The organism is Agrobacterium tumefaciens, assembly GCF_013337285.1.
Lineage (GTDB): Bacteria > Pseudomonadota > Alphaproteobacteria > Rhizobiales > Rhizobiaceae > Agrobacterium > Agrobacterium burrii.
Map to the genome: position 1 here is coordinate 401,126 of NZ_SUPW01000003.1, position 57,671 is coordinate 458,796.

54 protein-coding genes and 1 tRNA gene (2 of these 55 running past the window's edge) are annotated in these 57,671 nt (G+C 58.0%); 16 read left to right on the plus strand and 39 right to left on the minus strand.

Annotated features, from left to right (window positions below; all coding sequences use genetic code 11):
* Window positions 1-588 carry the start of an amino acid permease gene (locus FCH38_RS11980; protein WP_153514387.1) on the minus strand. Its footprint begins 873 nt before the window's first position, so only the first 588 of its 1,461 coding nucleotides appear in the window; the start codon lies at window positions 586-588; its stop codon lies off the left edge, out of view.
* A 271-nt stretch (window positions 589-859) separates the two neighbouring features.
* Here FCH38_RS11980 and FCH38_RS11985 point away from each other — a divergent pair, with 271 nt between their 5' ends.
* Window positions 860-2,287, plus strand: a complete 1,428-nt coding sequence (locus FCH38_RS11985) for an aspartate ammonia-lyase (protein WP_336510795.1) — start codon at window positions 860-862, stop codon at window positions 2,285-2,287.
* Here FCH38_RS11985 and FCH38_RS11990 read toward each other — a convergent pair.
* The 4 genes from FCH38_RS11990 to FCH38_RS12005 form a co-directional block, all read right to left on the minus strand.
* On the minus strand, window positions 2,256-2,972 hold the full coding sequence (locus FCH38_RS11990; protein WP_174373895.1) for a FadR/GntR family transcriptional regulator: 717 nt from the start codon (window positions 2,970-2,972) through the stop codon (window positions 2,256-2,258). The genes FCH38_RS11985 and FCH38_RS11990 overlap by 32 nt on opposite strands.
* A 163-nt stretch (window positions 2,973-3,135) precedes the next feature.
* Entirely contained in the window at window positions 3,136-6,207 is a 3,072-nt protein-coding gene (locus FCH38_RS11995; RefSeq protein WP_174373896.1) for an efflux RND transporter permease subunit, read from the minus strand.
* The gene (locus FCH38_RS12000) at window positions 6,204-7,289 is read right to left on the minus strand and encodes an efflux RND transporter periplasmic adaptor subunit (protein WP_174373897.1); all 1,086 of its coding nucleotides are present in this window, start codon (window positions 7,287-7,289) and stop codon (window positions 6,204-6,206) included. The genes FCH38_RS11995 and FCH38_RS12000 overlap by 4 nt, the downstream gene beginning before the upstream one ends.
* Window positions 7,289-8,365 (minus strand): efflux RND transporter periplasmic adaptor subunit, encoded by a 1,077-nt coding sequence (locus FCH38_RS12005; protein ID WP_174373898.1) that lies wholly within the window; start codon window positions 8,363-8,365, stop codon window positions 7,289-7,291. The genes FCH38_RS12000 and FCH38_RS12005 overlap by 1 nt, the downstream gene beginning before the upstream one ends.
* A gap of 298 nt (window positions 8,366-8,663) precedes the next feature.
* Here FCH38_RS12005 and FCH38_RS12010 point away from each other — a divergent pair, with 298 nt between their 5' ends.
* On the plus strand, window positions 8,664-9,281 hold the full coding sequence (locus FCH38_RS12010) for a TetR/AcrR family transcriptional regulator (protein ID WP_174373899.1): 618 nt from the start codon (window positions 8,664-8,666) through the stop codon (window positions 9,279-9,281).
* A 20-nt stretch (window positions 9,282-9,301) separates the two neighbouring features.
* Here FCH38_RS12010 and FCH38_RS12015 read toward each other — a convergent pair whose 3' ends face one another.
* The 23 genes from FCH38_RS12015 to FCH38_RS12125 form a co-directional block, all read right to left on the minus strand.
* Window positions 9,302-10,756, minus strand: a complete 1,455-nt coding sequence (locus FCH38_RS12015) for an NAD-dependent succinate-semialdehyde dehydrogenase (RefSeq protein ID WP_174373900.1) — start codon at window positions 10,754-10,756, stop codon at window positions 9,302-9,304.
* A 10-nt stretch (window positions 10,757-10,766) separates the two neighbouring features.
* On the minus strand, window positions 10,767-11,849 hold the full coding sequence (locus FCH38_RS12020; RefSeq protein WP_174373901.1) for an ABC transporter ATP-binding protein: 1,083 nt from the start codon (window positions 11,847-11,849) through the stop codon (window positions 10,767-10,769).
* The gene (locus FCH38_RS12025) at window positions 11,846-12,646 is read right to left on the minus strand and encodes an ABC transporter permease (RefSeq protein WP_174373902.1); all 801 of its coding nucleotides are present in this window, start codon (window positions 12,644-12,646) and stop codon (window positions 11,846-11,848) included. The genes FCH38_RS12020 and FCH38_RS12025 overlap by 4 nt, the downstream gene beginning before the upstream one ends.
* 1 nt (window position 12,647) lies before the next feature.
* On the minus strand, window positions 12,648-13,523 hold the full coding sequence (locus FCH38_RS12030; RefSeq protein WP_174373903.1) for an ABC transporter permease: 876 nt from the start codon (window positions 13,521-13,523) through the stop codon (window positions 12,648-12,650).
* 59 nt (window positions 13,524-13,582) lie between these two features.
* The gene (locus tag FCH38_RS12035; protein ID WP_153514378.1) at window positions 13,583-14,593 is read right to left on the minus strand and encodes a polyamine ABC transporter substrate-binding protein; all 1,011 of its coding nucleotides are present in this window, start codon (window positions 14,591-14,593) and stop codon (window positions 13,583-13,585) included.
* Window positions 14,594-14,650: 57 nt separating this feature from the next.
* Window positions 14,651-14,965 carry an NIPSNAP family protein gene (locus tag FCH38_RS12040; RefSeq protein ID WP_149899570.1) on the minus strand — a complete coding sequence of 105 codons (315 nt, stop codon included), beginning with the start codon at window positions 14,963-14,965 and terminating at the stop codon, window positions 14,651-14,653.
* Between the two features lie 4 nt (window positions 14,966-14,969).
* Window positions 14,970-16,436 carry an aldehyde dehydrogenase gene (locus FCH38_RS12045; RefSeq protein WP_174373904.1) on the minus strand — a complete coding sequence of 489 codons (1,467 nt, stop codon included), beginning with the start codon at window positions 16,434-16,436 and terminating at the stop codon, window positions 14,970-14,972.
* A 3-nt stretch (window positions 16,437-16,439) separates the two neighbouring features.
* On the minus strand, window positions 16,440-17,480 hold the full coding sequence (locus tag FCH38_RS12050) for an LLM class flavin-dependent oxidoreductase (protein WP_174373905.1): 1,041 nt from the start codon (window positions 17,478-17,480) through the stop codon (window positions 16,440-16,442).
* Window positions 17,477-18,415: a flavin reductase gene (locus FCH38_RS12055; RefSeq protein WP_174373906.1), complete on the minus strand. Its 939-nt coding sequence runs from the start codon at window positions 18,413-18,415 to the stop codon at window positions 17,477-17,479. The genes FCH38_RS12050 and FCH38_RS12055 overlap by 4 nt, the downstream gene beginning before the upstream one ends.
* A complete protein-coding gene (locus tag FCH38_RS12060) occupies window positions 18,412-19,257 on the minus strand; it encodes an alpha/beta fold hydrolase (RefSeq protein ID WP_174373907.1) in 846 nt (281 codons plus the stop codon). Before FCH38_RS12060 ends, FCH38_RS12055 begins: the two co-directional genes overlap by 4 nt.
* A gap of 11 nt (window positions 19,258-19,268) precedes the next feature.
* Window positions 19,269-19,871 (minus strand): amino acid synthesis family protein, encoded by a 603-nt coding sequence (locus FCH38_RS12065; protein WP_153514373.1) that lies wholly within the window; start codon window positions 19,869-19,871, stop codon window positions 19,269-19,271.
* Window positions 19,872-19,988: 117 nt separating this feature from the next.
* Entirely contained in the window at window positions 19,989-21,167 is a 1,179-nt protein-coding gene (locus tag FCH38_RS12070; RefSeq protein ID WP_174373908.1) for an iron-containing alcohol dehydrogenase, read from the minus strand.
* 98 nt (window positions 21,168-21,265) lie between these two features.
* Window positions 21,266-21,997: an amino acid ABC transporter ATP-binding protein gene (locus tag FCH38_RS12075; RefSeq protein WP_153514800.1), complete on the minus strand. Its 732-nt coding sequence runs from the start codon at window positions 21,995-21,997 to the stop codon at window positions 21,266-21,268.
* Between the two features lie 29 nt (window positions 21,998-22,026).
* Window positions 22,027-22,716, minus strand: coding sequence for an amino acid ABC transporter permease (locus tag FCH38_RS12080; RefSeq protein ID WP_006316017.1), 690 nt, complete (start codon window positions 22,714-22,716; stop codon window positions 22,027-22,029).
* A 91-nt stretch (window positions 22,717-22,807) separates the two neighbouring features.
* Window positions 22,808-23,668 (minus strand): transporter substrate-binding domain-containing protein, encoded by an 861-nt coding sequence (locus FCH38_RS12085; protein ID WP_149899578.1) that lies wholly within the window; start codon window positions 23,666-23,668, stop codon window positions 22,808-22,810.
* Window positions 23,669-23,852: 184 nt separating this feature from the next.
* Window positions 23,853-24,548, minus strand: coding sequence for a GntR family transcriptional regulator (locus FCH38_RS12090; protein ID WP_174373909.1), 696 nt, complete (start codon window positions 24,546-24,548; stop codon window positions 23,853-23,855).
* A 156-nt stretch (window positions 24,549-24,704) separates the two neighbouring features.
* Window positions 24,705-25,589 carry a formyltetrahydrofolate deformylase gene (purU, locus tag FCH38_RS12095; RefSeq protein ID WP_174373910.1) on the minus strand — a complete coding sequence of 295 codons (885 nt, stop codon included), beginning with the start codon at window positions 25,587-25,589 and terminating at the stop codon, window positions 24,705-24,707.
* Between the two features lie 89 nt (window positions 25,590-25,678).
* Complete coding sequence (gene glnT / locus FCH38_RS12100) at window positions 25,679-26,986, minus strand: type III glutamate--ammonia ligase (RefSeq protein ID WP_174373911.1); 1,308 nt, start codon at window positions 26,984-26,986, stop codon at window positions 25,679-25,681.
* A gap of 83 nt (window positions 26,987-27,069) precedes the next feature.
* Window positions 27,070-28,398 (minus strand): FMN-binding glutamate synthase family protein, encoded by a 1,329-nt coding sequence (locus tag FCH38_RS12105; RefSeq protein ID WP_149899582.1) that lies wholly within the window; start codon window positions 28,396-28,398, stop codon window positions 27,070-27,072.
* 16 nt (window positions 28,399-28,414) lie between these two features.
* On the minus strand, window positions 28,415-29,101 hold the full coding sequence (locus tag FCH38_RS12110; RefSeq protein WP_174373912.1) for a GXGXG domain-containing protein: 687 nt from the start codon (window positions 29,099-29,101) through the stop codon (window positions 28,415-28,417).
* Window positions 29,102-29,139: 38 nt separating this feature from the next.
* Window positions 29,140-30,045: a class II glutamine amidotransferase gene (locus tag FCH38_RS12115; protein WP_153514366.1), complete on the minus strand. Its 906-nt coding sequence runs from the start codon at window positions 30,043-30,045 to the stop codon at window positions 29,140-29,142.
* A 96-nt stretch (window positions 30,046-30,141) separates the two neighbouring features.
* Window positions 30,142-30,807, minus strand: a complete 666-nt coding sequence (locus tag FCH38_RS12120) for a helix-turn-helix domain-containing protein (RefSeq protein WP_371418818.1) — start codon at window positions 30,805-30,807, stop codon at window positions 30,142-30,144.
* Window positions 30,808-30,851: 44 nt separating this feature from the next.
* On the minus strand, window positions 30,852-31,832 hold the full coding sequence (locus tag FCH38_RS12125) for a GlxA family transcriptional regulator (protein WP_153514365.1): 981 nt from the start codon (window positions 31,830-31,832) through the stop codon (window positions 30,852-30,854).
* Between the two features lie 90 nt (window positions 31,833-31,922).
* On the opposite strand from FCH38_RS12125, the gene FCH38_RS12130 reads away from it, so the two are divergent.
* Genes FCH38_RS12130 through soxG form a run of 4 tightly spaced genes read left to right on the plus strand, consistent with a single transcriptional unit; the run spans window position 31,923 to window position 36,973 of the window.
* A complete protein-coding gene (locus FCH38_RS12130; protein WP_153514364.1) occupies window positions 31,923-33,173 on the plus strand; it encodes a sarcosine oxidase subunit beta family protein in 1,251 nt (416 codons plus the stop codon).
* A 23-nt stretch (window positions 33,174-33,196) separates the two neighbouring features.
* Complete coding sequence (locus FCH38_RS12135) at window positions 33,197-33,472, plus strand: sarcosine oxidase subunit delta family protein (protein ID WP_174373914.1); 276 nt, start codon at window positions 33,197-33,199, stop codon at window positions 33,470-33,472.
* The gene (locus FCH38_RS12140) at window positions 33,469-36,432 is read left to right on the plus strand and encodes a sarcosine oxidase subunit alpha (protein ID WP_174373915.1); all 2,964 of its coding nucleotides are present in this window, start codon (window positions 33,469-33,471) and stop codon (window positions 36,430-36,432) included. The genes FCH38_RS12135 and FCH38_RS12140 overlap by 4 nt, the downstream gene beginning before the upstream one ends.
* Window positions 36,425-36,973, plus strand: coding sequence for a sarcosine oxidase subunit gamma family protein (soxG, locus tag FCH38_RS12145; protein ID WP_174373916.1), 549 nt, complete (start codon window positions 36,425-36,427; stop codon window positions 36,971-36,973). Before FCH38_RS12140 ends, soxG begins: the two co-directional genes overlap by 8 nt.
* A gap of 10 nt (window positions 36,974-36,983) precedes the next feature.
* On the opposite strand, the gene FCH38_RS12150 is transcribed toward soxG, so the two are convergent.
* Entirely contained in the window at window positions 36,984-38,024 is a 1,041-nt protein-coding gene (locus FCH38_RS12150; protein WP_153514360.1) for a LacI family DNA-binding transcriptional regulator, read from the minus strand.
* Between the two features lie 148 nt (window positions 38,025-38,172).
* On the opposite strand from FCH38_RS12150, the gene FCH38_RS12155 reads away from it, so the two are divergent.
* The 9 genes from FCH38_RS12155 to FCH38_RS12195 all read left to right on the plus strand — a co-directional run bounded on the left by FCH38_RS12155 (window position 38,173) and on the right by FCH38_RS12195 (window position 46,656).
* The gene (locus tag FCH38_RS12155; protein ID WP_153514359.1) at window positions 38,173-39,138 is read left to right on the plus strand and encodes a substrate-binding domain-containing protein; all 966 of its coding nucleotides are present in this window, start codon (window positions 38,173-38,175) and stop codon (window positions 39,136-39,138) included.
* Between the two features lie 103 nt (window positions 39,139-39,241).
* The gene (locus FCH38_RS12160; protein ID WP_336510797.1) at window positions 39,242-40,246 is read left to right on the plus strand and encodes an ABC transporter permease; all 1,005 of its coding nucleotides are present in this window, start codon (window positions 39,242-39,244) and stop codon (window positions 40,244-40,246) included.
* A gap of 9 nt (window positions 40,247-40,255) precedes the next feature.
* The gene (locus tag FCH38_RS12165; protein WP_174373917.1) at window positions 40,256-41,077 is read left to right on the plus strand and encodes an ATP-binding cassette domain-containing protein; all 822 of its coding nucleotides are present in this window, start codon (window positions 40,256-40,258) and stop codon (window positions 41,075-41,077) included.
* 23 nt (window positions 41,078-41,100) lie between these two features.
* Window positions 41,101-42,003 carry a sugar phosphate isomerase/epimerase family protein gene (locus FCH38_RS12170; RefSeq protein WP_174373918.1) on the plus strand — a complete coding sequence of 301 codons (903 nt, stop codon included), beginning with the start codon at window positions 41,101-41,103 and terminating at the stop codon, window positions 42,001-42,003.
* Between the two features lie 80 nt (window positions 42,004-42,083).
* Window positions 42,084-43,256, plus strand: a complete 1,173-nt coding sequence (locus FCH38_RS12175) for a Gfo/Idh/MocA family protein (RefSeq protein WP_174373919.1) — start codon at window positions 42,084-42,086, stop codon at window positions 43,254-43,256.
* A 79-nt stretch (window positions 43,257-43,335) separates the two neighbouring features.
* Window positions 43,336-44,277 (plus strand): sugar phosphate isomerase/epimerase family protein, encoded by a 942-nt coding sequence (locus FCH38_RS12180; RefSeq protein ID WP_174373920.1) that lies wholly within the window; start codon window positions 43,336-43,338, stop codon window positions 44,275-44,277.
* A 55-nt stretch (window positions 44,278-44,332) separates the two neighbouring features.
* A complete protein-coding gene (locus tag FCH38_RS12185; protein WP_174373921.1) occupies window positions 44,333-45,262 on the plus strand; it encodes a sugar phosphate isomerase/epimerase family protein in 930 nt (309 codons plus the stop codon).
* A gap of 49 nt (window positions 45,263-45,311) precedes the next feature.
* Entirely contained in the window at window positions 45,312-45,509 is a 198-nt protein-coding gene (locus FCH38_RS12190; RefSeq protein WP_174373922.1) for a hypothetical protein, read from the plus strand.
* A gap of 40 nt (window positions 45,510-45,549) precedes the next feature.
* Window positions 45,550-46,656, plus strand: a complete 1,107-nt coding sequence (locus FCH38_RS12195) for an agmatine deiminase family protein (RefSeq protein WP_153514354.1) — start codon at window positions 45,550-45,552, stop codon at window positions 46,654-46,656.
* 123 nt (window positions 46,657-46,779) lie between these two features.
* Here the strand turns inward: FCH38_RS12195 and FCH38_RS12200 are convergent, their stop codons facing one another.
* The 5 genes from FCH38_RS12200 to FCH38_RS12220 all read right to left on the minus strand — a co-directional run bounded on the left by FCH38_RS12200 (window position 46,780) and on the right by FCH38_RS12220 (window position 50,128).
* Window positions 46,780-47,142 (minus strand): hypothetical protein, encoded by a 363-nt coding sequence (locus FCH38_RS12200; RefSeq protein ID WP_149899743.1) that lies wholly within the window; start codon window positions 47,140-47,142, stop codon window positions 46,780-46,782.
* Window positions 47,143-47,490: 348 nt separating this feature from the next.
* Window positions 47,491-47,580: transfer RNA gene (locus tag FCH38_RS12205), tRNA-Ser, on the minus strand.
* Window positions 47,581-47,673: 93 nt separating this feature from the next.
* Window positions 47,674-48,414, minus strand: coding sequence for a DUF4145 domain-containing protein (locus FCH38_RS12210; protein WP_174373923.1), 741 nt, complete (start codon window positions 48,412-48,414; stop codon window positions 47,674-47,676).
* A gap of 85 nt (window positions 48,415-48,499) precedes the next feature.
* Complete coding sequence (locus tag FCH38_RS12215; RefSeq protein WP_174373924.1) at window positions 48,500-49,264, minus strand: hypothetical protein; 765 nt, start codon at window positions 49,262-49,264, stop codon at window positions 48,500-48,502.
* Window positions 49,265-49,330: 66 nt separating this feature from the next.
* Window positions 49,331-50,128 (minus strand): BglII/BstYI family type II restriction endonuclease, encoded by a 798-nt coding sequence (locus FCH38_RS12220; RefSeq protein WP_174373925.1) that lies wholly within the window; start codon window positions 50,126-50,128, stop codon window positions 49,331-49,333.
* 124 nt (window positions 50,129-50,252) lie between these two features.
* Here FCH38_RS12220 and FCH38_RS12225 point away from each other — a divergent pair, with 124 nt between their 5' ends.
* Entirely contained in the window at window positions 50,253-50,867 is a 615-nt protein-coding gene (locus tag FCH38_RS12225) for a BglII/BstYI family type II restriction endonuclease (RefSeq protein ID WP_174373926.1), read from the plus strand.
* Here the strand turns inward: FCH38_RS12225 and FCH38_RS12230 are convergent.
* The 5 genes from FCH38_RS12230 to FCH38_RS12250 all read right to left on the minus strand — a co-directional run.
* Window positions 50,864-52,501, minus strand: coding sequence for a DNA cytosine methyltransferase (locus tag FCH38_RS12230; RefSeq protein ID WP_174373927.1), 1,638 nt, complete (start codon window positions 52,499-52,501; stop codon window positions 50,864-50,866). The two genes, FCH38_RS12225 and FCH38_RS12230, sit on opposite strands and share 4 nt — an antisense overlap.
* 356 nt (window positions 52,502-52,857) lie before the next feature.
* Window positions 52,858-53,799, minus strand: a complete 942-nt coding sequence (locus tag FCH38_RS12235; protein WP_174373928.1) for a hypothetical protein — start codon at window positions 53,797-53,799, stop codon at window positions 52,858-52,860.
* Window positions 53,800-53,834: 35 nt separating this feature from the next.
* Window positions 53,835-54,305, minus strand: coding sequence for a hypothetical protein (locus FCH38_RS12240; protein WP_174373929.1), 471 nt, complete (start codon window positions 54,303-54,305; stop codon window positions 53,835-53,837).
* Between the two features lie 133 nt (window positions 54,306-54,438).
* Window positions 54,439-55,005, minus strand: coding sequence for a recombinase family protein (locus tag FCH38_RS12245; RefSeq protein WP_174373930.1), 567 nt, complete (start codon window positions 55,003-55,005; stop codon window positions 54,439-54,441).
* Window positions 55,006-56,825: 1,820 nt separating this feature from the next.
* Window positions 56,826-57,671, minus strand: partial view of a tyrosine-type recombinase/integrase gene (locus FCH38_RS12250; RefSeq protein WP_174373931.1) — the 3' portion only. 147 nt of this gene lie beyond the right edge of the window; the window shows 846 of its 993 coding nt (coding positions 148-993); its start codon lies off the right edge, out of view; it ends in the stop codon at window positions 56,826-56,828.

Consider the following 57,671-nt stretch of genomic DNA (forward strand, 5'->3'; position numbering starts at 1 on the left):
GGGCGTGCCGAAGATGACGAAATAAACGCCGACGACGAGGAAAATGGCGAGTGCCACCACCTTGATCAGGCTGAACCAGAATTCCAGTTCGCCAAAGACCTTCACCGACAGCATGTTCATCGCCAGCACGACCAGAAGCGCCGTCATCGCGAAGACCCACTGGTCGATGCCCGCGAGCCACGGAACATATTGCTTGAAGAAATTCATGTAGAGGGCAACGGCGGTCACATCCGCCACCGAAGTCATCGCCCAGTTCAGCCAATACATCCAGCCGGCGGCAAAGGCCATTTTCTCGCCGTAGAACTCACGGGCATAGGAGACGAAGGAGCCGGAGCTTGGGCGGTGCATGATCAGCTCGCCAAGCGCGCGCAGCACCAGAAACGCGAAGAAGCCGCAAAGCGCGTACACAAACACCAGTGCCGGACCCGCCTGCGCCAGCCGGCCGCCAGCGCCGAGAAACAAGCCCGTGCCGATCGCGCCGCCGATGGCGATCATCTGGATCTGCCGCGGCTTCAGGGCCTTGTGGTAACCGAGTTCTTCTTCGACGAAGACCTCACGCTCGGCAGATGCCGTTTTCCCAGAATGCATGGATTTATCCTCCCGATAAAACGCTTTTAATCGGCAATAAGCCGGAAATCAAAGTGGAACTGGCGCAGTCCCCAAGGCTGGAAATATGGCCAGCATGCACAGGTGTGCTGTAAAGCTGCATGACAGATTTTCGCCCCTCATAATGGCAGATAATGCCGTTCGTCAAGGGTATTCGACATGATTGACCTTCTCCTCAGCCCAGATTAAGGTCGAAAAATCTGTAAGACAGCTTTACAGATATAGCAACACTTAAAAGCCAGTGGAGGAAAAAGTGAGTGTGACGCGCAGGGAGCATGATTTGCTCGGAACGAAGGAAATTCCGGCGGATGTCTATTGGGGTGTGCACACCGCACGCGCGGTAGAAAACTTTCAGATCACCGGGGTGACCATCGGCCACAACCCTTATCTCGTCCGGGGATTAGCCTATGTGAAGGAGGCGGCCGCACGCGCAAATCACGAACTCGGCCTGCTCGACACGGAACGAATGGAAGCGATCGCTGCGGCCTGCCGCGAAATTCGCGCAGGCGCGCTGCATGAGCAATTCGTGGTGGATGAAATCCAGGGCGGAGCCGGCACCTCCACCAACATGAATGCCAATGAGGTCATCGCCAACCGTGCGCTTGAACTGCTTGGCCACGAAAAAGGCGACTATGCCCGCCTTCACCCCAACGACCATGTCAATCTCAGCCAGTCGACCAATGACGCCTATCCGACGGCGGTCAATGTCGGCCTGATCGAATCAATCGACGATCTGGCGGCCTCCATGGGCGTGCTGAAAGATGCTTTCGACCGCAAGGCACAGGAATTTGCCGGCTTCATCAAGATCGGGCGCACGCAATTGCAGGACGCCGTGCCGATGACGCTCGGCCAGGAATTCCGCACGTTTGTGGTGATGCTGGGTGAAGATCAGGCCCGCCTGATCGAATCCGCCGCCCTGCTGCACGAGATCAATCTTGGCGCCACCGCCATCGGTACCGGCCTTAATGCGCCGCGCGGTTATGCGGCGCTTGCCTGCCAGCATCTGGCAGCGCTAACCGGCCGACCGCTGGTAACGGCAGTAGACCTCATTGAAGCGACGCAGGATCCCGGCGCATTCGTGCATCTGTCCGGCGTGCTGAAGCGGGTGGCCGTCAAGCTGTCGAAAACCTGCAACGATCTTCGCCTGCTCTCCTCCGGCCCGCGCGCCGGCATCGGTGAAATCACCCTGCCGTCGGTTCAGGCGGGTTCCAGCATCATGCCCGGCAAGATCAATCCCGTCATTCCCGAAGTCGTCAATCAGGTCGCCTATGCCGTCATCGGCAACGATATCACCATCACCATGGCCGCCGAAGCCGGGCAGCTGCAGCTGAACGCCTTCGAGCCGATCATGGTGCGCGCGCTGTCCCAGAGCATCAGCCAGCTCAGTGCCGCCTGCCGGACACTGGCGGAACGCTGCGTTGACGGCATCGTCGCCAACCCCACCATCATGGCGCAACGTGTGGAGGAATCGATCGGTCTTGCCACCGCGCTCAATCCGCTGATCGGTTATTATGCGGCAACGGAGGTCGCGAAAGAGGCGCTGGCCAGCGGCCGCACCGTGCCGCAGGTGGTTCTGGAACGTGGATATCTGACGGAAGCGCAATTGCAGCAGGCGCTGAGCCCGCGGCACCTTGCCAACCTGCCGGCACTTACGGTTGACGAGCCCGATCTTCTCCAATGATCGTCGTCACCACCTGCTTCACCTGCCCAAGGTGAAGCTCCATCGCTTCGCGCGCCTCGGGTGCTGAACCCCGCCGGATCGCTTCGACGATCCGGCGGTGCTCGTAATTCGACGCAACGCGACGACCCGCCATCAGATTGACCATCTCGGATTGCTGAGACACAGCCTCGCGGGCATCAGCGACCACCTTGGCGAAGAGAGCATTGGCGGAAGCCTCCGCGATGGCGCAGTGGAATTGCCCATCCAGCAGCACCCAGGGGTGCGGCCTCTCTTCGACTTCCATCCTGTCGCAGAGGTGCAGCAATATCTCCAACTGGGCATCGGTGCGCCGGAGCGCCGCCCATCCGGCCGCCGGCACCTCGATGAAGGGACGCGCCTCGATCAGATCGCGGGCGGAATAAGCGCCGTAATTCAACTCGGAAGGCGGCGTCGGCGTCATCACATAGGTGCCGCTTCCGGTGCGGGTCTGCGTCAGCCCTAAAGTCTGGAGAGATCGCAAAGCCTCGCGAATGATCGGTCGGCTGACGCCATATCTTTGCGCCAGATGCGCCTCGGAAGGCAGCCGTGTACCGACCGCAATCTGCCCCGAGGTAATCGCTGAGCGGATATCTTCAAACACCGCTTCCGCGGCGTTCTTGCGATTGATCGGCTGTGCATCCGCAAGCCAATCCGACAACCCGCCCATCTTTAAACCCTCCGCACCCTCAATGTGCCTGCCATCCAGCAATGAAGGGATGGCCGCCGCTCACGCGGCTAAGCCGACCTTCCTAACACTATCCGGCCAGATGGAACAACGACGGCGGATATTTTTATCGGAGGAAGGAGGCGGCGACCGCTTCCTTCCAATATCATGCCTTCACTTCCTGTGCCTCCGGCTCGTCATCCTCACGCGGAATGCGGAACCACGCGACATAAAGCGCCGGCAGGAAAAGCAGCGTCAGTGCCGTGCCGACCACGATACCGCCCATCATCGCATAGGCCATCGGCCCCCAGAAAATCTCCCGCGAAATGGGGATGAGGGCAAGTGTGGCCGCCGCCGCCGTCAGCATGATCGGCCGCATGCGGTGCTCTGTCGCCTCGACCACCGCGCGCCAAGCCGAGACGCCCTCGCTTCTCAGATGCTCGATCTGCACGACGAGGATGACCGAGTTGCGGATCAGGATGCCGATCAGGGCCAGCACGCCGAGAATGGCGACGAAGCCCATCGGCGCATTGGAGAGAAGCAGCGCCACCACCACGCCGATCAATGCGGTCGGCGCCACGGCGAAGACCAGGAACAGCCTGCTGAAGCTTTGCAGCTGCAGCATCAGGATGGTCGCCATCGCAAACAGCATCAGCGGCACCACGGCAACGATCGGCGCTTGCGAATCCGCGCTGGATTCCACCGAACCACCCGTTTCCAGCTTGTAGCCGACGGGAAGCGTTTTCTGGAACGCCTCGATCTTCGGCTTCAGCTGCTCCACGATCGTTGCGGGCTGCGTCGGACCGATAATGGCGGCCTTGACCGTGATCGTCGGGATCCTGTCACGACGCCAGATGGTCGGCTGTTCCAGTTCGTAGCGGAAGTTGGCGATAGCCGACAGCGGCACGGCCTTGCCGTTGGTCGCCGGCAATTGCAGGTTCTGCAATGTTTCGATGGAGCCGCGCTCCGACATCTGCGCCCGCGCTACCACATTGACGAGATAGATGTCGTCCCTGACCTGCGTGACCGTAGACCCTTCGACAATGCTGTTCATGGCATTGGCAATGTCTTCGGACGAAACACCAAGCTGGCGGGCCTTGTCCTGCAGAACGTCGACCTTGACCACACGGGTCGGCTCGTTCCAGTCCATGACCATGTTGGACAGCAGCTGGTGTTCGCCGACGATGCCCGACAATTGTTGTCCAAGCTCACGAACCTTCTGGATATCAGGACCGCTCAGGCGATATTGCACTGGTTTCCCGACCGGCGGGCCAATATCGAGCAACTTCACGAAGGCGTCGGTGCCGGTGAAGGTCCGGTTCAGGTAATCCTGCAACTCGGCGCGCACCTTGTCGCGCACATCCAGCCCCTTGGTAACGATAACCGTCTGGCCGAAGGTGACATCAGGCGTCTGCACGTCGAAGGAGAGGATGAAACGCGGTGCGCCTTCACCGACATAGGTTGTCCAGTGGTCGATGTCCGGGTTCTTCGCCAGCGCCTCCTGCTCGAACTGCGCCATCTGCCGGTTGGTTTCGGCAATCGAGCTGTTCTGCGGCAGGTTCCAGTCAACGATAAGCTCCACGCGGTCGGATGACGGGAAGAACTGCTGCTGCACGAGGCTCATGCCGCCAACGGAAAGACCGAACAGCGCGATGGTGAGGATGATCGTGACCCAGCGCCAGCGCAAAGCCCGGCCGAGAAGCCACGAGAAGGCGGACGCAAAACGCCCCTTCTTCTCGTGATGCGATTTCATCGTCTTCGGCAATATCGTCACGCCGAGCAGCGGCGTGAACAGGACCGCGACGATCCACGACACCACCAATGAGACGGCGATCACCACGAAGAGGGTAAATGTGAATTCACCCGCCGCGCTGTTGTTGAGGCCGACGGGAATGAAGCCGGCGACGGTGACCAGCGTGCCCGTCAGCATCGGGAAGGCGGTCGAGGTATAAACATAAGTCGCCGCCTTTCTGAGATCGTCTCCGAGTTCAAGACGCGCGACCATCATCTCGACGGCAATCATCGCATCATCGACGAGAAGCCCGAGCGCAATGATGAGGGCTCCGAGAGAGATGCGCTGCAGCGAAATGCCGGTATATTCCATATAAACAAAGGTGATTGCCAGCACGAGCGGGATGGAAACCGCAACCACCATGCCGGCCCTGAGGCCAAGGCTGATGAAGCTGATGACGAGAACGATGGCGATCGCTTCGAAGAGCGCCGAAGTAAAGCCCGATACCGCCTCATCAACCACGGCGGGCTGATCGGATACCCGATGCAGATCGACGCCAACAGGCAAATCCGCGACGATGCGCTTCATCTGCGCATCCAGCGCCTCGCCGAAATGCACGAGGTTCGCACCGGTTTTCATGCCTATGGCAAGACCGATGGCCGGTTGGCCGTTAAAGCGGAACAGCGAGGATGGCGGATCGACATAACCGCGCCGGATCGTCGCCACTTCCGTCAGCGGAAAGAACCGGTTGTTGACGCGCAGGTTGATGGACCGCAGGCTGTCTTCCGAGGTGAACTGACCGCTGACGCGCAGCGCCACACGCTCAGGGCCGGCATTGACGAAACCGGACTGGGTAACGGCGTTCTGGGATTGCAGCGTCTTGATGATCGACTGCTGATCGATGCCGAGCGCCGCGATCTGCCGTGTGGAAAATTCCAGATAGATCGCCTCGTCCTGCGCGCCGATAACATCCACCTTGCCGATATTGTCGACGGTCAGAACTTTTGCGCGGGCATCCTCCACCAGATCGCGTAATTGCCGCTGGCTGAGGCCATCGCTGGTGAAGGCGTAGATATTGCCATAGACATCGCCGAAGCGGTCGTTGAAGAACGGACCGACGACGCCCGAGGGGAACTCGCCCTTGATATCACCGATCATGTTGCGCACCCGCACCCATGTCGGTTCAACGTTCCTGGCCTTGGTTTCCGGCACCAGCTCCACGAAGATCGTCGTGCGGCCGGCCACCGTCTGGCTGCGCAGATGGTCGAGATTGTCGAGTTCCTCGAGTTTCTTCTCGATCCTGTCGGTCACCTGCCGGGCCACGTCCTCGGCCGAAGCGCCGGGCCATTGCGCACTGATTACCATCGTCTTGATGGTGAAGTTCGGATCTTCCTCACGGCCGAGGTTGAGATAGGAGAAAACGCCGGCAAGAACGAACACCAGCATGAAGTACCAGACGAGCGAACGGTGTTCGAGCGCCCAGTCGGAAAGATTGAATTTCTTCACTGACGGACCTCCTGATCGATCCTGATGGCTTGCCCATCCTTAAGCTTGTGAACGCCGGCACTGGCAACTCGCTCGCCGGGTTTGACGCCGCCGGTAATGCGCACGCTGCCGCCGTCAACCGGCTCGCCCGCTATCGTAACCAGACGCAGCGTCACCGTTGCCGTATCGGCGTTGACGATCCAGACGCCCCATCCATTATCGGTTTTCAGCAAGGCTGATGCGGGAAGCGCAATCTGCGGTTCGGATGCGGCAAGCACCGAGGCCGTGACGACGGAGCCCAGCCGGAAGGCCGCGGGCGCATCCTGCAGGCTGATCTTCGTGCGACGCGTGCGCGTCGCTGTTTCGGCCTCAGGAGCGATTTCGCGCACCACGCCGGTGGTGTGTATTTTCGGATCGAGCTGCAGGGCGATCTCGAAGGTCGAGCCGATTTCCAGCCGCTGCGCCGCAAATTGCGGAACATCCACCACCACATCGCGCACTTCCGGGCGGGCGATGGTCACGACCGTCTGACCGGCCGAAACGACCTGGCCGATTTCGCCCGATGTGGCGGTTACCACGCCGTCAAATTCTGCACGCAATTGCGCATAGCCAAGCTGCTCTTCGGCCTTGTCCAGATTTGCCCGCGCCTTGGCAACGGCGGCATTGGCGGTGCGCGTGGCCTGTTCGGCCTCTTCCAGCGCGGCTTCAGTACCGCTGCGGGCCTCGGCCAGCACGCGCTGGCGTTGTTCGGTCGTCACCGCATTGGCGAGTTGCGCTTCCGCATTGGAAAGATCGGACTGCGCGCTCTTCACCGACAGTTCGAGTGCCAGCGGATCGATCGAAGCAACCACATCACCTTTCTTGACCAGATCGGCCACATCGACATTGCGGGCGATGATCCGGCCGAGAACGCGAAAACCGAGATCGGTCTGGATGCGCGATTCCACCGTGCCGGTGAGCCGCAGCGCATCGGGCGACTTCTCTTCCACCACAACGGAGAGTACCGTACGCGGTGCCTCCGCGGCGGCTTCCTGCTTTTCCTGGCAGGACGAGACCGCGATTGCCGCAATGAGCAAAACCAAGCTTCTGTTTATCCTGAACATTATTGTGCCTGTCCCTTTTCATAGGCGACCTTTTCACCGGCCCGCAGAAATTTTGTCCCGACCGTGACGACGATATCGCCGGGGTTGAGCCCGTCCGCGACGACAAATTGGCCGGTCTCGTAGTCGGCGACCTCGATCTGGCGCATGGCGATTTCCGAAGATTGCGGATCGACAATCCAGACGGCAGGAAGACCGTTCTGCGATGTCATCGCCGACCATGGAAGCTCGATGGCATCGACCTGTTTGAAGCGGAAATGGCCGGATACGGGTGCACCGAGCGGCATGGTCAAATCGCCGTTGAGGCCAACCTTGACCCTGATCGTCCCATTGTCCGGATCGATCGTCGGGGAAATCTCCCGCACCGGCGCCGCAACCGTACGGGACGGATCCGACAGGAGGCTGACATTGACGAGATTGTCGATATCACGCTCGAGGAACAGCGATTCGTAGACATCGAAAACCGCATCGCGCGGCCCGTCATGCGCCAGCGTGAAAACAAGCTGCGCAGCCTGCGCCACCTGGCCGACCTCGACATTACGCGCCGTGATCACACCATCCGCATCGGCCCTGAGTTCGGTATAGGAAAGCGCATCGCGGGCCGTATCGAGCTGCGCCTGCGCCGATCTCACCGCGCCCTGCGTGGTGAGCAGGGTTTCCTGGGCCTTGTCGACCGCCGAGCGCGAGGTCACCTGTGTCTTGAACAGGCTCTGCTGGCGGTCGAACGTCAGTTGCGCCTGCGTTTGCTGCGCTTCGGCCGATTGCAGGTTGGCGAGCGCGACATCGATGTCGGCCTTCTGCTCTTCGGGATCGATGCGGGCGAGCAATTGCCCCTTCGTCACCCGCGCACCCACATCCACCAGCCGCTCGGTGATCTTGCCACTGACCCGGAAGGACAGGTCCGTCTGAACCCTTGCCCTCACTTCGCCGGTGATGACGCTGCCACGCTCTACCGGCTTTTTCACCGCCGTGACCACATCGACGTTCCGCAGCGGCTTTTCGGCCGGCGGCTCTTCATTGCTGCAGGACGACAGGGCAAAAACACCGCCGACCGCCAGCGCGATAAGAATGGTTTTCATGGTGACCTCTTGATCTTCGCCCCATCCTATAATATTTGACTGACTGAATAGTCAATGAAATTCTTATGCCGCCGATCCGGAACCGTTCGGGCTTAACGCCGAGCTCCCGGAGGATTATCGAAGATGTGCCCGGGGCGTTCTTGGGAGACACCGGGAATAGGCTGAAGAATGAACCACGCACCACCTGCAAAAATCGATTCCGGTTTTTGTGCCGGTGCGATAGGCAGGCCATCAATGACGTCCGCCGCTCACGACGGATAGAAGGGCACGCGCCGAAAATACCTGAGGAGCCGGGGTCATGACGAAAACAAAACTGACACGTGCAGAACAGAAGATACAACGTCCGTTGCAAATTCTCGATGCCGCATTTGAGGAATTCACCAAAAGGGGATTTACGGCAACGCGGGTAGAAGACATTGCCGACCGGGTGGGGGTGACGAAAGGGACGGTCTATGTCTATTTCGAAACCAAGGAGGCCCTTTTCGAGGCTATGGTGAAGCACGCCTCCACGCCGTTCCGGGAGGTGTTCCGGGCCTATGCGCATAAGTCAGACGATCCCGTCGAGGAGCTTCGCCTGCTGCTCGAATTCCTGTTCGACGCACTCGTCGACAACCGAAAAATGCGGGAACTCTTTCGTCTGATCGTCGCCGAAGGCGCAAAATTCCCCGAACTCATCGACCAGCACCATGACACGATGATGGTCCCGGTCTTTGCACGCATCGATGCGATCCTCGAAGAGGGCGTGGCGAAAAAAAGGTTCAGGGCCAATCCTCCCGAACTTGCCAAGGTGGTGATGTCACCCATGGTCGGGACATTGGTTTTCCGGCTGATTTTCGACGACCGACGCATCCTGGACAAGCAGGCCGTGCTGAAGGTCCATCTCGACCTGATCATGCGCGGATTGCTGACTCCATGAGCATTTTCAAAACCCCTCTCTCAACCGACGCCGCCAATGCAGACATATTTGAGTTCAGTATATTCCTCGATCCCATGGCGTGACCCCTCCCGCCCGAGGCCCGACATCTTGACGCCGCCGAACGGCGCTTCAGCAGTGGAAATCGCCCCCGTATTGACGCCGACCATGCCATATTCAAGCGCCTCGGCAACCCGGAACACGCGGGAAAGATCACGGGCATAAAAATAGGATGCAAGGCCGAAATCGGTATTGTTGGCCTGCGCGATCACATCCGCTTCATCCTCGAAACGGAAAAGCGGGGCGAGCGGCCCGAAGGTTTCCTCACGCGCCACCTGCATACCGGCATCGACATTGCGCAGGATCGTCGGCTCGAAAAAATTGCCGCCCAGCGCGTGTCTTTTGCCGCCCGCTGCAATGTCGGCGCCTTTCGAAAGCGCATCGGTAATATGGGCTTCCACCTTGGCAACGGCGTTGCCATCGATGAGAGGACCGAGAATGCTTCCCTCCTCCAGCCCGTTGCCGACCTTCAACTGTGAGACGGCGCGTGCGAATTTTTCAGCGAAGGAGTCATACACGCCACGTTGTACATAAAGACGGTTGGCGCAGACGCAGGTCTGGCCATTATTGCGGAATTTGGCGAGGAGCGCGCCTTCCACGGCGGCATCGAGATCGGCATCGTCGAAAACGATGAAGGGAGCATTGCCGCCAAGCTCCAGCCCCAGTTTCTTGATGGTCGGCGCGCATTGCCGATAGAGATGTTCACCCGTGCGGGTCGAGCCGGTGAAGGTCAGAAGACGGATATCGGGGCTCGCCGTCAGCACCCCGCCTATTTCAGCAGCGGGACCGGTCACGATGCTGAAAAGTTCGAGCGGCAGGCCTGCGCGCTCGGCGAGAATGGCAAGTGCTATGGCCGAAAACGGCGTCTGCGGCGCAGGTTTCAACACCACCGCGCAGCCGGCGGCCAGCGCCGGGCCGACTTTACGGGTAATCATGGCATTGGGAAAATTCCACGGCGTGATGGCCGCAACCACGCCGACCGGCTGGCGCAGAACCAGAATGCGCTTGTCCGGCTGATGGCCGGGCACCGTCTCGCCATTGATGCGGCGTGCCTCTTCGGCGAACCATTCGATGAAACTTGCGCCGTAGGCAATTTCACCTTTGGCCTCAGTAAGCGGCTTTCCCTGTTCCAGCGTCAGGATCATACCGAGATCGTCGCGGTTTTCCATGACGAGCCGGTGCCACGCCTTCAGGATAGCCGCACGCTCACCGGCGGTGCGGCGCGCCCATGCCTTCTGGGCAATCACGGCGGCAGCGATTGCGTCCTGCGTTTCCGCTGCGCCGAGTTCGGGAACCTGTCCGACGATCTCCCCTGTTGCGGGGTTGCGGATCCTCGCCGTTTCACGACCATCGCAGCCGATCCATCGGCCTGCCACGGGCACTTTTTCATTGAGGAGTGTTGGATCACTCAGATGCATGGCCAATCCCTCAACAGAAAACCTGCGCCGACGCCGGGTCGAAGGCAAGATGCACGAGATCGCCACGGCTCAGTCCGGAAATCGCGTCGTGGCCGAAGGGCAGCCGCACGGCAAGCGGTTCACCTGAACCGGTATAGGCAACAACATGGACGTTGTTGCCAAGGAAGGTGATGTCGCTGACCGTGGCCTGAAAACCGGCGGCGGAAGCCAGCTTGCTCCGGCTGAGCTGCAGACGTTCCGGACGCAGCATCAGCGCCGCCTTCGTTCCGGGCGCGGCTTCGCCATGCACCGGAATATGATCGAAGACGATATCCCGGCCGAGCGAAACCGTCGCCTTTCCACCCGATGACGAGAGCAGATCGCAGGCGATAAAATCGCTGTCGCCGATGAATTCGGCCACGAAACGGGTGGTGGGGTGAGCATAAAGCTCCGGCCCCGTGCCGATCTGGTCGATCACCCCTTTCGAGAACACGGCGATCCGGTCGGAAAGGCGCAACGCCTCTTCCTGATCGTGGGTGACGTAGAGGATCGTCACTTCCGTCTGCTGGTGAATACGGCGGATTTCGAACTGGATTTCCTCGCGCAGCTTCTTGTCGAGCGCCGAGAGCGGCTCATCCATCAGAAGAACCGGCGGATCATAGGCAAGGGCGCGCGCCAGCGCCACGCGCTGCTGCTGACCGCCGGACATCTGCGCGGGCTTCCGGTCCTCGAAACCTTCGAGACGAACGAGCCGCAGCATCTCCTTCACCTTGGCATCGATCTCCGCCTTGCTCTTGCGGCGGACCTTCAGCGGAAAGGCGATGTTCTCACCGACCGACAGATGCGGAAACAGGGTATAACGCTGGAAGACCATGCCGATATTGCGTTTGTGCGACGGCGTCGACAGCAGGCTTTCACCATTCAGCAGGATGTCGCCCGCCGTCGGCTGCTCGAAGCCGGCGAGAATATAAAGCGTTGTGCTCTTGCCCGAACCGGACGGTCCGAGAAACGTCATGAACTCGCCCGGCTGCACCTCGAGATTGACGTCCTGAACGGCGACGACCGGCCCGTATTGCTTAGCGATACCGCGAATTTGCAGGAGCGGTTTGGTCATGTTTTCAGTCCTTTTCGCACAGCCGCGACAAGCAGCATGAGAATGATGGTCACCGCGATGAGAAGCGTTGAGGCGGCAGCGATGACAGGCGTCAGATCCTGACGCAGCGTCGCCCAGATTTTCACCGGCAGCGTCTGCAATGTGGGGCTTGCCATGAAGATCGCCAGCACCACCTCATCCCAGGAGGTGAGGAAGGAGAAGATCGCCGCCGAAAACAGGCCGTGGCTGATGGCGGGCAACGTGATGCGGATTTTCGCCTGTAACGGGCTTGCGCCGCACAGCACTGCCGCATCCTCTATCGACTTGTCGAAACCTTCGAGCGCACCGGTCAGCGCCAGAATGGAAAAGGGCAGCGCCACGACGAGATGGGCGATGACGAAGCCGGTGGTGGTGCCCGCAAGGCCGAGTTTCAGGAAAAAGGCGTAGAGCGCCACGGCAAGCACGACGACCGGCAGGATCATCGGTGTCATGAACAGCGCCCGCAGCGTGCTGCGCCCGATGAAACGGCCGCGCACCAGCCCGAAGGAGGCGACAAGACCGATGAGCACGGAAAGCACCGTGACCATGAGAGCGATGCGCAGGCTCGTCCAGGCGGCATCCAGCCAGCGTGGATCGGCAAAGAAATCCGCGTACCATTTCAGTGTCCAGCCGGGCGGCGGAAAAATCAGCCATTGCGACGAGTCGAAGGACAGCGCGGCGATGAAGACGATCGGGAGGATCAGAAATGCCGAGGTCAGCACGGTGATGAGAAGCAGCAGCCATTTCCAGAGGCCGAGGCTGTTATAATTCAAGAGCATGTCAGCGCCCCCCTGCCCCGGCCGCGCCGAAGAATTTCAGCTGCACGGCGTAAAAAGTGAGTGTCACCACCAGCAGCACCAGTGCGGCGGCCCCGCCCATGCCCCAGTTGACGAGCGACTGCACGAATTGCGCGATGAGTTCGGCCAGCATCATGTTCGCCGTGCCGCCGAGCAGCGCCGGGGTGACGAAATAACCGAGCGACATGACGAAGACCATCAGCGCGCCGGAGATCATGCCGGGTGCGGCGAGTGGAATGAGCACACGGGTCAGCGCCTGCCAGCTGGTTGCGCCGCACAGCGACGCCGCCTGGAGAATGGCGGGATCGATCTTGCGGATGACGCCATAGAGCGGGATGATGATGAAAGGCAGCATGATATAGGTCATGCCGATCGTCACGCCGGTAAGATTGTTGACCAGCGCCAGCGGCTGATCGATGATACCCAAACCCATCAGCGTCTTGTTGACGACGCCCGTGCGCTGCAACAGCACCATCCATGCATAGGTGCGCGCCAGAAGGTTGGTCCACATCGACAGAAGCAATATCGCGAAAACGATGGAGGCAAGCCGCGTCGGCATGATGGCAAGCGCCCAGGCAACCGGAAAACCGATCACCAGTGACACAAGCGTGACCAGTGCTGACACCGCGAAGGTGTTGAAGAAAATCTTCAGATAGGTGGAGCTGCCCAGCAGTGCCGCATAGTTGCCAAAGCCGAAGACGGGTTCGGTGACGCTGCGCGACAGCAGGATCAGAACCGGAACGACAAAGAACAGGACAAGCAGAACCAGCGCCGGCAGGGTGGCGGCAAAATTGCCGGGCCGGACGGGCATTCGCGCCGTCGCCTTCGTGCTGACTGTTTCATCGGTTAGCGAGACCATGTCCAAACCTCCCCGGACGTGGAAAATCGCGCGGGCGTTTCGCTGCCCGCGCCGTTATCTTATTTCGCCTGCCAGGCGTACCAACGCTCGCCGATTTCATCGCGGTGCTGCGCCCAGTAGCCCATATCGGCATCGACCTGGCTTGCGGTCTGCTGGTCCGGCAGGGTTTTCGCCGTTTCCGGATCCATCAGCTTGGCGGATTCGATGTTAACAGGAGCGTAGCCCGTCGCGGTCGCCATATCCGCCTGCGCCTGCGCGGAGGTGGCGAGTGCGATGAACTTCATCGCCGCATCCTTGTTCTTCGTTCCCTTGGGCACGACGAGGGAATCCGCTGCGGTGATGTTCTGTTCCCAGGAGGTCTCCACCTTCACGCCGCTCTTCTCGAGCGCCGTCATGCGGCCGTTCCAGACGCTGCCGAAGGGCGCTTCCGCCGATGCGATCAGCTGCTGCGACTGCGCCCCACCAGACCACCAGATGATATCGAATTTGATGGTATCCAGCTTCTTGAAAGCGCGGTCGAGATCAAGCGGATAAAGCTTTTCGGCGGCCACACCGTCGGCCAGAAGCGCAGCTTCTATCACGCCCGGTGCGGACCACTTGTAGAAGGTGCGCTTGCCGGGAAATTTAGCCGTATCGAACAGATCAGCCCAGCTTTTCGGGCAGGCGGCCACGGCGTCGACATTGCAGCCGATGACGAAGGAATAATAGAAGCTGCCGACGGAATAATCCGTCACGAAACGCGGATCGAGCTTCGTCTTGTCGATGACGGCGAAATCGAGCTTCTCCAGCAGGCCCGTCGGCCCGGCCTGCGCGGCATAGTCGCCTTCGACATCGACCACATCCCATGTCACGCCGTTTGCCTCGACCATGGCCTTCAGCTTGCCATAGTCGGTCGGGCCGTCCTGAAGCACGTTGATGCCGCTCGACACCATGAATTTTTCGGCCCAGGCCGCCTTCTGGGCGTCCTGCGTGGTTCCTCCCCAGCTGGAAAAAACCAGATCATTCGCCTGTGCAGCTGCACCGAGGGCGAAAAGTGCTGCGCATGTCGTCAATACCAGTTTCGATCTCATGTTCCCTTACTCCGTTTTAGAGCTTGTCGTTGGCATGCACGTCGCGACCGGCGGCTTTCAGTTGAGCGGTGAAAAACGCGCCGGCTTCATGATCTTGTTTTCGGCGACTTCGATGAGGTCGCGGATTTTCGGCAGAAACGACAACCAGCGCGGATCAGCCATCAGCTTCGCGCGTCGCTCCTCGCGGTCATCAAGGCTCGCAAAAGCCCAGATATGAACAATTTCGTTGATCGGGCCGATCTCGGAAAAGAAGTAACCCACCAATTCGCCGAGATGGCTTTTCTGGATTTCGATACCCTCTTCTTCCACGACCTTGAGATAGGCCGGGATGGCGCCGTTCTTCAGCCTGTAGGTGCGTATCTCGTAAAACATCGGCTCACCGCATCACGAAAGGATCGGGGATCGGGTCGTCGGAGGTGCGCAGCCATATGGTCTTGGTACGCGTATAATCGAGCGCCGCCGCAATCCCGCCTTCGCGTCCATCACCTGAGAGGCCAAAGCCGCCGAAAGGCGCGATCGGCGAGACGGCGCGATAGGTGTTTACCCAGACGATGCCGGCGCGGATCGCCTTCATCAGCCGGTGGGCACGCGTCAGGTTCTGCGTGAAGACGCCGGAGGCGAGGCCATAAACCGTGTCATTGGCGAGCGCGATGGCTTCCGCCTCGGTTTCAAACGAAACAACCGAAAGAACGGGACCGAAAAATTCCTTTTCCATGGAGGGTGAACGGATGCCGTCGCAATCGAGAATGGTCGGCCGATAGAAATAGCCGTCGCCATCGACAGACGCGCCGCCCGTCATCACTTTCGCACCGGCATCCACGGAGGCGGAAACCAGCGAGACGATGTGCTGGCGCTGGCGCTCCGTCGCCAACGGCCCCACTTCCGTCGCCATATCCAGCGGCGAGCCAATGCGGATTGCCTCAGCCTTCGCCGCCAAAATCTCGAGGAAACGGTCCTTGACGCTTTTTTCGATAATCAGGCGCGATCCGGCAACGCAGCTCTGGCCGGTCGCGGCAAAAATGCCCGCCACCTGCGCATTGGCGGCGCTTTCGAGATCAGCATCGGCGAAAACGAGGATCGGCGACTTGCCGCCGAGTTCCAGCGAGGTGGAGGCAAGGTTTTCAGCCGAATTGCGAACGATGTGACGCGCCGTTTCCGGGCCGCCGGTAAAGGCGATATGGGCCACCTTCGGATGGGTGGTGAGCGCATTACCGCAGGACGCGCCAAAACCGGTGACGATATTGACGACGCCGGCGGGAAAACCGGCCTCGTGCACAAGACGCGCAAATTCCAGCAGCGGTGCCGGTCCGTCTTCCGACGCCTTGACGACGAGGGTGCAGCCGGCGGCCAGCGCCGGGCCGATCTTGACGGCGGCGAGAAACAGCTGACTGTTCCACGGCACGATGGCCGCCACCACGCCAACGGGTTCACGCCGCAGCCAGACATCCATATCCGGCTTGTCGATGGGCAGATAGGCGCCCTCGATCTTGTCAGCAAGCCCGGCATAATAACGGTAGTAGTCCGCGACATAGGCGATCTGTGCCGACGTCTCGCGAATGATCTTGCCGGTATCGCGGGTTTCAAGTTCGGCAAGCGTCTTGGCATTTTCGGCAACCAGATCAGCCAGCCGGTAAAGCAGCTTGCCGCGCTGGGTCGCCGTCAGTTTCGACCAGGCGGCATCCTCGTAAAGCGCCCGATGCGCGGCCTCGACCGCGCAGCTGACATCCGCCTCGCGGCTTTCAGGCATGTCCGCCCAGGGCGCGCCGGTTGCCGGGTCGAGGCTGGAAAAGCTCGCCTCACCATTCTCGAAACGTCCGTCGATATAGCATTGAAAACGGCGCATCGTTTACTCCTTGAAAGCCGGCATGACATCGGAAAGAAAGCGCTCCAGCGAGGCCTTCTTCCGCTCGAAGCTCATGCCGGTATCGATCCAGAAAGAATATTCGTCATAACCCATGGCCTCATAGGCTTTGAGCCGGGTAATGACCTCATCGGCACCACCGACGACATTGTTCTTGCGCATGACATTACCGGACAGCATGGCGTTCCCGGCAATATCCTCCGGTGCAATGCGCTCGATCAGACCCTGATGAACCGGCTTTTCGTTTTTGAACCACGCGAAGAAATAATTGTAATAGACGCTCATCTCATGGGCCGCCTGCGCGATATCGGCTTCATCGGAACCGACATAGGTGTGGCGCAGCAGCATGATTTTCGGCCGCTGTTTTTCCGGGTTTTTGGCGCAGGCGTCGTTGAAGCGGCCCATCAGGGTTTCCACCTCGTCGTCGCCCTGCCAGAGCGGCGTCACCTGCACATTGCAATCGTTGGCAACGGCAAATTCATGCGAATTCGGATCGCGCGCCGCCACCCAGATTGGCGGGAACGGCTGCTGTAGCGGTTTGGGGGCAGAGGTTGTGGCCGGAAATTTGAAGAACTCGCCGTCATGGGCATAGTCGCCCGCCCACACACCTTTGATGGCAGGGATCAATTCACGCATCCGCTGGCCCGCACCCCAGGCATCGAGGCCGGGAAGCAGCCGCTCGTACTCGAACGAATAGGCGCCGCGTGCGATGCCGATATCGAGACGGCCATCACAAATGAGGTCCGTCATCGCCGCTTCGCCGGCAAGTTTGATCGGATGCCAGAAAGGCGCGATCACCGTACCGGTACCAAGACGCGCCGTTTTCGTGCGTCGCGCCAGATCGGCGATGGTCACGAAGGGGTTCGGAGCGATGGTGAAATCCATGCCGTGATGTTCGCCGGTCCAGATGGCATGCATGCCGCCACGGTCAGCGATTTCGCAGAGCGTCACGAACTCCTCATAGAGCGTCTTGTGATCCTGCGAGGCGTCCAGCCGTTCCATATGAACGAAGAGGGAAAATTTCATGGGTTTGCCGCCTTCATGGAGATGGGATGGACCTTGCCGGCGGTCTCGTTACCGACATAAACGCCGAAATTGCCGATCGAACTTTCCAGCACGAAACGATTGACGATATCCGCAGTCGCGCCGGAATCGAATGTTGCGCCACTCAGTGCGGCAGGCGACAGGAAACGGCCCTGACGCGGCGCGTCGTCACCATCGGCAAGCGCGTGGTAGACGATATGCTGGCGTCCATCCGCCTTGTTTTCAAAAACCGAGTAGAGAAAGCCCGTCTTGACGGAGAGCCCGGTCAATTCTTCCAGCCGCGATGTCAGCGCTGCGACCGGATCGCCGCCTGCAACGAGGCAGCCGGGCAGCGACAGCACATCATCCCCAACGAGGTAGATTTCACCGCGCCGTTCAAGAACCGCGCCAACGGCAATTTCACCCTCAGCCGCTGCCGACACCGCCTTGGCGGCCAGCATCGGTGTGAAATAACCGCCCCGCGCATAACCGAGGCCGTTCAGGCCGCTATTCTCGAAGGCGCCGATACGGCCGAGCAGGATGACATGGTCACCCGCCTGGATAACCTCCTGCATCGCGCATTCAAACCAGGCCGCGACATCGGCAAAGACCGGCGAACCCTGCGGCGCATCCGACCACACAGCGGCGGCAAAGCGGTCTTCCACCGGCCGGGCGAAAGTGTTGGACAGGTCTTTCTGGCTTTCCGACAAAATATTGACGGCAAAGTTTTTCGCGCCGGTCATCGTCGCAAAGTTGCGCGAGGTGCGGGCAAGGCAGATCAAAAGCAGCGACGGATCGAGCGAGACGGACGTGAAGGAATTGGCGGTGAAGCCGATGGGGTGTCCCGCATCATCCCGCGTGGTCACAATCGTGACGCCCGTCACGAAAGCGCCGAATGCATCGCGCAAAGCGCGTGGGTCAAGCGTTGCAACAGTCATTGCGGCTCCTCCTCTTCAGCCAGCCATTCGGCCATCAATGCATTGACAGTTTCAGGTGCGGTCAGATTGACCATGTGCCGGTGGGCATCGACGATGCGAGCGTAACCGCGCGGCGTGATCGCCGCCATCTGCTCGGCCATCAGCGGCGTCGAATTAGGGTCATCAGAACCAGTCAGAAAAAGCGCCGGGCAGGTGACCGAGGGCCAGCGATCCGCATAGGTCTCGTCCCCGCCCGCAAATGCGGTATAGGCGACCGCGTAACCTTCCGGATCGACCATATCCAGCCAGCCCCGCGTCAATTCCCGCGCGTGCAGGCTTTTGGGATCGTCGCCGAACCAGCGCAGCAACGGGCCTTCCTTGTCCACGCCGGTGGTGCGGATCGATGCCGCGCGGGCAAGAACCGCAGCCTTCGCCACCGGATCACGGCGATAGACACCGTTCAGATAACCGACGCGTGCAATGCGATCGCCGAAGGTCGCAGCGGCCCCGCCGGAAATCAGCGCACCCATGGAATGCCCGGCAACATTGGCGCGCGTAATCCGCATATCGTCAAGAAACCGGCCGAACCAGCCGACGAAATCCGTAAGCGTGCTACCGGCGGGCAGACGCTCGCTGCCGCCATGCCCCGGCATATCGACAGCGATGACGCGGTGCGTTCTGGAAAACACCTCGATCTGCGGTTCCCACGCTTCGAGCCGCATTCCCACACCGTGGATGAGGATCAGATCCTCACCGGCACCGGCCTCGAAATAGGCCGCCCCGCTCTCGGTCGTCTTGCGAGGGAGCGCGGCAGCACCTGCCTTTGCAACATTGACCGATGATGTGGTTGCCGCCTCCTGCATTTGCATAGCCCTCAAACGCCGGCCGGATTGGTGACATCCTGACCAAGATCCTTCAGATCCTGATACCGGTCACCGATGCGGTGGTGGGGCCGGCCGCCGACGGAAGCGCCGAGTGCGACGACGATCTCGTCCGCAGCCGGAGCGTCCGGAACGGAGGTCTGGATGGTCAGATAATGCGAACGACGGCCTTCATCGTTCTTGTCCATCAACGGGATCATGATCGGCGCATTGCCTGGACCACGGGTGTTGCAGAAGGCGAGATAGGACTTGGCGCCAACCGCGTGACGATAATGATTGCCGAAACGCAGCGTGTGGATGAGTGCGGAAGCGTGTTCGATCTCGCCATCCAGCCCGACAACCGCTGCCTTGCCATAGGCCTCCACCGCCTCTCCGGAACCGACGGCATCGAGGATCATCTTGGTCAGCAATTCACCCAGCACCGGCGCGCCCGCATGAATTTCCGGCTTCAGATTTTCCACGAAGCCTTTGCCAGCCCATGGATTTTTCACGACCGCGATGGCGGTGAACAGCTTCAAAGGCGTCGCGGCAGCCTTGCCTCCCTCAATCAACGTCGTTTCGACCTGTAGCAGGGTCTTGCGGATCTGGATGGACATGCGTGCTTTCTCCGTAAATATGATAGCTTATGGTATGCCATAATACAAAACTGTCAAGTGCCAGACATGCGCCGTTGAAAAATGGCACATTAGGCAGTTTTTCCAGTGGCTTACGTTTTAGAAATCGTCGATGCTGCCGTCATAGGCCAGTTCATAGAGACGCGTCATTTCGGGTGGCGTTGGGACACGCGGGTTGTTGGCCGGCGTGCCGGAAGCAAGACCCTGACGCACCATTTCCGGCAGAAGCTCGAAATAGCGGCTCTTATCGATGCCGAACTCCTGCGGGGTCGGCACCTTCAGCCGTTTGTTCAGGCCGATGAAGGCCTCCACCAGCTTGGTGCCGGCGACCCGGTCGCTGTCCGTGGCGGCAGCACAGCCCAGCGCACGGGCGGCGGCGGCATACTGCGGCAGAGCGGAATTCAGCGAAAACTGCGTGACCAGCGGCAACACCATCGCATTCGACATGCCGTGCGGCACGTGGAAAAAAGCCCCGACCGGCCGGCTAAGGCCATGGATCAGCGCTGTCGATGTATTAGAGACCGCAAGACCGGCATGGGTCGCGCCCAGCATCATCGCTTCGCGCGCATCCCGGTCATCAGGGTTATCAGCCACTTTTTCGAGATTTGCCCCGATCAGTTTCAGCGCGGAAAGCGCCAGTGCCTCGGAATGGGGGTTGCCGTTGCGGTTGACCAGCGCTTCCAGCGCGTGGGTCAGCGCATCGATACCGGTATCGACCGTAACCCGGTAAGGGCAGGTCAGCGTCAGCTCGTAATCGATGATGGCGGCGACAGGCAAAGCGGCGGTGCCAAGGATCAGCATTTTTTCGCTTGCCACCGTATCCGTCACAACGGCGGCGCGGGTCACTTCCGATCCGGTTCCGGCGGTCGTGGGGATGGCAATCACCGGCATGACGGCGAAATCCACGATCCGTGGCACCTTCAGGGCACGCAGCTCTTCGCCGCTGGTCGCGACGATGGCAGCCGCTTTTGCGGTATCGATGGCGCTGCCGCCGCCGAGTGCCACGAGACCATCATGACCGCCATCTGAAATGCGTTTCACCAAAGCGGCGATCGAAATGTCCGTCGGGTCTTCCACGACATCGGCGAAAATGGCGGCTTCGATGCCTTCGCCACTAAGCGCCTGCAAAAGTGTATCGGCATGGCCGAGCTTTTGCATGACCGGGTCGCAGACCAGCAAGGGGCGAGAGACCCCCAGTGATTTCAGCACAGCCGGCAATCGGAAACGACTGCCGCCGCCGATCAGCATTTCACGGGGCATCAGGACACGGTTTATCATTGCGGTTCTCCGCCACTCTTATTCTGCGTTGTTCGGAACGGCTAAAGGCCCTATGACCTGAAACGGAATATCGCTATCCGGCTCAGGCCGAGATGAGCCTAATGCGCCAGGATTTTCGAGAGGAACGAGCGGGCGCGCTCCGTCTTCGGGTGGGTGAAGAAGCTGTCGCCCTCGCCGATCTCAACGATTTCGCCGCCATCCATAAAGACGATCCGGTCCGCCACCTTGCGGGCAAAACCCATCTCATGCGTCACCACCATCATCGTCATGCCCTCCTGCGCCAGCGAGACCATGACATCGAGGACCTCGTTGATCATTTCCGGATCGAGCGCCGATGTCGGCTCGTCGAAAAGCATGGCAACCGGGTCCATCGCCAGCGCGCGGGCAATGGCGACACGTTGCTGCTGGCCGCCCGACAATTGGCCGGGATATTTCTTCGCATGCGCCGTTAGCCCCACCCGCTCAAGCAGGGCGTTGGCCTTGGCAAGCGCTTCCGCCGGTGAGCGGCCGAGAACCTTCTCCTGCCCGATGCTGAGGTTTTCGAGGATCGTCATATGCGGAAAAAGCTCAAAATGCTGGAACACCATGCCCACTTTGGAGCGCAGCTTCGGCATGTCGGTCTTCGGGTTGGTCACTTCCACCCCGTTGACGGTGATGACGCCGTTGCCGATCGTCTCAAGCGCGTTCACACATTTGATCAGCGTCGATTTGCCGGAGCCGGATGGGCCGCAGATGACGACGACTTCGCCCTTGGCAACATTCAGGCTGCAATTGGTCAGAACCTGAAAATGCGGACCGTACCATTTATTGATGGACTGGAGTTCGATCATGCTGGTTGTTTGCGACATCGGACCGCTCCTCAATGTATGTCAGTCGACATGGGCCCATAGGCCTTGCCGAAGCGTTTCTCGATCCGGCGCTGGATGAGTTCCCAGGCGGTCGTCATGGCGAGGTAATAAAGGGCCGCAACCGTGAAAAGCTCCAGCACGAGGAACTTCTCCTGAATGAGCACCTGCGTGCGGCGCAGAAGCTCCTCCATGGAAATGATAGAGGCGATCGAGGTCGTCTTCAGCACGCCGTTAACGGAATTGCCAAGCGGCGGAATGATGATGCGGAAGGCTTGTGGCGCCACGATGTAACGCATCACCTGCGCTTCGGTCATGCCGATGGCCCGCGCCGCGTTGATCTGGCCCTTGGGAACGGCAGCGATGCCGGCCCGGACGATTTCCGACAGATAGGCCGCTTCGCAGAGCGACAGGCCGATCAGAGTGGATTGCAGAACCGTGAGCTTGATGCCCATCTGCGGCAGGCCGGTGTAAATGATGATGAGCTGCACCAGAAGCGGCGTGCCGCGAAAGATCCAGGTGTAGAAATAGGCCGGCCCGGACAGGAACCGGTATTTCGACATGCGCATCACAGCAATGACGAAGCCGAGCGCCAGACCCGCCGTCATGGCGAAAACCGTGAGGCCGAGCGTCACCAGCGCGCCCTCGAAAAGATAATAATTCGTCAGGTATTCGAAGAAACCTTCCCAGTTCCAACCCTTCACGTCTCTCTCCAGTTCATGCGGGCTCCAATTCATGCGGGAACAGTCGCGGCGAGAACCCTCCCACCGCGATGACAGTTCAGATGGCTGGAATTCAACCTTCCGGGCCGAGAACGGCGAGATCGCCGGGGGCAATGCTGACGCCATAACCACCCATCAGCTTCTCAAGCGAGCCATCGGCTTTCATCTCCTTCAGAGCGAGGGAGACGGCATCAGCGACGTCCTTGTTGCCGAAGGACAGCGAGCCGGGGGTGGGATACATGCCGGAAAGCGCATGGGTGAATTCACCACGGTCCTGATACTGCTTGGCAACCGGATCGATGGATACAGCCGCCTGCACCTGGCCTGCGCGCAATGCCTGATAGACCGTCGCATAATTGTCGAACAGGTTGATGGTCATCGGCGCGAGGCCGCGTTTCTTGAAGTCCTCGTTCAGTTCCTTGATCTTGCGCTCTGCATAACCGCCAATATCGGTGCTGACGGCCTTGCCGGCCAGATCGTCGACCTTGGTGATGGGATCGGACGCGCCGACCGCCGTGGAAATGCTGATGGCAAGGTTTTCATAGGGGATCATGAACAGGATCTTGCGTCGTTCCGCCGTCACGAACAGGCCGGCATTTATCAGGTCCCAGCGGCCGCCCTGCAGGCCCGGCACCATCGTCGCATATTCGGTGCTGATGTATTCAGGCTTCAAGCAGAGACGCTTGGCGATCTCATAACCCAGCTCGATGCGCAGGCCTTTCAGGACACCTTGCTGGTCGGCATAGGCCATGGGCGGCAGGGTCGGGCTGGTGGCCATGACGAGATGGCCGGGCTTGATGAGATGATTGTCGGATATTTTCGGCGTGCAGTCCTGTGCAACGGCGGCACCGGCAAAAAGAGTGATGGCGACGCCCGCCAGAAAGGTTTTGGCGCGCACGACTGTGCATTTCCGGGAAATCGGATTCCAGTTCATATTTAGCTCCGCTCTTTATATTATTGATTATGGCATACCATCACACCAAACGGTTTACCCTGTCAAGAAGCGGACAAGTATTTTTCTAAATTATTGAAAAACAATGGTAAAATAAAAATAGCGCAACCTTGCGGCTCCCGGCAGGGCAGCCGCAAGGGCGGGGCAACGAGAGCGCCGAAGACTTTCAGTCGGCGGTTTTTTGCGCCGTGAGGACGGCTTCAGCGATGGCGCAAGCGCTCGTCACATGGTCGAGCGCGGCTTTGTAGGCGGCGTCACCATCTCCCTGGCGGATCGCCTCGACAATCTTTTCCATCTGCGCCGGGCCTTCGGTATCGCGGCTTTTCGTCTTGATCGTCATGGAGCGCAGATGGTTGATCCGCACCGTCAGCAGATTGACGACACCCCAGGCGACCTGCCGGTCGATCTTGCTGAACAGCGTATGGTAAAAGGACGAGGTATGCGCCAGCACGCCCGGCATATCCTTGGAGACATAGCTCTCTCGAATATGTTTCAGCGAAACCTCAAGCGCCTCGACGATGGCGGGATCGCGGCGTTCGGCACAGAGCCGGGCCGCCATTCCCTCCAGTGCGCCGCGAATTTCGTAAATCTGCTTGGCCTCATTGAGATCGAGCAGCGCAACCATCGGACCCTTGTTCGGCAAATTCGCGACCAGCCCTTCGGATTCCAGATGCCGCAAAACCTCGCGCACGATGGTGCGGGACACGCCGAGCTGGGCGCAGAGATCGCGCTCGACCAGACGGTCGCCGGGGCGGAAGTAACCGTTCACGATGGCATCCCGCACCTTGTCGAGCGCAAGTTCCCTCAACGTCTTCGTTGGACGCTCAACGCGAATGGCAGTTCCCTGCAAAGCACCGGTCATGGTATCACCTCGTTTGGCACATCCCGCTTCGGCTCGCCGCAAGCAGAATCGGGTTCTGGCTCTTGATATTATGGCGTACCAACTTATTTAGCCGCGCATCATCTTTATGGCAACAGCAGAGCTGCGGCAGGCGGATGGTCACAGCAGGCGGAAACCTTATCCCATTCTTTCCGAGGCGTAGGAGCCGGGACCGGGTGGGAAGACAACTGTGCGGTTACCGTTGATGAAGGTGCGGTGGTGGATGTGAGCGTGGATGGCCCGGGCCAGTACCTGCGCCTCCACATCGCGGCCGAGCGACACATAATCCTCAGCGCTCTGTGCATGGGTGATACGCACGATATCCTGCTCGATGATCGGGCCTTCATCCAGATCGGCTGTCACATAATGCGCCGTCGCGCCGATCAGCTTCACGCCGCGCTGATAGGCCTGCTTGTAAGGGTTGGCGCCCTTGAAGGACGGCAGGAAGGAATGGTGGATATTGATGATCTTACCCGACATCGTCTCGCACATTCTGTCGGAAAGCACCTGCATGTAGCGGGCAAGCACGATCAGCTCCGTTCCGGTGCTTTCAGCAATCTCCATGATCCGGGCTTCGGCCTGCGGCTTGTTTTCCTTCGTCACCGGAATGTGGTGGAAAGGAATATCGTGATTGACGACGACCTTCTGGTAATCGAAATGGTTGGAGACGACGCCGACGATATCGATCGGCAGCGCGCCGATGCGCCAGCGGTACAGCAGATCGTTCAGGCAATGGCCGAAACGCGAGACCATCAGCATAACCTTCATCCTTTCGGACTGGTCATGCAAAGCCACCTCCATGCCGAACTTTTCCGAGATCGGCGCAAGCCCGGCCACAAGGTCCTCTCGTCTGGCGCCCTCCTCGGAAATGAACCCCACCCGCATGAAGAAGCGGCCCGTACCAAGATCGTCGAACTGCGAACTATCGACGATGTTGCAGCCCTTATCAGCCAGGAAGCCAGAAAGGGCGGCAACGATGCCGCGGGTGGATTTGCATGTGACGGTCAGGACGAAGTTCGTCATCTGGCGCTCTTTCTGTCATCGATATGGGAAAAACCCGCGCGGTTTGATGCGCGCGGGAAAAGCCGCAAGGGCGGCGGGGAAAACCGAGGTCAAACGTCGAGCGTGGTCTGATGCTCCCAGGCGGTGAACTGCGCGCAATAGCTGTTCCACTCGCCCTGCTTGAGCTTCACATAGGCCTTTGAGAATTCGAGGCCCAGCGCCTGCTGCAACTCTTCATCCTTCTCATATTCGCGCAATGCATCGAGAAGATTGAGCGGCAGCTTCGGCGCATCCGTAACCGTGTGGCCCTCACGATACATGTCGATATCGTAGTGCGGACCCGGATCGGCCTGCGAACGGACACCGGACAATCCGGCGGCGATGATGATGGCCTGCAGTAGATAGGGGTTCACGGCACCATCCGGCAGGCGCAGTTCGAACCGCCCCGGCCCCGGCACGCGCACCATGTGGGTGCGGTTATTGCCGGTCCAGGTCACCGTATTCGGCGCCCATGTCGCGCCCGAAATGGTGCGCGGCGCGTTTATGCGTTTGTAAGAATTGACCGTCGGATTGGTGATAGCGGCAAGAGCGGAGGCATGTTTCATGATGCCGCCGAGAAAGGTCTTGCCCTGGGCGGAAAGCCCAAAAGGCATCGCCTTGTCGGCGAAGGCGTTGACCTTGCCGTCGAGGTCCCAGACCGAAATATGGGCATGGCAGCCGTTACCGGTCAGCCCTTTGAATGGTTTCGGCATGAAGGTGGCGCGCAACCCATGCTTTTCGGCAACGGACTTGACCATGAATTTGAAGAAGGAATGTTTATCGGCGGTCTGGAGCGCATCGTCATATTCCCAGTTCATCTCGAACTGGCCGTTCGCATCTTCATGGTCATTCTGGTAGGGCTTCCAGCCAAGCTCCAGCATGTAATCGCAAATCTCGGCGATCACATCGTAACGGCGCATCACCGCCTGCTGGTCGTAACACGGCTTTTCCGCCGTGTCGTACTCGTCGGAGATTTTTGCACCGTCAGGTGAAATCAGGAAAAATTCCGGCTCCACGCCGGTTTTGACCCGCAAGCCTTTTTCGGCCGCTTCGGCGATGAGCTTTTTCAACATCACGCGCGGCGCCTGTTCCACCGGCTGGTCTTCCATGACGCAATCGGCTGCAACCCAGGCAACATCCTTTTTCCACGGAAGCTGGATAACCGACGAAGCGTCCGGCACGGCGAAAAGATCGGGATGGGCCGGCGTCAGATCGAACCATGTGGCGAAACCGGCAAAACCCGCGCCACCCTTCTGCATATCGGCGATGGCTTCGGCGGGAACCAGCTTGGCGCGCTGGCCGCCGAAGAGATCGGTATAGCTGATCATGAAATATTTGATGCCCTTTTCGGCAGCAAATGTGGAGAGGTCCAGTGTCACGTCATTCCCCTTTTTTTGGTATCAGACACTTCATTGACAAAAGACGGACGCATCCTCCCAAATGCGTCCGTCCATTATGTTGTTTAAAAACTGCCTTTCCCCGGAAACCAGTTGGTTCCCGCCAGAGGAACCTGCGCCATGGCGGCGGCCTCCATGGTCAGCGCTACCAGATCTTCCGGCTCCAGATTGTGGAGATGGTTCTTGCCGCAGGCACGCGCGATGGTTTGCGCTTCGAGCGTCATGACCTTCAGATAATTGGCAAGGCGACGGCCGGCAGCGATCGGATCGAGGCGTGCGGCAAGCTCCGGGTCCTGCGTCGTGATGCCGGCCGGGTCTTTGCCTTCGTGCCAGTCATCATAAGCGCCGGCGGTGGTGCCGAGTTTCTGATATTCGTCTTCCCAGTGCGGATCATTATCCCCCAGCGCCACCAGCGCCGCCGTGCCGATGGCGACCGCATCGGCCCCCAGCGCCAGCGCCTTGGCGACATCAGCACCTGAACGAATGCCGCCGGACACAATCAGTTGCACCTTGCGGTGCATGCCGAGATCCTGAAGCGCCTGAACGGCGGGGCGAATGCAGGCAAGCGTGGGCATGCCAACATTCTCGATGAAGACATCCTGCGTTGCCGCCGTGCCGCCCTGCATACCGTCAAGCACCACCACATCGGCACCGGCTTTCACCGCCAAAGCCGTGTCGTAATAGGGGCGTGCGCCGCCGACCTTGATGTAGATCGGTTTTTCCCAGTCGGTGATTTCGCGCAATTCGAGGATCTTGATTTCCAGATCGTCAGGGCCGGTCCAGTCAGGATGACGGCAGGCGGAACGCTGGTCGATGCCCTTGGGAAGATTGCGCATATTGGCGACGCGATCGGAAATCTTCTGGCCGAGCAACATGCCGCCGCCGCCCGGCTTCGCACCCTGGCCGACAACGATCTCGATGGCATCCGCACGGCGCAAATCCTTGGGGTTCATGCCGTAACGCGACGGCAGATACTGATAAACCAGCGTCTGGCTGTGGCCGCGCTCCTCATCCGTCATGCCGCCATCACCCGTCGTGGTGGAGGTGCCGGCAATCGTCGCGCCACGGCCGAGCGCTTCCTTGGCGTTGCCGGAGAGAGCGCCGAAGCTCATGCCGGCAATGGTGATCGGCGTTTTCAACGTGATCGGCTTTTTGGCAAAACGCGTGCCGAGCGTAACTGTCGTATCGCATTTCTCGCGGTAACCCTCGAGCGGATAACGCGAGATGGACGCACCGAGAAACAACAGGTCATCGAAATGCGGAACCTTGCGCTTGGTGCCCGCGCCGCGAATGTCGTAAATACCGGTCGCCGCCGCCCGGCGGATTTCCGCCAGCGTGTGGTCGTCGAATGTCGCGGACTTGCGCGGCGGGGTGAAGGGGTTGTGATAGCTCATCTAAATATCCCTCGCCTCAATACGCGTCGGCGTTGTCGATGTTAAAATTGTAGAGCGTGCGGGCCGAACCGTAGCGCTTGAACTCGCTTGGGTTGACATCGGTGACGCCGGCTTTCTCAAGAAGTTCGGCAAGTTTCTCCAGATGTTCGGGCCGCATTTCCTTCTCGATGCAATCGGCACCGAGGCTTTTAACCGCACCGCGCACGAAAAGCTTTGCCTCATAGAGAGAATCGCCCAGCGCATCGCCCGCATCGCCGCAGACGACGAGATGGCCGGACTGGCCCATGAAGGCGGACATGTGGCCGATATTGCCCTTCACGACGATATCGATGCCTTTCATGGAAATGCCGCAGCGGGAGGCGGCATTTCCTTTGATGACCAGCAGCCCGCCGCGACCGGTGGCCCCGGCATATTGCGAGGCGTCGCCCTCTATAACGACAGTGCCGGACATCATGTTTTCCGCAACGCCCGGCCCGGCCGAACCGTGCACGGTGACGGTGCCGCCATCATTCATGCCGGCGCAATAATAACCGACCGAGCCGCGCACATCGACGGTCACGGGGCTGTCGATGCCGACGGCGACGGCATGGTGGCCGCGCGGATTGACCACTTCGAATTCGGTATCGTTGACGCCGGAGGAAAGGCCGTGGAGGGCGCTATTCAGTTCACGCAACGGTGTGTGGGAGAGATCGAAAACTGGCATGGATTATGACTTTCGCAATATGCGCCAATGGACAGGTCTCAGGCGGCCTTTTCATGGTCCCAGAAATAGACGGTCGCCGGTTCCGGCTCCCAGACACGGGCATTTTCGATGCCGGGCAGATTGACCAGCGCGCGATATTCGGAGCCGAAAGCGACATATTGATCGGTCTCGGCCATCACAGCCGGCTTGCAGGCGATGGGATCGCGCACCACGCCGAAACCGGATTTGGTGCCGACGACGAAGGTGAAGAAGCCGTCTAGGTCGTCAAGTGCACCGGTCAACGCCTCGCCGAGATCCTTGCCTTTGGCCATTTCCGCCGTGAGATAGGCGGCGGCCACTTCCGAGTCGTTCTGGGTTTCGAAGCTCATGCCTTCGCGCACCAGCTCGCGGCGCAGATTATTGTGGTTGGAGAGCGAACCATTATGCACCAGGCACTGATCGGCACCGGTGGAGAATGGATGCGCGCCAAGCGTCGTCACAGCTGATTCCGTCGCCATGCGGGTGTGGCCGATGCCGTGACTGCCGGCCATGGAGCGCACGTTAAAACGGGCGACGACATCCTTCGGCAGGCCGGTTTCCTTGTAGATTTCCACGCTGTCGCCGGAACCCATGACCCGGACATCCGGGCGGATGGCGGCAAGAGCCGCACGAATGCCATCGAGCTTATCGGCAGGGATATCCAGCACCGCATGGGTGCTTTTCACCGTGACCAAGGCTTCGACACCGTTTTCGTTCAGCGCCTCGGCAAGGCCGGAAAAATCAGCGGCAGGATTAGGCGACTGGATCGTGACTTTTGCACGGCCTGCCGCAGTACTTCCGTAGATCGCGATGCCGGCCGAATCCGGCCCGCGATCGGTCATGGTGATGAGCATGTCCGAAAGCAGCTCACCCAGCTGCGGTTCAAGGCTTTTGTCCTTCAGGAATAGTCCAACAATGCCGCACATCGACAGGCGCCTCCATTCGTTTCTGAATGAAGGGCTAACATATGGAATTCCACCAAGTCAACTACCAGGAATATTTTTTTCTTCTAAGGCAACTTTTCAATCATTGGCCACCCGCCTTTGCGGATAGGAAATGATCGACAAATAGCGGGCGGGAAGCTTCATCAGTTCCTCTGGCCCATGCGGCGCATCGGCGTCGAAAAACAGGCTGTCCCCCGTCTCCATGGTGAAAAGCTGCTCGCCGTGGCGGTAAACCACCTCGCCTTCCAGCATGTACAAAAACTCCATGCCCTCGTGCTGGAAGGTCGGAAACACATCAGAATCAGTCGTCAGCGTGATGAGATAGGGTTCGACGGTGACACCGCTGGTATTGTTGTCGATATGGCCAAGCAGGCTGTATTGATGGCCGGCGCGGGTGCCTCGGCGATCGATATTCACTCCTTGACCAGCCTTGACGAAGGTGGCGCTGCGCGGCTCCTCGAAACCACGAAAAAAAGCCGTGATCGGCACACCCAGCGCCTTTGACAGCGTCTGCAGCGTGGTGAGCGACGGGGAAATATTGCCGTTTTCGATCTTGGAAAGCATGCCCACCGATACGCCCGTGGCCGATGCAAGATCAGTGACGGTGATGCCGAGCTTCTTGCGATAGGTCCGTACCTCGTGGCCAATCGCCATTTCCAGATTGTTGACCCTCGGCTCGCGAACGGCATGCGGGTCTTGCGACAGAACCTGCGCTTGCTCGACCTTGGTGGTTTCCTTTGCCATGGGATCCTCCGGCAATATCGTGTTTTTCCTTCTTTACAGGAAAACTATTTTAATTCGGAGGAAATCTTTGTCCTTAGCGCATTCGGAGTGTGGCCAAAATGGGCCTTGAAGCTTCCCGAAAAATGACCCGCACTGGAGAAGCCGGTGGCGAAGGCAACTTCCGCGATGGAGAGCGGGCTTTGTTCCAGAAGCCGCCGGGCATGATCAAGGCGGATCGCCCGATAGGTATCGAGAAAACTCGTCTTAAGATGGGTCGCGAAAAGCCGGTCCAGGTGCCGCGCGCTCGTTCCCGCCAGTTTCGCCATGTTCCGCCGGTCAAGCGGGCTTTCGATGGCCGTTTCCATTTTTTCCAGCACGGTCAGCAAGGCCGGGTGGTTGGTGCCGTAGCGCTCCGCCGAGGAGCCGCGTTGCGGCGCGCCGGGTTCGGCCACAGCCGTGTGCAGATACCAGTCGCTGACACGCCGTGCGAAATGCGCACCCATTCTCTGCGAAATCATCGCATGCATCATATCAAGTGGCGCAACACCACCGGCGCAGGTGATGCGGTCACCATCGAAAACAAACCGCGCCTGTCGGGGCGAGAGGTGGCCGAAAGCCTCCCGCAGCACCGGCGCATGTTCCCAATGGATGGTGAAATCGCGATTATCCAGCAGCCCCGCCGCTGCCAGCACATAAGCACCGCTGGAAATGCCGCCTATCCGGACACCCTGACGCGCCAGCCGCCGCAATGTGCCAAACGAATTTTCCGCAATTGCCCAGTCCTGCGGCCCGCCGCCAGCACAGACGAAAATGGTGTGGCATCGCTCGCCAGCGGCGGCGAGCGCTTCGCAATCGATATTGATGCCGGACGAGCTTCTGACAGCCTCACCATCGAAGGAGAGAGGCACGATCTCATAGAGATCGGTTCCGGCAATCAGATTGGCGGCCCGCAGCGGCTCCGCCGCCGACGCGTAAGACATCAGCGCGAAATTCGAAACGAGGACAAAACCGATCCGCTGGAGGTTCTTCTGTTCAATTGTCGTCATGTCTTTATTCTAGATTATAATGTCCTTTATCTGCAATTCTCTTTTCGACCCACCGGCTACACTCGTGAAATATCGTTCGAGGTACGCCAGATGCGCTATTCCGCTTTTTCCATTTTCATGAACGGCCTTCTCGGCAACAAAGCGTGGAAGCCCGCATGGCGTGATGTTGCGCCCAAACCGCATTATGATGTCATCATCGTTGGCGGCGGCGGGCACGGGTTGGCGACGGCCTATTATCTCGCCAAGGAATTCGGCATCACCAATGTCGCGGTGCTGGAAAAGAACTATGTCGGCTCCGGCAATGTCGGACGCAACACCACCATCATCCGCTCCAACTATTTGCTGCCCGGCAACAACCCCTTCTACGAGCTTTCTATGAAGCTGTGGGAAGGGTTGGAGCAGGATTTCAACTTTAACGCCATGGTCTCGCAGCGTGGCGTGCTGAACCTCTTCCATTCGGATGCGCAGCGTGACTCTTATACGCGGCGCGGCAATGCCATGCGGCTGCACGGCGTCGATGCCGAATTGCTGGATAAGGCGTCAGTGAAGGCGATGTTGCCGTTTCTCGATTTCGACAATGCCCGCTTTCCCATTCACGGCGGCCTGCTGCAAAAGCGCGGCGGCACCGTGCGGCATGATGCAGTGGCCTGGGGTTATGCGCGCGGCGCGGACAGCCGAGGCGTCGACATTATACAGGGCTGCGAGGTAACCGGCATTCGTCGGGAAAACGGCAGGGTCGTGGGCGTCGAGACCAGCAAGGGCTTTATCGGTTGCGGCAAGCTGGCACTGGCGGCGGCGGGTAACTCCTCGCAGGTGGCCGGCATGGCCGGGCTGAAACTGCCGATCGAAAGCCACGTATTGCAGGCTTTTGTGTCAGAAGGGTTGAAACCCTTCATCGATGGCGTCGTCACCTTCGGGGCGGGGCATTTTTACGTTTCGCAATCGGACAAGGGCGGCCTCGTCTTCGGCGGCGATATCGATGGTTACAATTCCTATGCCCAGCGCGGCAATCTGGCGACGGTCGAACATGTCGCCGAAGCCGGCAAGGCGATGATACCGGCGCTCTCCCGCGTCCGGGTTCTGCGCTCTTGGGGCGGCATCATGGATATGTCGATGGACGGCTCACCGATCATCGACCGCACGCCGATCGACAATCTCTACCTGAATGCCGGCTGGTGTTACGGCGGCTTCAAGGCGACGCCCGCATCCGGTTTCTGCTTCGCCCATCTTCTGGCGCGCGGCGCACCGCAGGAAACGGCAACGGCCTTCCGGCTGGATCGCTTCCAGCGCGGTTACCTCATCGATGAAAAAGGCCAGGGCGCCCAGCCCAACCTTCATTAAATTGCGGATCAAGGACATCTGAAATGGCAAGTCTCGTGCCCTGCCCGCATTGCGGGCCAAGACCCAAGGAAGAATTCACCATTAAGGGTGCCGCCCTTGCCCGGCCGGCAGCGGATGCCGGCGCCGAGGAATGGTTCGATTACGTCTATCTGCGCGATAATCCGCGCGGCACCTATGAAGAATATTGGCACCACACCGCTGGTTGCCGCCGCTGGCTGGTCGTTAGCCGCGATACGGTCACCCATGAGATATCCGCCTGCCGTGATGCCGCCGATGAGAAGAAAGTGACAAGCGCATGACCTTCCACCGCCTGAAGACCGGCGGTCTGATCGACCGCTCCAAACCGCTTTCCTTCACTTTCGACGGCAAAACCATGCGAGGCTTCGAAGGCGACAGCCTTGCCTCCGCCCTGCTCGCCAACGGCCAGCAACTCGTCGGCCGCAGTTTCAAGTATCACCGCCCGCGCGGCATATTGACGGCGGGCGCCGCCGAGCCGAACGCGTTGATGACGATTGGCAGCGGCGGGCGTACGGAGCCGAACACGCGCGCCACCATGCAGGAGCTTTATGCCGGGCTGGAAGCGAAAAGCCAAAACCGCTGGCCCTCCCTCGATTTCGATATCGGCGCACTGACCGGCCTTCTTTCGCCCTTTCTCGGCGCGGGTTTCTACTACAAGACGTTCATGTGGCCCGCCGCCTTTTGGGAAAAAATCTACGAGCCCTTCATTCGCAAAGCCGCCGGTCTCGGCAAGGCAAGCTACGAGGCAGACCCGGATGCCTATGACAAATGCTGGGCGCATTGCGATCTGCTGGTGATCGGTTCCGGCGCAGCGGGACTTGCAGCGGCGCTTGCCGCAGGGCGCGTCGGCGCACGCGTCATCATTCTGGACGAACATTCCGTCGCGGGTGGTGGGCTTTTGTCTGAAACCGCAATCATAGGCGGCAAGAGCGCTCCGGATTTCACCGCGCAATGCATTGCCGAGCTCGAAGCCCTGCCGAATGTGACGGTACTGACGCGGACCACGGCCTTCGGCTGGTATGACGGCAATGTCTTCGGCGCGGTGGAGCGGGTACAGAAGCACTTGGCTCACCCCAAAACGCATGTGCCGGTGGAGCGCCTGTGGCGCATCGTCGCCAAACGCGCGCTGCTTGCCACCGGCGCGGAAGAGCGGCCGCTGGTCTTCGGCGGCAATGATATTCCCGGCGTGATGGTGGCGAGCGCCATGCGCAGCTATCTCAACCGTTATGCCATAAGCCCCGGCAAGACGACGGCGATTTTCACCACCAATGACAGCGGTTACTCGCTCGCCCGCGATCTGGAGGCGCAGGGTGTCACTCTTGCCGCCATCATCGATAGCCGCCAGCAGGGTAATCCCGGTTACGAAGGCAAGGCGCGTGTCATCAAAGGTGGCGTCGTCTCGAATGCAAAGGGCGGCAAGGCGCTGTCCGCCATAGAGATTTATGCCAATGACCGCACGGAGAGCATGAATATCGATGCGCTCGCCATGTCGGGCGGTCTCAGCCCCGTTATCCATCTTGCCTGCCATCGCGGCGGAAAGCCGGTCTGGTCGGAAGACAATGTTGCCTTCCTCGCACCCGCCAATCTCAAGGGGCTCGAACTCGCCGGCACGGTATCCGCGATAAATGGCATCGCCGCCTGCCTTGAGGATGGCGCGCGAAAGGGTGCGGCGCTTGCGCAGGATCTTGGTTTTGCAGCGACCACACCGACATTCGGCGTCGTGGAAAACGACATCGTAGCCCCGCCCGCAAAGCCGCTCTGGTCCATCCCCGGCATCAAGGCGAAAGCCTTTGTCGATTACCAGAATGATGTTCATCGCAAGGATCTTGGCCTTGCCGTCAGCGAGGGTTACGGCCATGTCGAACTGGCCAAGCGTTATACAACAAACGGCATGGCGACGGATCAGGGCAAGCTTTCCAACGTCAACGCCATCGGGCTGCTGGCCGAGGCGCGTGGCGTTTCCCCGGCGGATGTCGGCACCACCACGTTCCGGCCGTTCTACACGCCCGTCTCCTTTGGCGCGCTCACCGGCGCTTATCACGGCCATCATTTTCAGCCGGTGCGGAAATCACCGCTGCATGGCTGGGCCGAGAAAAACGGGGCGATCTTCGTTGAAACCGGTCTCTGGTATCGCTCCTCCTGGTTTCCCCGCAGCGATGAAAACGACTGGCGGGAAAGCGTTGACCGCGAGGTTCTGAACGTTCGCAAAAATGCCGGCCTCTGCGATGTGTCGATGCTCGGCAAGATCGAGATTTGCGGCCGCGACGCTGCCGAATTCCTCAACCGGGTCTATTGCAATGCCTTCCTCAAGCTGCCGGTCGGCAAGGCGCGATATGGCCTGATGCTGCGCGAAGACGGTATGATCTATGACGACGGCACCACCAGCCGGCTGGAGGAAAACCGCTTTTTCATGACAACCACCACGGCCTATGCGGCAGGTGTCATGAACCATCTTGAATTCTGCGCCCAGGCGCTCTGGCCCGATCTCGACGTGCGGCTTGCCTCGGTCACCGATCAATGGGCGCAGATGGCGATTGCCGGACCCAAGGCACGCACCATTATCCAGAAAATCGTCGATGAGGATATTTCCGACGACGCCTTTCCCTTCCTTGCGGCAAAAGAAGTCTCGCTCTTCGGCGGGCAACTGTATGCTCGCCTGTTCCGGATTGCCTTCTCCGGCGAACTGGCTTACGAACTTGCCGTTCCCGCCGGTTATGGCGAAAGCGTTGCAGATGCACTGATGGAAGCAGGCAGGTCCGAGACCATCATGCCCTATGGCGTCGAGGCGCTCGGCGTGCTGCGCATCGAAAAGGGCCATGTCACCCATAACGAGATTAACGGCACGGTGGTGCCCGCCGATCTCGGCTTTGGCAAAATGGTCTCCGCCACCAAGGCCGATTTCATCGGCCGTCGAATGCTGGAGCGCGAGGGGCTTTCCGCAGCGGACCGGCCAAGTCTTGTTGGTGTCTTGCCGCTTGATCCCAGCCAGTCCTTCCGAAGCGGCTCGCATATTCTTGCTAAAGACGCTCCGGCAACGCTGGAGAACGATCAGGGTTATGTGACCTCAAGCGCGTTTTCACCCCATCTCGGCTCCACCATCGGTCTCGCGCTCGTCAAGAACGGCCCGGGCAGACATGGCGAAGAAGTCGTTGTGTGGAACGGCCTGCGCAATGAATTCACCGCCGCCCGCCTGTGCCATCCGGTTTTCTTCGACCCTGAGAACGAGAAGCTCCATGTCTGATTTCAAGCCTGATTTCAAATCTGGTTTCCAGCCGGCCCTCCGCCCGGTACTGGGAAAAAAGGGAGCGATTGCTTCCACCGCCATCAAGCTCTCTCCCCTGCCGGAAGGCGCGATCATTCATGTGCTGGCCGCGCCCGGCGCAGCGGATATGGAAGTTCGCCTGCGCAGCCTCGCAAAAGGCGATGTGCGGGCGGTCTCTCCCGGCCAATGGTTCATCGTCGGCGAAGAGCCGCTGTCTCACGCGGAGATGAAGGCGTTTCTTGCGGTGCTTGAGCCACAGGCAACGGGTGTAGACCAGAGCCAGGGACGCGTGCGTATTCGTATCGAAGGCAGGATGGCCGAGCGGGTGCTGGCAAAAGGAACGGCGGCCGATCTTTCCATCGCCGCTTTTCCGACGGGACACTCCGCCACGACGCTGATCGGCCATATCGCCGCGCATCTCACCCGGCTTGACGGGCAGGTGTTCGAAGTCATCGTTTTGCGCGGCTTTGCCGAAAGCCTGTGGGACGATCTTGCCCGGATGAGCCTTGAATTCCAGTGATCCTATCGGCCTAGGTCCAGATGCTTTCGGGCGTCAGGATTTCAAAGGGAACGATCCGCTGTTCGACGGAGGATGTGTCGCCATTCTCGACGCGCCGTAACATCACGTCGATCAATTGCTGCGGCATCCTGTCGAGGGGAAGCGGCAGCGAGGCGGTGATCAGCCCTTCATTCAAACCCTTGCGCGTTTCCGGGCCGATATCGTTGCAGATGATTTTTATGCCGCGCTGCTTCTCCGCGGGCAACTCCCGAAGTGCCCGCAGAACGCCGGATATGCCGCCGCCATTGACATAAATCCCCTTGAGGCCGGGTTCGGAGGCAATCATGTCACGGATGATGACATAGGCATTTTCCGGCTCTTCGTGTGTCAGCAGCGTTTCTGCCACCTGCAGTTCAGGTGTGTTTTCCCGCATATAAGAGCGGAAACTGGCATCCGAAACATCCTGACACTGATAGCGGTTGCTGCCGATCAGCGGCACAACCATGCCCTCACCCTTCACCGTCTGGCTGAGGAACCATGCCGCCGTGCGTCCGCGTTTCCAGCTATCGGTTCCGACAAACCCCGCGCGGCTCGCCGCCGACAGATCGGACACGTAGGTGACCACGGGAACACCCCTGCCCCGCAGCTCGTCGATCGCCTGGCTGACGAGCGGATGATCGGCCGTCACCACCGCGATCGCACTGCAGGATTGCCCCATCTTCAGGAGATTGGCGGAAACGGCCTCCGGTGAGAGGTCGTCCTCGAACACGACATCCGGCTCGATGATGCTGTCCGGCCTTTGGCGTGCAGCGGCGACGATCCCCTCCGCCCACAACCGGTAGAGCGGCCGATGGGATTGCTGCAGCAGAAAACCGAGCCTGTAATGGGGCATGGCCTCACGACGCCGGTCCTTGATGGTGCCGAGACCATAAAAACCGATCTCCTCCGCCGCCTTGAGAATCTGGTCGATCGTATCCTGACGCACGGCGGTCGAACCGTGCAGCAGCCGGTTGACCGTGGAGATGCTGACACCGGCTGCCTTGGCGAGATCGGTAATGGTCGGTCGGTTCATGGCGCCTCACAATCGTATCATTCATGAATGACATGTGATGATACGAAATGCAACATCAAATGAAATATAAATTCCATTCTCAGAAAAATGAAAGATATAAATCATCTTGTCATTTTGGCCCATCGGGAGAATGGGCAGGGAGGAAACAATGGCATATTTCACGAAATTTCTCATGGCGGGCGCCGCATCGCTCATAATGGCGTCCAGTGCGTTTGCCGCCAATATTGCCGTCATCGGCGGCAAGAATGACGATGCGTTCTGGAACCTCATCAAAAAAGGTCTGGATGACGCACGCCTCGTGGTCGAGGCAAATGGCGGCAAGGTCAATTATCTTCGTTTGCAGACCTATGACAATTTTGCGCCGGATGTGGTGCAGCTGATCCAGACCGCCATCAGCCAGAAGGTTGACGGCCTCGTGATCCCGAACTGGGTGCCGGAAGGCGAGGATCCGGCGATACGCGAAGCCATCAAGGCCGGTATCAAGGTCATTCTCATGAATGCCGGGGGCCATGAAAAGGCGAAAGAACTCGGTGCGATCAATTATGTCGGCTCCGACGAATATCTGGCGGGTGTCGCCGGCGGCGAATATTTCGCCAAACAGGGTAAGAAGAACGTCATCTGCGTCAATACCGTTCCGGGTGCAGCCAATCTAGAAGCACGATGCAAGGGCGTCATCGACGGCATCACCAAGGTCGGCGGCGTCGGCAAGCAATTGCCGCTTCCCGCCACCAGTTTCGGCGATGCCACAGCTGTCGCCGAAGCCATCAAGGCCACCCTGCTTCAGGATAGCAAGATCGATGGCGTTCTCACCATTGCTGCGGGCGATGCGGATTCAGCCGCCATTGGCGTCATGCAGGCGGGCAAGACCGAAACGGTACTGCTTGGCACCTTCGACCTCAACCAGTCCGGCCTCGATCGCATCAAGGATGGAACGCAAGGTTTTGCAATCGACCAGCAGCCCTATCTTCAGTCGCTGCTGGCGGTAACGCTGCTCGCCTCGGCCATCGATTTCGGAACCGATCTGCCGACCGCGCCGCTGCTGACGGGGCCAAGCATCGTCGACAAATCCAACATCGAGGCCACGCTTGCCGGCGTTGCCAAGGGTGCACGCTGAGCGGTGATCCACGCCCGATCCCGGCACCCGGCAATACCGGCGTTCGGGATCGGCAGGCGAGGACATTGCCGCAAAACCCAAGGTCAATAGTGGAGTGAACGACGTGAAAAATCTCTCTTTGAGCGACCTTCTGCGTCGCCCGGAATCAGGCGCCTTTCTTGGCCTTGTTTTCGTTCTTGCCTTCTTCGTTGTCTTCGGCAGCATCGAATTTCTCAAACCCGCAGGCGCTGCAAGCTGGCTGAATGTCGCCGCCAATCTCGGCATCGTCGCCATTCCCGTCGGCCTTCTCATGATTTCCGGCGAGCTGGACATTTCCATCGGCGCGATGATCCCGGCAGGCGCGCTGACGGTCGCCATCATCTCCGGTTATTATGGCATGCCGATCTGGCTCGGCGTCATCGGCGCGCTTGGTCTTGGCGTACTTGTCGGCCTGATCAACGGCTTTCTGGTGATACGGACGGTGGTGCCGTCGCTGATCGTCACACTCGGCACGCTCTTTGCCGTGCAGGGGCTGATCCTCGGTTTTTCGGTGCTACTGACCGGAACAACCAGCGTTGCGCTGAGCCCGGCGCAATCCGGCCCGATCGCCAAATTTCTTTTCGGACAGTTCATCGGCGGCAGTTTTCAGGTCAGCATCGTCTGGTGGCTCCTGTTGACGGCGATCTATATCTTCTACGTCCACTATTCGCCTTTCGGAAACTGGATTTTCGCGATGGGCGGCGACCGGGTGAGCGCCCGCAATGCTGGCATTCCCACCGACAGGCTGACGGTCACGCTCTTCGTCCTCTCCTCCGTCAGCGCCTCCTTCGTCGGTGTCTGTCAGGCCATCTTGTTCAATGTCGCCCAGGTTTCGGCCGGCATGACCTTCATCTTCAATTCCATCATCGCGGTCGTCGTGGGCGGGGTGCTCCTGACCGGCGGTTTCGGTTCGGTGATCGGCATATTTCTCGGCACCATCACCTTCGCCATCGTCAATCAGGGCATCTATTTCACCGCGTTCGACCGTAACTGGTCGAGCCTCATCATCGGCGTCATGCTGCTCTTGGCGGTGCTGATGAATAACACCTTCCGCATCATGGCGCTGACCTACTCCCCGAAGAAGAAGTGAGGCCGGACCATGACGACACCTATTCTCGAACTTAAAAACGTCAACAAATCCTTTGGTCCCATCGATGTTCTGCACGATATCTCGCTGAAGGTGCGCGCCGGCGAGGTCCTCTGCCTGCTGGGAGACAATGGTGCTGGAAAATCCACGCTGATCAAGACGCTGGCCGGCGTCTACCAGCCCAGTTCCGGCGAGCTGCTGATGGATGGAGAGCTGGTCAATTTCGACGGGCCGCGCGATGCGCAGCGCATGGGCATTTCCACCGTGCACCAGTTTGGCGGCACCTTTCCGCTGATGAGCATCGGCCGCTCGTTCTTCATCGGCGCAGAACCCACGAAAGGCTTCTGGCCTTTCCGGGTCTACGACCGCAAGAAGGCCAATGAAATCGCCGTCAAGGCAGTGCAGGAATTCGGCATCACCCGCATCGATGACGGCGACCGCCTGATCGGCGGGCTTTCCGGCGGCGAGCGGCAATCGCTCGCCATCGCTCGCGCGGTGCATTTCGGCGCACGCGTTCTCATCCTCGACGAGCCGACGGCGGCGCTGGGCGTGAAACAGGCGTCCCACGTCCTGCGCATCGTGCTGGAAGCGCGCAAGCGGGGGATCGCGGTGATCTTCATCACCCATCAGGTCACCCACGCCATCGCCGTCGGCGACCATTTCGCCGTGCTCATCCGCGGTGCGGTCGCCGCCAACTTCCGCAAGGGCGAGAAATCCCGCGAGGAAATCACCGATCTGATGGCCGGCGGCGAAGCGCTCGCCGACCTCGGCGCAGAGGTGGAAAATTACATGGCCAGCCATGACGGCCACCCGCCGCAGCCTCCATCCAATTAAGACGTCAAGAAGGATCAAGACAGATGAAAATCGCCATCGACCCCCACATGCACCGTTTCACCAGCCTTGATGAACTGCCCGCCAAGGTGAAGGAGCTTGGCTTCGACTGGATCGAACTCAGCCCCCGCGCAGATTTCCTCGAATGGTTCAAAGCGCCGCGCGTGTTTCCCGAGCGCATCAGGTCCTTCAAGAGGGCGCTGAAACACGCCGATGTCGGCATCGCCTCGCTGCTGCCGATGTATCGCTGGGCCTCCAATGACGAGACGGAACGGCAGGCGGCGGTGAAACACTGGAAACGCGCCATCGAGATTGCCATCGAACTGGAGGTCGACACGATGAACTCCGAATTTGGCCGCGGACCGCATCCCGACAAGGGGTCATGTTATTGCTGCCACACCGGTTCGATGATCGAGGCCTGCGAGGATGCATGGTGGCGCTCCATGGAAGAACTGGTGCCGATCTTCGAGCGGGAGGGCATCAATCTGCATGTCGAGCCGCACCCCGAAGACTGGTGCGAGACGCTGCAGCCGGCGCTCGACATCATCCGCACCGTCAATTCGAAGAATGTCAAGTTCCTCTATTGCGCGCCGCACACCTTCTATTTCGGCGACGACACCAAGGCGATGCTGCGCGAGGCTAAAGACGTGCTCGCCCATGTGCATGTGGGCGATACCTTCAACCACAAGGCCAGCTCCGGATTGCGCTACATCCTCAACCCGCCCGGCACGCAGGCTCGGGTTCACCAGCACCTGAACATCGGCCAGGGCGAAGTGCCGTGGGACGACTTTTTCGGCACGCTTTCCGAAATCGGCTTCGACGGCATCATGACCTCCTGCGTCTTCGCCTGGGAGGACAGGGCGGATGAATCGAGCCGCTTCATGCGCGGCAAGATGCAGGACTATATCGACCTCTATTTCAAGAAATAACGCGGCAAACCGGCGCTGATACCGGGGCAATTCCGCCCCGAAACGGACCGTTTGGAACATCCAATTAAAAGGCGATCGACATGATCAACGGAGAAAGACTGATTTCACGCCCGCTACGCTGGGCCATGGTGGGCGGCGGACGCACGGGACAGGTGGGCTACAAGCACCGCACCGGCGCATTGCGCGACGGCAATTACCAGCTCGTCGCCGGCGCCTTCGACCTCGATGCCGAGCGGGGCCGCGACTTCGGCGTCAATCTCGGCGTGGCGGCGGATCGTTGTTATACGGATTACAAGGCGCTGATCGCCGGCGAGACGGCGCGCGAAGATGGCGTGGACGTTGTCTCCATCGCCACCCCCAATTTCACCCACTACGAGATCACCAAGGCCTGCCTTGAAGCGGGGCTGCATGTCGTCTGCGAAAAACCGCTGTTCTTCACCGTGGCGGAATGCGACGAGGTGGCGCGGCTTGCCGAACAGAAAGGGCTGATCGTCGGTGTTACCTATGGCTTTACCGGGCACCCGCTCGTCCACCAGATGGCGGCCATGGTCAAGAAGGGAATGCTGGGCGACATCCGTATCGTCGACCTGCAATATACCCACGGCTTTAATTCCGGTGACGATGTGGGCGCGGGTGAGGCTGTCAAATGGCGCACCAATCCCCGCACCGCCGGCCCGACCTTCGTGCTGGGCGATATCGGCACACATCTTTATTATCTCTCGGAAGTCGTGCTGCCGCATATGAAGGTGGAACGCCTGCTCTGCGACCGCAAGGCCTTCATCCCCACCCGCGCACCGCTGGAAGACCACGCCACCGTTCTGATGCATTACGACAATGGCGCGCGCGGTCGCCTCTGGGTCTCCTCCGTCAATGCCGGCAATATGGGATCGCAACGTTACCGTTTCGTCGGCTCCAAGGCCTCGCTTGAATGGTCCGATTCCCATCCCGACCAGCTGATCTACGAAGTTCAAGGCGAACCCGGCCGCATCCTGCACCACGGCATGCCCTATCTGGAACAGGAAAGCCTCGCCATCGACCGCATGGGCGCGCTGCATACCGAAGGCCTCGGTGACAGCTGGTCGAACATCTATCTCTGGATCGCCCAGGCGATCGACGCGGCAAATCGCGGTGACAGGGCTTTTCTGAAGACCCACCATTATCCCGGCATCACGGCCGGCACCGAAGGCGTTCGCTGGTTGGAAAACTGCGTCCGCTCGGCCGATGCCGGCGCCGCCTGGGTCGACTTCGCATAACCCGTTTGGGGGCGCGCCGGACCACTCTCCCGTCCTCCTCCTCATGCGCGTCCCCATGCCTTTTTAGAAAGACGACACGATGAAACTCGCAATTTGTACCGACGTCATGGCAAACCTGCCCTTCACCGAAATGCTCGACAAATGCGTCGCCCTCGGCGTCGAGGGCATCGAGATGACCGGCGGCGGCTGGTCAAGCGGCCCGCATTTCCGGGCCGACGAGCTTCTGGCGGATAGAAGTCTGCTCAAATCCAAGCTGAAGGAAATCGAGGCCCGCGGCCTCGAAATCGCTGCGCTGAATTGCTCCGCCAATCCACTCGATCCCGGCGATATGGGCAAACGCCATCTTAAGGAAATGCAAGACACCGTCCGGCTGGCGGGCGAAATCGGCGTGACGAAGATCGTCACCATGTCCGGCCTGCCGGAGGCAGCGCCCGGCGACACGGTGCCGAACTGGCTTGTCTACACCAAGAGCTGGCCGAACGAGATGCCGGAACGCGACCGTTACCAATGGGAAGACCGCGCCTTCCCGCTCTGGCACGGGCTCGTGAAGCTCGCCAAGGAAGCCGGCGTCGAGAAATATGCGCTTGAGAATTTCTCGGCCATGCTCGTCTGGAACCCGGAAACCCTGTTTCGCCTGCGCAACGAGGTCGGCCCGACGGTCGGCATGAATCTCGACCCCTCGCACCTGATGTGGATGGGGGCCGACCCCATCTCCTCTGCCCGCGCGCTGGGCAGCGCAATCCACCATTGCCATGGCAAGGACACCCGTATCGAACGCGGACTGGCGGATGTGAACGGCCTGCTGGAACTAAAAGAAGTCACTGATGTTGCCAACCGCAGCTGGAACTATGTGGCTGTCGGCGCCGGCCGCGACCTGCAATGGTGGAAGGAGTTTTTCTCCGTGGTGCGCATGGCCGGGTATAATGGCTGGGTGAGCCTGGAAATGGAGGATTTCACCATGTCCACCGAGGCGGGCATCCAGTCCTCCATCGACGCCCTGCAAGCCACCATCAGCCGCTGAGACCCGAACCGGGCCGCACAATACGGCCCGGCACCGACTACGCGACGAGGACACCATGACCAACCAGATCACCATCACCACCGCTCCCTGCTGCTGGGGCGTCGATGACGTCAAAAATCCCCATCTGCCCCATTGGGAAAAGGTGCTGGATGAGGCGAAGGCCGCCGGCTTCGGCGGTCTGGAACTCGGTCCTTACGGCTATCTGCCGCTTGATCTCAAGCGCGTTTCGCAGGCGCTGAACGAACGTGGCCTGAAGATCGTTGCCGGCACGATCTTTGACGATCTGGTCTCACCTGACAACCGCGACAATCTGCTGCGCCAGACCGACGAGATCTGCGCGCTGATCACCCGCCTGCCAAAACCGGAAACCCATGCCGGCCAGCGTTTTCCCGCCCCCTATCTGACGGTGATGGACTGGGGTCATGACGAGCGCGACTATGCCGCCGGACATTCCGACCGTGCGCCGCGCCTCGATGAAGCCGCATGGCGGGGGATGGTCGAAAACATCCGCGCCATTGCAACGCTTGCCCGTGACACATACGGCGTGCGCGCCACCATTCATCCCCATGCTGGCGGCTACATCGAATTTGCCGACGAGCTGCAAAAGATCATCGAGGATATTCCAGCCGACCTCGCGGGCCTCTGCCTCGATACCGGCCATATGGCCTATTCAGGCATGGACCCGGTCGCCACGCTTCGCCGCTATTGGGACCGCGTCGACTATATTCATTTCAAGGATATCGACGCCGCAGTTTTTGAAGAGGTGATGGGCGAACACATCCGCTTCTTCGAGGCCTGCGCCAAGGGCGTGATGTGCCCGATCGGCCGCGGCTCGATTGATTACCCAGCGATCCGTAGCCTTCTAACGGAACTCGGTTACGGCGGCTACATCACCATTGAGCAGGAACGCGACCCGCGCAACGCCGGCAGTATTCTGAACGATCTGGCAGCCAGCAGGGCGTTTCTCGCAAAAAGCGGTTTCTGAACCAAACGGGGTAAAACCACTGTACCTCCCGAAGAGTCGAGCCGACACAATGGCAGTGATGGTTGAAAACCGCCCCGAAACCCCAGGCGACGCCGGCACACGACACATAAACGCCTTCAGCCTAAAAACACATGCATTTATCCGTCACATCCATGTAAAAGCCACATTGGAATATGAGTTGAAGTTGCAGGACGATTTGGCCTTGGTTGACAGCACCTATGGGCAAACCCAAGGTGCGTCTCCATAAGCTAAAGCGATCGTTTTCTTTGTATTTTCATGGTGATACGATGATGACCCGCCGCCAGACACTGCTTTTTGCCGCTGCTGCCACCGCCGGCCTTTCGACATCGTCCCAACAGGGCCGGACGGCTGGCCCATCGGCCCGTGCCGCCGGTTTTTGGTATCCTGAGGAAACCGAACCGCATGAACGCACTTTCATGCAATGGCCGGTGAACCCCGCCGTGCATGATGATCCCGATTTCCTAGATGATCTTCAGAAAACCATCGCGAAAATCGCCAACACAATCGCGGAATTCGAACCGGTCGTGATGCTGGCCGCAGCGCAGCACCATGGTGCAATCCGCAAACAGGTGTCGCGCAACGTCGAATTATGGGACATTCCGACCGATGATCTGTGGTGTCGCGATTCCGGGCCGTCCTTTGTTGTGGATGGCAAGGGTGGGCTCGCCATCACGCAATTCAACTTCAACGGCTGGGGCAACAAGCAAACCCATAATGCCGACGGAAAGATTGCCGCGCGGATAGCCGAACGTATGGGCCTTCCGATTTTTGACGCAGGGCTGGTGGGCGAGGCTGGAGGGGTGGAAACCGACGGCCACGGCACCTTGATCGCCCATGAAAGCAGCTTCATCAATATCAATCGCAACCGGGGCGACAAGGCCGAAATCGAACAACTGCTGCTCGACACGATGGGCGCACGCAAGATGGTGTGGGCGCCCGGAATCATCGGCGCCGACATCACCGATTACCACATCGATGCGCTCGCCCGTTTCGTCAAGCCAGGCCAATTGCTGATCCAGATGGGAGACAAGATTGACCACGATGACCCGTGGTCAATCGCCGCCTTCGAGACCCACGATATTCTGGCCGCCGCCACCGATGCCGAGGGTCGCAAGCTGGACATGGTCATTTTGCCGGAACCCTACGACATTCGTGCCGACAGCGCCGATTTTGTCTCTTCCTATGTCAATTATTATGTCTGCAACGGTGCGGTCATCGCCGCCGAATTCGGCGACCGGGAAGCCGACGAACGAGCCGCAGCCATTCTTGGCAAGCTTTATCCCGGCCGTGAGATCATCACGTTAAATATCGACCCGGTAGGTGAGGTAGGCGGCGGCATCCATTGCGCCACCCACGAGCAACCCAAAGTCTGATCGTTTGGGACTCATGTGCCTTTGACGGCCGGAATATGCCGGAAGATTGAAAATGGCCTCGGAGACTGAAATGACTCCGAGGCCACTCGACCAATCACTGGCAAGAACCGACCCCTGCGAACGTCAGGCTTCGACAGGCTCGTGAACATCATCCAGAAGAAAATGCACGATCACATAACGTGTCGTGTATTTCTGACCGCTATCGGACACGCTCTCGACGCTGCCACCGTCGGAAGGGTGCCATTTCTGGTAATGAGGGTTGTTGGCAATCAGCGTAATCGCCTTGCCCGAAAGCCGGCCGTTCAGCCGATAGCGAGCCTCTGCCAAGGGCCAAATCTTCTCAAAATCCTGCTGGCTGATACGGGCTTTCAATGCCTTCCTGAATATCGCTTCTCCGGGAGAACCATCCTTTTGTTCCATCGGTGGAATATGCAGGTCAACCTCTTCCGCGCCGTCCAGCAGAAAGGCAAATTCGTCTGGCCACATCCGTCTCACGTATCACTCCTCCCAAAGCTCGCCGTCCTTTACAACACAATAATGATAGCGCCTCCACCGCGAGAGGCAATGGCGGATATGAACCTGCCCGTACCAGCATTCCGGATTCTTGCGGATCGACGCCGCATGATCTCCAAATGATACTGAAGATCTGCATCAAACGCCTTGGCGCGGCGACGATCTTCACTAAGGGATATGACGCATCGTCCCATCAGTGGCTTCATATAGTGCCAGGGTATGGAAGTGCCCGGGGGCCTCGCCACAGCCACTTTCGGCACTAGCATCAAACGACACAAGTTCAAAAGTTGCGGGGAAATCTTGCCTGTCTAAGACATGTTATGGCGGAGAGGGTGGGATTCGAACCCACGATACCCTTGCAGGTATGCCGCATTTCGAGTGCGGTGCATTCGACCACTCTGCCACCTCTCCGCATGCGCGAACGCTTGCGTTGCGGGCAATTCCTCGACGCAGACGAGGAGGGAGTCACTAGCCCGATTCATATATGTGGCCGCGCTGTGCCTATTACGCTTCGTCGCTTTTAAGGGACTTACGCTTCCTCCGTTGTGGCAAAGGTATGCCTCCCTCCATTTCTTGAGCCTTTTGCCCGTTTACCACAACACGGTGAACGAAGTTTTCTAAAACATCTAAAAGATGGTTGGTCTGCTCTTCTGTCGGGGACCAAGCTCTGTGCGCAGCCGCGCTTCCTGCGTTGATCAAGACGGTTAACGCGCTGTGTTCGGAGTCGCCTATTAAGCCTAGGTCCTTGAGCTCTTTAAGCTTCTCTTGAAAAGACTTTGCCGGATCAATCTTGATACTTCCCACACAATTGTCCAACGCTGTCCGAAGGCCAATTGCAGTTAATATAAAACACCTCTCATCGTAGCAGCGGTAAGTTTCATCAAAAATATGGAAGAGGGTAGGATTGATCTTACCGATTTTATCCAGCCAGTCAGGACGAGTTCGGGCCGAGGGCAACGGAAGCGTTGTTTTATTATAAATTGGCTCACTTTGCGGTTCGCCAAAATAGTCATACCATTGCTCAATATTGTTTTCGTCCCACGAACTCTTCTGTGTAAAAACAGTTTCGCAGCCACAGCACTCGAGGAGACTGTATTCGTCTCCCCCGACCATTGAATTGCCGATTCTATCTTCCCACCGCCATGGCTTATCAATTCGCCCGTGCAAAGCGCAGTTTTGTTCTCGATTACAGGTCGGACAATGCGCCTTCTCTATCACATGTTTTTTCTTCTTTGATCCGGTCATGGCGGTTACAGCCTTTCACAAGCCCGCGCATCAAGATGGCTGAGATAGGTGGACGAGGCGTCAAAACCGAGTCACCTCATTTAAATTAATGTAGCACCTCAAGGGCCTTTTTGACTCCGGCCAAGAAGCTGCGATAGACCTCAGGAGTAAGCCACTCATCTCTCGATCCTGACAGTCTTGTGAACCGTTTGTATTGAGAGTGGAGACCAGAGATAAGTTCTGCTTCCTCTTTCATGATGGGGCGCAACCGTTTTCCATGAGAGAGGCGCCACGCCATAGCTCCGATCTGTCTTTTGTCGAAGTATTCCGGATTACCGAGTCGATTTTTTAAGGCTTCGGTTAGGTTGTCCCACTCGGTTTTGATGGATTCCATCATATCATCGGGCGACTGATCGGCGACGGGCTCCGCGTCCAGCGACTCGACGGCGTCAGCAACTTCTCCATCAAATGACTTCTCGATCTCTTCTTGGCTTTCAACAATTTTAGACTTATCCAGCTCGTCTAGGACTTCTCTCACCTCTTGCAGTTGATCTGACATTCGCTTTGAAAGCTTGTCTATCCGCTCTTCTAGGCCTTTATACTCTTCCGAGAAGCCAACTGACACAGTCTTTGCTGTAGCCAACAACGTGTCGACATCGCTTCGCATTCGAAGCGCAGTATCACGGAGCTCGGGGATCGCGACCGTGAAATTGCTGAGGGCTTCGCCTAGGGTCTTCGCGAACTTTACTAGATATCCGCCCGGCCCCAGCATTATTAAACCTACCAAGGTTACAAGCGGCCAAGCTGCGAATTCAGATACCTTTATCAACGTTTCCATATCATCCAGTCCGACAAAGCGAAAAAATTCCATCACAGCTCATGCTAGAACTGCCGCTTCGCCACTACCTGTAAACGATGGAAAATCTCTTAATTTACATTATTGATTTTCGGAATTATCAGCCGCCTCAACTTCCAAAAGTGCTGACTCCCCCTCATCAAAAGTCACGGCCTCAACCGGCAGCCCAATTAATAGGAGTGGACACGGATTACCCACACCTCGTCTTAGGCGATCGTCAAGCTTACGCCAGTGTGTTGTCGCTTCACCAAATTTGTCGGAAACGAACTGACCTACGAACGCTTCTTTGAAATCGAGTGGATTGACCATTCTATCGATTTTTTCTTGAATCAGGCGTCGTTGGCGAGAAGTGGGATCGTATCCCCAGCGTCTAATATCATCGAAACTCTGAATCTGCCTCTCATATAAAAATCTGCGAACAATTGCTCGCATATTGTCGTGCAGGGTTTTTCCTCTCGTCACGATGATGCCTATAGATATAGCGCCGTCTGCATGGAGCCGTTTAAAGTTCTCAAGGTCTCGATCAAAAAAGGGATCCTTGTTGTTCCATTCAATCTCCAACGCAATACGACTTCCATCGGGAAATGTCCTCACATGATCCACTTCATGGGATTGGCTCTCACGGGGGACCCCGTTTATTCGTCGCTCCACCACAAACTCAGTTTTTGGCCAACCGATTTCGTTTAACGCACGACGAAGACGCTGTGTCCCTTTGGCTTCACCACCTCCACCAGCAATAATCTCTTCAACGGGGATTGTGGCACCTAAGAGCGCACCTTCCAGCTCTTGCACTGCCTCAGCGAAATCGACGCTCAAAATAGCCTTAGCATGAGACAGGAACTCAATTTGAAATCCACGCTCTACTAATTTCTCAAACATTGCCTCTCCCTTGTCGAGCGAGCGACAATCTGGACGCGAATCAAAAGCATCCTTAACTTAAAAGGCGGCCACGGCGTTGGCCAGTATTTATCAATTCGTATTCCGATTCTGGATAGTTCAGACCATGAAAATTGCCGCTCATTATTCTCATCTAAACGGCTTGGAGTTTCTAGAAGCGAGAAAGCCGGGCTTACTGGCCGAGATAAAGGAAGTTATTGAAAATGTAAGCGCTGAAGACTGCAGAACAAAAATATCAAAAGAGAAAACGAAGCTTTCAAAGTCACTTTATTCGCCCCGAGACTTGAACAAAGCTTTTTCAGTAGGATTTTCCCGCCATAACTGGATGCCCGCCCACGCAGATTATTGGGTCTGCGAGGACGCAAAAACCAACAGAAAAATTATAGACCTACCGGCGTCCCAGCAGAAAGCTGAGATTCTCAGCGCAGGCTTCACCCCTTTTCGCTCCAAAAACCAAACAGATTTCGTTAAGGATCGAGTTTCTGTCGAAGTTCAACTCGGAAAATATAGTTTTATCGCCTACGATTTGTTTGTGAAGCATTTGGCGTTTTATGTCGGAGATAAGATTGATGTAGGCATCGAGATTATACCGATGAAATCCCTTCAGAAAGAAATGTCCTCCGGCCCCGGATACTACGAGGGCGAGCTGTTCAATCTCATGCGTGAAGGTAGAGGGGTCCCGGGCGTTCCTCTAGTCCTGTTTGGTATCGCTTCGGACTAAGCTGCCAGCTTCACCCGACTATGCCATCCACCCGCGTTAAACCAACTAGCAACAAGCAAACCACTTATTATCCGCAGCGAGTTTTTCTTGAGTTTACTCTCTCCAAGGATGGACGAACCGGGGGTGGCACTAGCCGCTATCTCTAAGACAACAATGGAAAGCCGATGGATCTCAGCTTTTTCAGCATTTTTTTCTAGATTTAGATGAATTTCGTCAGCAATTCGCCCCAAGGCGTCGACTACTTCATAAGGACCCAGTCCTTTAGCACGCCGTGTCCATGCCTTCTGGAGAGTTTCCGGTGAAGACTCGGCTAGCAGTTGCTCTAGACGTGCTAATTCTGAATGCATTTCAAGCATTATAGATGCGATAATTTTGGACTGTTGAAGCTGGCGCGATATGTATGCATCCGGACGAATTTGCCGAATATCTTTAGATGACCCGAAAAAGAAACCGACTTTCCAAGCAACATTTTCACCATCAAATTCGTTCGACAGATCAAAACGCATCCCGCTTTTGAAACGCAGGTTTGGGAGAGCTGCCCTGAAATTTCTCTTCGTAGGATACGAGCGACCTTCCACGTCCGGCAGAGTTACGGTCGACATTTTTAATGGAAGCGTCAAGACGCGACCCGCCTCATCAAACGACGGTAAATCTTCTGCTGCTGTTAGCTTGGCCGCGTGAGCAAGCAAATACGTGAAGGTTGGGGGTATCGCATTTCCTACCATTTTCGCTTTCTCCGAGAAGGATTTAGCAAAAAACTGATGAGTGATGGGAAACCCCTGCAAAGTGGATCTTTCCCTTATCGTTAATCGGCGGAAAGAACCTTCCGCGGTCGGGCTCGCTATAACGATGCTTTCACGCGAAACTCGCGTGCAAGTGGCAGTTACAGTTCTAGATGGCTGATCGAGAGGATCAGGAAATGACATGTTGTTATAAACAGGATGGAACTCCTTCGCCTCCCTGTTCATACGCAGTTCTTCGCGGTTAAGTGCTGGCTCAACCTCCATGTCAGTGAGCTTTTCTGCAGGCAACTCAACGCCCCATACCGGGTCCTTTACGACATCTTGAGCATTCAAGCCTTCGATGACATCGCCCAACGTCAAAGTTTTGAGCCTTCCCCGGTAACTATCTAGCAACTCGAAGGGAATATTTCCCGCAACGCATCTTTTTCTAGCTTGCGGCGCGCCAAATTCTGAGAAATCCAATACTTTGATCGTTGGACTCAGATGTCGGAAACGATACAAAACATGCTCTTCATCATCGAAGCCACGCCGCAACACGTCAGCTACGCGCGGAACATTTTCCAACGCCCAAAAGCGCGGGCGCAAAAACTCAACGATTTCGAGAAACTTGAAAACATCCTTAAGACCTTCAACTATGTTTCCACGGCCGCCGCGATTGGCGTATGAGAATTCGGTGCAGGGTGGACTACCCACGACCAGATCAACATCCTGAGGCAAATCTTCAAGCGCTAGAGCTCGAATATCTGTCGCTGTGATATTACCTGCGAAGTTTTCGTTATGGGTATCAATCGCCGGTTGCCAGCGTTCGTAAGAGGCAACGACTTCAATGCCTGCCAGCTTCAGCCCTGTGCTCCAGCCGCCAATTCCAGCATAAAGATCAATTGCTCGCACGACACATCCTTAATTCAACCCGATTCAACAGCATCCGATAATACCCATAGAGCAGAAAACCGCAAGATCCAACGCGCTCGAATTCGCAGGTTATCAGTGAGACTGAGCTGGTGGGCGACGCGTCAGGTGGTTGGTTCTGGCTATCACCAAAGAAGCAATGGGCCGCTTGGGTGCGTGGCGTGCTTAAAAAGAACTGGTTGGTATTAGCCCGCGTTCTTTGACTCAGAGGAGCTCTCAGGCGGCTTGGCGCTGCTTGACGCTTTTTCGTGTTTGATGCGCGAGGGTGCTAGAGCGTCATTTAAGCGACCGAGATACGCCCGCAAATGCGGGCGTATCTCGTCTTTCGTCGCAAGAGATTAAGCGCGAACCGCTGCTGCTAGCGCATTCGCTACATCATGTTGTGAAACACCCTCCATGAGCTCGGCCAGTCGGTTACGATCGCCTTTAAAGTTCTCTATCAGATATTTTGCAGCGGAATAGGCTTTCTCCTGAAGACGCTTGGCGTTCTCATTACGCTTTTGCTGCTCGCGCTCTTTCTCAGTTTTACGTGATTGGAGCGCCTTAATCTTCGCCTTCTCGTTCTGTTCCATGTCGTTCGTCCATGCTGTCCGAGCGGTAGCGATATCTTCGTCAGAAGCGCCACTTTTCTTCAGCTCTTTTTCTCGCTTCGCCCAAGCTTTCGCCTCAGTCGCTTTCCAGGCAGCGATTTCTTTTTCATCCGCAAGCTTCTGACGGGCATTTAATCGATCCTTTCGGGCGCGGTTTCTTGCTTCCGTAATGCGGCGTTCCACGTCTTCTTTGGTTGGGCACTCACCGGAATTCACTTCCAGCACTACAGCTTTACGAATTGCGTCGGGCGTTCCAGAGGCGGCCAGCTTATAGACAGTAGCTGGTGGGAACACGTCCACCACTTTGGGTGTAGAAGCGAATTGCTCTGCTACACTGATGTAGTTCCAAGCTGTCCGAACACTCATATCAAACTCGACCTCCAACCATCTGACAAAGATGCCGCTCTTATTTGTCTTGATCTTGAGAAGGTCTTCACCCGTTTCTATGATGCTCGTGCGGTGACGCTCCCGGATTCGATCCGCGGTTTCTTTAAGTTCCTCTGCATCGGCTTTCAGCAATTTTTTATAAAATTCGTCGCGCTGGGCAGACCGAACGTCGGATGCCACTGCGGTGGTCACCGGGTTGGGAGTGCCTTGATGCTCGGACGCGGAATTGGCCATTGAGCTGTCGAGATCAGCAAGTGCAATCTCCAGTTCCTCAACGTTATCGTAACCGACGGTTTTGTCCATTTTCAATTCTTTCTGTGTGCAACGGTTGCACACGGTTAAATGATGACCGGGAAGAAATGGCTCGTCTTCTTGGATAGCCGTGTTTTCAGAGCCTGAAGCTCTTTCGCTTCGGCTGGCTGCGCCGAAGCCAATCGACCATCGATTTGTTGAAGCTGATACTTGTTGATTAGGTCAGCGAGTTCTTTCGCGGCATCGATGAAAACCTCCATCCGGGCCGCTGCAACGCTTAGTGAATTGACCTCAATACCTTGCTCACGCCAAAGATGGGCTTTTGAGAGTTTGGGGGGCTCGTCGCCCAAATGAACGTCTAATCCAATACCCACCCAATCGAGACCTTCTGGGTGCGTAAGATTGGCTTCGTGCTGCGCGTAGAAATCGGCAAACGTTTGAGACGATGCCGTAATCAAGGGATTGATCGCCGGCGTAGGCTTCGCTCGCTTAGCTTCCGCCGCCAATTTTCTGCGTTCGCGGTATTCTCTCTGTATTTCTGCTCGAGTTTTTGCCATTCATCGCTCCGGTAACTATATGTATCGTTACCATCACGATATCTAACGTTACCAAGACAAAGTCAACAGGGGTGGAATATTTTTGAAAATCAAACCCGCAGCAGTGCTCATCGGAAAGCGATGGACAGTTACCCTAATTTCGATCCGCGTCCCGCAAGAGCCTAGCCAGCGTCTTCGGATGAATGCCGTTGTTCGCAGCGATTTCCGCGATAGGACGGCATTCCGTCTCTACCGCGCGTCTAGCCGCTTCGATCTGTTCCGGTGACATAGATGGTCTTCGACCAATCCGGGAGCCTCGAATTCTTGCAGCTTCCATCCCCGCTTTGGTGCGCTCAGCAATAATTGCTCTCTCAAATTCTGCCATCGCGCCCATCATATGAAAGACTAGCCGACCGCTGGATGATGACGTGTCGATGTTCTCGGTTAACGATCGGAAATCACAACCTCGTTTAGACACCTTATTTACGGTCTGGATCAGATCAACCAACGAGCGACCAAGGCGGTCCAATCGCCAAACGATGAGCATGTCCCCGCTCTTTAGATGTCGGAGAGCTTTTAGAAGTCCAGGACGTTGAAAGTCCGCACCGGAGGAACCTTGATCCGTCAGGATTTCTTCGCACCCCGCGGCTGACAAAGCTGCCATCTGAAGATCGAGGTTTTGCTCGACGGTAGAAACCCTTGCGTAGCCAATCAATTTCATTGCGTTTCCCTTACAGCAATCGGGTCACCTTGACATAAAGCAACCCTTTCGCTCTGTCGGGATTAAAACCAAACAAACCCGGAAGCCTTTGAAATCTAAAGACGTGTCCGGGTCAGTTCCACATCGACTTGTCTATCGGATAAAGGTTCCCTTTCGTTCCCTCGGGTCGTTCGGCTGAAGGGAAATAGCGATGTTTTTATTTTTGCTGATTGTGTCCGGATGTGTTTTTGGAGGGGGCAGCGCAATCATTGCTGCGAATAAAAATCGCAATGCGTTTGGTTGGTTTGTTCTGGGTTTCTGCTTTAGTTTCGTAGCGCTCATCGTCGTCGCGGGCCTGTCTCCCGTCGAACAAGTCAGACGGACTAATCGCGCCAAAAGAGCAGACGCGTCGGCCAAGCCGAAAAAGCCTTCACAGCCAGAAAATTTCGAATGGAAGGCTGGAAGCGAGTTCACTAGTAAGCCGCAGGACCCAGAGCGACCATGGTTGGGATAGTCCGGATTTGATAGAGCTTACGCCGGCGATACTTAGCGCTTGAAACAATCACACCGACACAGAGAGGCCCACTGGCTGCGGTTTTCAATGTTCGACGTAAGTTCATAAGTATACGGCGGATGCGCGTGTGCGACTCTCTACATGTCGTTATTGCAGAGGCTAAAATTTCTGGAGAATTCACGAAAAATCGTGAAATTTATTCGTAATCTTCGGATAAAATGCTATATTAGTTCCAGTTGAACTTTGTTCGATCTTCTTAGGGATTAATCGCCCGAAAGATGATTTTCTCGAAGGCTCCGGGTCCGATCCCCGAAGTCACGTTGCAAGCGTCCAAGCCATCCTTTGTTGAGGTGGCAACGCCATGGTTCGGGACATGAAGGGAAAGAAGGGCGTAGCGCGACCCCATGACTAAGATCATGGACAGCCTATGTGTTTCGTCGCCTGTGCGTTTGCACGAATGGACACCAAAAGATTCGGGCTCTGTGTGGTCGCCTTTACGGCGTGGACCACATCCCGAAATTCCCTACAGGTTGAGACGTATGCTTGCAGGGAATGCGGTCTCGGCACTCCGTGCTGCGACTAACCGATGGAGATATGAAGATATCTCGGATACGGCATTATGGAAGGAAAACGGCATCCGCCTTCCGCGTAGATTAACGCTATTTGCCTTAGCTCTCTGTAGACGCAGATTTACATAGTATCCTCCCTCCCTTGAGACGGTCTAGACATATCAATGTTTTGACTTTGGCTGTTGCCAGAGCTTTATGCTTCAGTCTTAAGGGAGGGGGGGATAGCTCTATTCCGCAGTTATTGGTAGGCTATTAGATGGTTGTTTTCAGAAACTCTAAGGTCATGCTGTTTTAGACTACTACTCCACGTGCATACCTATTATAAACACCACGGTCGATGCCCCCATTAAATCTTCAGGTGGCTACCGGCGTCTTTTTGCTTCACCACACAAAACGAAAAAGGCGTTCTCATCAAACGTTCAATAGTTATCGAACCTAAACACGCCAAAAATGAAGGAAAAAATGTGAAATTACTGGTTTCGCGACAACTTAACGCAAAGATAGCGGAAACGAGTTTCTTATTGGTCGTAAGAAGCCCGTTTCCAGCGCGCTTGCTATTCCGGTCGAATTACTGCTGTTCCAGCGCGTCCGACACCACTTATTTGTCGGAATGTAAATATCCGTCTGCTCGCGGGAGAGGTGGTTTGGCTTTTGAAACTCGGTGACAACCCAAGGCATCCCCTACGGCTATAGCGAATTTTTCTAGGACTTCGATGTCCTCCGGCGCAGAGGAATAGCGCAAACAGTTCGTGGATCACCTACCCAAGACGTGCCACGAGATCGTCAGCGGCGAGGTGCGTGTATCTTTTCAACATGCGCAGTTCCTTGTGTCCGCTGATGCTGCTGACCTCAATGACGTTCAAACCACGCTCGAACAGACGGCTGACGCCCTCGTGGCGTAGATCATGGAAGCGCAACCCTTTAATATCAGCACGTATCAGCAGCCGACGCCAAACCTGCTCAAGCGAACCGGCGCTCAGCGGAAATACCAGAGGCTCATCGACATCAGCGCGAGACTTCCATTCGGTCAGCGCTTCGAATGCGCGCTGTGACAGAGGCACATCACGACCGGAGCCGTTCTTGGTCATAGCAAGCGTAAGCACCCGGCGATTGTGCGAAAAATCTGTCCACTTCAATCCTAGAAGTTCACCACGGCGCATCCCGGTCTCGATGGAAACGATCAAAAGCATGCGGAGGAAAGGTATCTTCCCGGTATCGCAAGCATCGAGCAGCCGTTGCTCCTCGTCGCCGGTCAAGCGGCGGCTCCGCTCATTTCGTATCACCGGACGACGCACTAGCTTCACCACGTTCTTTGCAAGCGGCAGACCCCAATCACGGATAGCAACCTCGAGAACGTGGCTCAGGATCGCAAGCTCCCGAACAGTGGTTGATGGAGCTACCGATTGAAGGCGCTCGTCGCGGAACGAGGCAATGTCCTGTTGGCTGAGACCGATCATCGTCCGGTAGGCGAGACCATGCCGGCGGAGCACATCAATGCGCTGTATCTCTTGGGCGGAGCCGCGTTTCAAAGGCGAAACTTCGCGCTGGTATCGTTCGAGAAGCTGCCCAAGCGTCGTGCTTTCAAGGATTTTCGTGTCAGGGGC

Bases quoted from the DNA above. Each gene is read 5' to 3' on its own strand.
- FCH38_RS12120 (WP_371418818.1), bottom strand. From the start codon at position 30,807: ATGGCAAAGGAAACCACCAAGGTCGAGCAAGCGCAGGTTCTGTCGCAA.
- FCH38_RS12000 (WP_174373897.1), bottom strand. From the start codon at position 7,289: ATGTTCAGGATAAACAGAAGCTTGGTTTTGCTCATTGCGGCAATCGCG.
- FCH38_RS12240 (WP_174373929.1), bottom strand. From the start codon at position 54,305: ATGGCAAAAACTCGAGCAGAAATACAGAGAGAATACCGCGAACGCAGA.
- FCH38_RS12135 (WP_174373914.1), top strand. From the start codon at position 33,197: ATGGCAAGTCTCGTGCCCTGCCCGCATTGCGGGCCAAGACCCAAGGAA.
- FCH38_RS12040 (WP_149899570.1), bottom strand. From the start codon at position 14,965: ATGTTTTACGAGATACGCACCTACAGGCTGAAGAACGGCGCCATCCCG.
- soxG (WP_174373916.1), top strand. From the start codon at position 36,425: ATGTCTGATTTCAAGCCTGATTTCAAATCTGGTTTCCAGCCGGCCCTC.
- FCH38_RS12030 (WP_174373903.1), bottom strand. From the start codon at position 13,523: ATGGTCTCGCTAACCGATGAAACAGTCAGCACGAAGGCGACGGCGCGA.
- FCH38_RS12075 (WP_153514800.1), bottom strand. From the start codon at position 21,997: ATGATCGAACTCCAGTCCATCAATAAATGGTACGGTCCGCATTTTCAG.
- FCH38_RS12015 (WP_174373900.1), bottom strand. From the start codon at position 10,756: ATGCATCTGAGTGATCCAACACTCCTCAATGAAAAAGTGCCCGTGGCA.
- FCH38_RS12020 (WP_174373901.1), bottom strand. From the start codon at position 11,849: ATGACCAAACCGCTCCTGCAAATTCGCGGTATCGCTAAGCAATACGGG.
- FCH38_RS12225 (WP_174373926.1), top strand. From the start codon at position 50,253: ATGAAAATTGCCGCTCATTATTCTCATCTAAACGGCTTGGAGTTTCTA.
- FCH38_RS11990 (WP_174373895.1), bottom strand. From the start codon at position 2,972: ATGGGCGGGTTGTCGGATTGGCTTGCGGATGCACAGCCGATCAATCGC.
- FCH38_RS12010 (WP_174373899.1), top strand. From the start codon at position 8,664: ATGACGAAAACAAAACTGACACGTGCAGAACAGAAGATACAACGTCCG.
- FCH38_RS12180 (WP_174373920.1), top strand. From the start codon at position 43,336: ATGAAACTCGCAATTTGTACCGACGTCATGGCAAACCTGCCCTTCACC.
- FCH38_RS12140 (WP_174373915.1), top strand. From the start codon at position 33,469: ATGACCTTCCACCGCCTGAAGACCGGCGGTCTGATCGACCGCTCCAAA.
- FCH38_RS12045 (WP_174373904.1), bottom strand. From the start codon at position 16,436: ATGCGCCGTTTTCAATGCTATATCGACGGACGTTTCGAGAATGGTGAG.
- FCH38_RS12065 (WP_153514373.1), bottom strand. From the start codon at position 19,871: ATGTCCATCCAGATCCGCAAGACCCTGCTACAGGTCGAAACGACGTTG.
- FCH38_RS12235 (WP_174373928.1), bottom strand. From the start codon at position 53,799: ATGGACAAAACCGTCGGTTACGATAACGTTGAGGAACTGGAGATTGCA.
- FCH38_RS12150 (WP_153514360.1), bottom strand. From the start codon at position 38,024: ATGAACCGACCGACCATTACCGATCTCGCCAAGGCAGCCGGTGTCAGC.
- FCH38_RS12195 (WP_153514354.1), top strand. From the start codon at position 45,550: ATGATGACCCGCCGCCAGACACTGCTTTTTGCCGCTGCTGCCACCGCC.
- purU (WP_174373910.1), bottom strand. From the start codon at position 25,589: ATGACGAACTTCGTCCTGACCGTCACATGCAAATCCACCCGCGGCATC.
- FCH38_RS12090 (WP_174373909.1), bottom strand. From the start codon at position 24,548: ATGACCGGTGCTTTGCAGGGAACTGCCATTCGCGTTGAGCGTCCAACG.
- FCH38_RS12245 (WP_174373930.1), bottom strand. From the start codon at position 55,005: ATGAAATTGATTGGCTACGCAAGGGTTTCTACCGTCGAGCAAAACCTC.
- FCH38_RS12125 (WP_153514365.1), bottom strand. From the start codon at position 31,832: ATGACGACAATTGAACAGAAGAACCTCCAGCGGATCGGTTTTGTCCTC.
- FCH38_RS12105 (WP_149899582.1), bottom strand. From the start codon at position 28,398: ATGAGCTATCACAACCCCTTCACCCCGCCGCGCAAGTCCGCGACATTC.
- FCH38_RS12005 (WP_174373898.1), bottom strand. From the start codon at position 8,365: ATGAAAACCATTCTTATCGCGCTGGCGGTCGGCGGTGTTTTTGCCCTG.
- FCH38_RS12170 (WP_174373918.1), top strand. From the start codon at position 41,101: ATGAAAATCGCCATCGACCCCCACATGCACCGTTTCACCAGCCTTGAT.
- FCH38_RS12215 (WP_174373924.1), bottom strand. From the start codon at position 49,264: ATGGAATTTTTTCGCTTTGTCGGACTGGATGATATGGAAACGTTGATA.
- FCH38_RS12155 (WP_153514359.1), top strand. From the start codon at position 38,173: ATGGCATATTTCACGAAATTTCTCATGGCGGGCGCCGCATCGCTCATA.
- FCH38_RS12185 (WP_174373921.1), top strand. From the start codon at position 44,333: ATGACCAACCAGATCACCATCACCACCGCTCCCTGCTGCTGGGGCGTC.
- FCH38_RS12050 (WP_174373905.1), bottom strand. From the start codon at position 17,480: ATGAAATTTTCCCTCTTCGTTCATATGGAACGGCTGGACGCCTCGCAG.
- FCH38_RS12115 (WP_153514366.1), bottom strand. From the start codon at position 30,045: ATGTGCGGCATTGTTGGACTATTCCTGAAGGACAAAAGCCTTGAACCG.
- FCH38_RS12210 (WP_174373923.1), bottom strand. From the start codon at position 48,414: ATGACCGGATCAAAGAAGAAAAAACATGTGATAGAGAAGGCGCATTGT.
- FCH38_RS12190 (WP_174373922.1), top strand. From the start codon at position 45,312: ATGGCAGTGATGGTTGAAAACCGCCCCGAAACCCCAGGCGACGCCGGC.
- FCH38_RS12165 (WP_174373917.1), top strand. From the start codon at position 40,256: ATGACGACACCTATTCTCGAACTTAAAAACGTCAACAAATCCTTTGGT.
- FCH38_RS12110 (WP_174373912.1), bottom strand. From the start codon at position 29,101: ATGCCAGTTTTCGATCTCTCCCACACACCGTTGCGTGAACTGAATAGC.
- FCH38_RS12175 (WP_174373919.1), top strand. From the start codon at position 42,084: ATGATCAACGGAGAAAGACTGATTTCACGCCCGCTACGCTGGGCCATG.
- FCH38_RS12085 (WP_149899578.1), bottom strand. From the start codon at position 23,668: ATGAACTGGAATCCGATTTCCCGGAAATGCACAGTCGTGCGCGCCAAA.
- FCH38_RS12070 (WP_174373908.1), bottom strand. From the start codon at position 21,167: ATGATAAACCGTGTCCTGATGCCCCGTGAAATGCTGATCGGCGGCGGC.
- FCH38_RS12200 (WP_149899743.1), bottom strand. From the start codon at position 47,142: ATGTGGCCAGACGAATTTGCCTTTCTGCTGGACGGCGCGGAAGAGGTT.
- FCH38_RS12025 (WP_174373902.1), bottom strand. From the start codon at position 12,646: ATGCTCTTGAATTATAACAGCCTCGGCCTCTGGAAATGGCTGCTGCTT.
- FCH38_RS12130 (WP_153514364.1), top strand. From the start codon at position 31,923: ATGCGCTATTCCGCTTTTTCCATTTTCATGAACGGCCTTCTCGGCAAC.
- FCH38_RS12055 (WP_174373906.1), bottom strand. From the start codon at position 18,415: ATGACTGTTGCAACGCTTGACCCACGCGCTTTGCGCGATGCATTCGGC.
- FCH38_RS12220 (WP_174373925.1), bottom strand. From the start codon at position 50,128: ATGTTTGAGAAATTAGTAGAGCGTGGATTTCAAATTGAGTTCCTGTCT.
- FCH38_RS12060 (WP_174373907.1), bottom strand. From the start codon at position 19,257: ATGCAGGAGGCGGCAACCACATCATCGGTCAATGTTGCAAAGGCAGGT.
- FCH38_RS12035 (WP_153514378.1), bottom strand. From the start codon at position 14,593: ATGAGATCGAAACTGGTATTGACGACATGCGCAGCACTTTTCGCCCTC.